Consider the following 43,303-nt stretch of genomic DNA (forward strand, 5'->3'; position numbering starts at 1 on the left):
GAAGCTAGGGCGATAATCATCGGACCGGCGATAATTTCGGACGAGCGTATAGACCTGGTTTAGTGTCCCGCTCCTAAGTCTCGTCAGAATATAGGTCCGGTGGTCTGCCTCCACCTCGATCCAGCCTCTGATCGGTGCATCAACGTCTTGGCAGGAAACGGGTGGAATGTCGCGTCTCGCTATCCGATGCAAGTTATCCAGGATGAATTTATTCGCCGCCTCGGACACAGCGAGCAGACCATCCATGGCTCTCATCCCAAGGAACTTCCCCTTAGCTGTGACGAATCCAAACTTCTCAATGTCGGCGCGCACAACGGGATCAGCGTCAATCTCAGCGACAAAATCGGTGATCGTGCCGTCCTCGTTGAGCCACAGGGCATAGTCGCTATCCCACTGCTTCACGCTGTCGTACAACGGGGTGTGCTTCACGTCGTCGAAGGCCGCGGATTTGCGGTAAATGTGGACGAACTCGACATTCTTCACGATGGTGCCCTGCTGGGCATTGGTCGTTTTTGGCCCAGATGTGGTGGACATTTCGACGGCGAGGGTATCGACGAAGTTGGCCTCTCCGAACACGTGATCCAACAGCATCCGAAGACGGTGCTGCTCGTTATCGTCGATGCTCACAAAGATGACGCCAGACTCTTTTAGCAGAGCCTTGGCGATCTTCAGCCGACGCTCGACGAAGGAAAGCCATTTGGAATGCCTGTATCGGTCAGACGAATCGACGTACCGGTCGTTGTACTGCCAGTCGCTCGACCCGGTGTTGTACGGCGGATCAATGTAGATGACATCGACCTTCTTGGAATGGGTGTACTCCAGTGCCTGCAGCGCATGAAAATTCTCGCCGTTGATAATGACATGGCTGGGGCGGGCAGTCTCCGCCACGCCAACTAAGCCGCGCTGTTGGAAGCCAGGGTACACAGGCTCGCCAAACAGCTTTACAACCACGAGGTCCGAACGAAGTACCTCCAGGACCTCGCCCTCGCCCGCCGGGTCCCCAGCTCCGTCTATTTCAATGACAGAAACAGTTGGCTCGGCGGCCCGCGCCCTCACGACCCGGTACCTCGACCCCCTGGTTACCGCTCGGCGTTCCACAGTGTCACCGCGGCGGATACGCTGCTTCGGCAGACGAACAGTTTCTGGCAAGTGGTGCTGAAAGACGAGCCCGAACTCTTTGCGGTCGGTCAGTGTACGTACCTGCGCTGCAAGAGCCTCCCGGAGCACCGGGTCGCTGACCTTCTGGACTAGCTCGTCAATATGCGCCACAGCGGGATGGCCCCCTACTTCCCTATAAAGATGTTCGTCGACAATGTTATTGGCTAGACGCCGACCCTATTTACATCGCGCAAATAAGGACTCATGGAACTAGCGGCTCATGCCCTTCTGCAGGAGCTGTGTCTGGCCATTGGCTCCGCGCGTCTTGCGGGCCTTCGGATTGCGTCCCGGAGCACTGGCCACCGCCGCGCTGGGCGGGGTGCCCTGGTCCTGGTCGGCGCTAAGCCGTGCCTGAACCGCCTCGCGGTCGGCCACGTCCTCCAGGCTGGCGGCCAGCTCTTGCCGGCGCTCGGACGAGTCGTACTTGATGCCTGCTTCTTCGGCCAACGCCTCGGGCCGCTGGTTCTCTTCGGTCACGTCCTGTTCGCGGTCCTGGTCCTCCCGGGCGGCCTCAGCCAGCAACTGTGCAGCCTGGGCGTTCTCGTCACGGCCGGCGCTGCGCTCCTGCTCTGCCTGTTCGCGGTCCCGTTCGGCCTTCGCCAAGGCAGCGGCTACCGACGTATCGTCGGCGCCCAGGTTGTCCACGTCCAGGCCGTAGCGACGTTGCACCTGGTCCCGGATCACCTCCGCCGCGCTGCGCGCCGCCGGGTCGTGGTCCTTCCATGCCGTGGCCGCCTCATGCACCCGTTCGACGTCGCGGCCGCTGGCCGTGTCCCACCAGCGATTGTCCATCACTGGGGCGAGCTGTGCACGGGCCGCTGCCCGTTCCGCGTCGAACCGGGCCTGCAACTCCCGGGCCTGCTGTTCCTCGGCCGCCTGGGCGCGGCGCAGGGCCTGCTCGCGTGCCCTGGCCAGCTGCTCACCAAGCCGGCCGGCGACAGTCAGCCCGACGCGTGACATTCCCTCGATAGCCTCGTCGATGCCGTCAGATTCACTCATGGTTCCCCCTCCTGGTGTTATCTCTCAATGTCCGGGCGGGTGGCCCCGCGCCGGGTGGTTTCGTGGGTGCGTGCCTGCTCGTACTTCGGCGGCAGCACTGAGCCGGCGGAGCGTGCCGGAGTCTGGCCCGCCGCGCTCGTCCGCACAGCTTCGGCCGCCTCGCTGTCTACCGCCGGCACTGACGCGGGGACGCTCGGCAGCGCGGCTGCCACCTGGCTCAGCTGGGTCTTCACCAGGTTACTGATCTGGCGTGCCCTGCGTAGGTCGTTGGACGCCTTGTGCATGTCGTGGACGGCCTTCGCCACGTTCAGCAGCTGGCGCAGCATGATCGCTTGCGCTGCCGTTCCGGTGCCTCCCATGGTGGCCGCCATGAGAACCAGGGACGCGCCCCGGGCAGACGGGCCGACGCTGCGGACCGGCCGGGCCGGGTAACGCCGTAGCTGTGCCGTCTTGGACAATTCGTCGGCCGCAGCTGCTAGCGGTCCCGGTGTCGATTCCGTGGCAGTTGACCAGGCTGCGAACGCGCCGGACGTCTCCCGGGCGACCTGCGCCCAAGTGGCGTGATCGTCCATCGGGACAGCTCGCAAGCTCTCCCGCAGCCGGGCGACTTCGTTGCTGTACTGCTCCCACATCTGGGGATCTGGTTCGTGCGCCTCACGGCCCACGTTTACGGGCCGCCGGCCACGTGCGGCTGCTCCCCATTCGGCTACAGCTCCGTCCGCCAGCTCAGGACTGTCGGCCCACGCTCCGCGTAGTCGCGGAAGGGTCAAGTCCTTGGCCAGGTGGCCACCGCCGAACCATACGGGCCGGCCTCCCTTGGGCGGACGTTCGGCAACAGAGTAGCCAACCACGACGTCATCACGGCCAGCTGCGTAACGCGGTTTGATCATGGCACCCGTACGCCGGAAGCGACGGACAAACTCAGCCTCGTCCTGGGCGACGGTGGCGCAAGCCCGAACCTTGCGGGCAAGTGAACGTCGTTCCGGTTCCTCCACTCCGCGGCGCTCGGCTGCTTCGCGCTCACCGGGGCGCAGTCCACGCATGGCGTAGACAGGAGAAAGCTCTTCCAGGCCGTGCTTCTTCTCCAGCGCACGGGCCGTTTCCTGGGCCCGCTTGTAGTCCAGGTGGCTGCTCCATTTTGTGCCGTCCTCGCGCACCATAGAAGCCGCAATGTGAATGTGGTCATTGCCGGCCTTGCTGTGCCCGTGGCGGATCGCCACCCATGACACGGGGGCCTTGCCGCTGGCCTCGGTGAAGCCCATTTCATCCATGAACTCGTTGGCGATCTCCGCCCACTTCTGGTCGGCAAGCTCGCCTTCCTCCGCGCGCAAACTCAACGAGCAATGCCAGACATGTCCGCCCTTGACGTCCACACCAAGAACGTTCTTTGCCTGGTCGAGCTGATGCGCAATCGACAGGGCGGCGTCTCGGTTCAGCTGATCGTCGTTGTGCCACGCCATGATCGGTGCGGAGCCGGTCACCAGGTGCGGGTCGGTGTGTTCGTTAGACCGTCCAGGACCGGCCAGGTAAACCAACAGACCAGCCATGCGGTCGCCCTTGGTGATGTTTGGAATCATCAGCCGGCCAGTCCGTCGATGATGCCATTCATGCGTTCAGCAATCGCACGCACACGCCCCAGGGCTACGCGGGCTTCCTCGGGAAATTCATCCGTCGCATTGGCATGCTTCGCCAGCTGGTTCACGTTGTTGGAGAGCGCAGCCAGGTAGCGGCGGGCCGCCATGAACTCGGTAGCCAGGGCGCGACGCTCCGCGAGCGAATCGGAGGACTGGGAGTAAAGCGCAGCACTGACCAGAATCTCCGATGGGCTGCGCCCCGTCCGTTCCTCCAGTACGTAAAGACGGGTCCGCTCCTGCTCCGACATGGAGACCCGCACGTACTGGGTTTCCCCGTCGATGTTCGCACGGCGACGACGGTTCAAGCGACGGCTGGAACTCTGTTCCTCAGCCATTGCCGTACCGCCTTTCCATGCCCAGCGCAGCGCCCCGGATTCTCCGGGATCACACGTCAAGTGTGACGCATCCTCGGCACGAAGTCGAGGATCAAGCCCACTTATGGCACATAAGTGTATAGCTTGCTCCGTCCGGCGATCTGATGCAAAAACTGCGCCTTGGCAGGTGGTGAGCGTGCGGCGTTGCCGTACTGTGTCATCTCGGTAGTCCTTGCCAGCGTTCAAACAGGCTCCGTTAGACTGAGTGCCATGGCTACCCACATTGATGCAGAGAAGATCGAGAACGAGCTACAGCAGCGTCTGAGCAAGCGCATGGATTCAGTGCGTGAGCTGGTCAAGTCGCGGCAGAAAGTGGCCGACGCGCGCGACGCCCTGGGCACAGCAGAAGACGAAGATGCACGGCGCTACCAGGCTGCACTTACGGCAGGCTGGACCGCTGAGGAACTGCGCTCGGCCGGCCTCAGCGAACCTGAGAAGAAGCTGCGTGTACGAAAGCGCGCAACGCGCCGGAACACGCCTGTGCCACCGACTCCGCAAGACGAACAGCCGGCCGATGAAACACATACTCATCCATGACCGGGTTACCAGGCGAAAGCGAAGCAGGGGCGAAGCTGAAACGCACAGCACTTCGGGATTTCGAAGCTCCTTTAGAACGTAACGATCCGCGCTGGCGTACGCCCACCTACAAGCTAACCGTGTCCCCAACGGATGCGCCGGTACCAGTGCTTCTTAGGTATGCCCTCACCCTGATTGGCCTAACCCCCGGCGGACCGGATGAGAAGGTGGCGTGGTGGGTGGGCTTCACTTACAAGGGTGAGCCTTGCACCCTCGCTCACGAAAAGTTCGGCGTCCGCCTATACCTCCGAACTGACCGACCCGAAGTGGAAGCCCGTCAGTCGCTGTCACAAGTCATAAAGAAGCTCCAAGGAACCAGCAAGACGGTAGAACGTCTGATCTTGGATGCGGCGCCAGACATTCTTGGCATAGGTGACGCCACGGTTCTGAACCAGCATTATTCCCTACGCCGTGCCTACGACTACTTTCGCGTACGAGCTGAATCGCCCGACCACATCGAAGATGAGATGAAGACCGGAGAAAGCCCTACGGGTAAATGGACTTCATTCAAGAGCGGCGAGATGGAGATGCAGCTCAACTCGTTCCACGACATGATCGCCGCTATATCCGCTTTCCTCAGCCTCCTGGAGCACGACCTCGTCCTCGCCCTACCTTTCGGGGACTTTGACCCTGAAGTAGACAACGTGACCAACCTGATTGGCGCACGCTGGGGCGACAAGTGGGATCGGGTGCTGGGCCATGCCGACGGCGGCGGTACATTCCGTCGCCAGCTCACAGAGGTCGTAGAGAGATGGCGCAACCCGTACTCCCACGGCGGCTTCGAAAAGGGTCACGGAGCAACTATCTGGTTGCACACCCCAGGCGTCGGAGCGGCTGTCCCAGTAGGACTCACACGAGTCCGGGAAAGCCCCCATTTCTCATTCATTGCCGCCCGCGAGTCAGATATTGCCGAAGTGTTCGCATTGTTCGACCAGATCGACGCTTGGCTGAGCACAGTATTACCAGAGGCAATGGAGTGGATTGAATCGGGCCTGGATGTTCGCTACGACAACGAGTTCCGCTCTGAACTTGCCATAGCAAAAGCCGACGGCAACTTCACGCGCTTCCTCGAATACCACGTGCACAGACAAGACATGATCAACAACATGGATTACTAAGACCCAAAGAACTAAACGACGGCCCGCCGCTAAAGCCCCTCCATGGGTAGCCTCTCGCCCACATGTGCACAGCAAAAGCAATCTCCTTCGGGCTTTTCCTGCACACATGATGGACGACAGGAACCAGCTGACCGCCTGCACACAACCGCCAGGTCACCACGCCCAGGAACCTCACCCACCACAACCGGCGGATGTGCACAGCCTCCTAAGAGACTCCCCCATCCCGGCCTCTGATTGTCACTGCTCCTGGTGCACCGTCAAGGGCGCTGCACGTCACTTCGTGATGAGCCTTCGGCCCACCCGTGACCGCGCACCCTGCGCAGCATTTCGGCCTTTATCGGGATGGGGGGGGAACCGTGGACCAGAAACGCAAAAAAGGGCCCCTTTCGGGGGCCCTTTTGTTTGGCCGATAACCAGCCCAATGTCGTGTTGGCGGTATATCTCACCGAACCAATCAAGTAGCTACATCTGTTCGCACAGCGACAACTACCCCTGCCACTATGAGAGCAAGGTAAAAGGGTCCGACCGACCAAGACTTCCAGACCGCCGGGCCAGGAAATAGCCGGTTGATCCACCTCGGCATCCACTTTGCCCATTCCTCGGTTGACTTATCACCTGGGGGCATAGCGTCGTCCGGATTAAGCGAGAAGGTGGCAATCTTGTCCTTTCCTTCGGCTACGGCTTTGTAGAGCCTCCGGAAGCGCTTTTCCTGACGCAGGTAGTTCGCGTCCAAGTATGCAAAAAGAATCACGGCCGCGATCCCGAGAACTGCCACCGATGTGGCTTTCTGCACGAGGGCATAGCCATACGTTGCACTTACAACGGGCAACATCCAACTTTTGGTTGTGGTTGCTGCTGCCGACATCCTTGTGATTGTTGCCTGGATGAAGTCCAAGTGCTTCCGCCGATCATCCGGCGAGATTTCTTCGTGTCCAGTCGGGGCAACCAAGGGGCGCTGGAAGCAGATCCTCCAACGCCCCTTTCCCTTGTCTCGGTTTGTCACGAGAGCATTTCCTTTCGGCAAGCAGCGCGCAATTTCTCCCAGGCCACATCCTTCTGATCCTCGGTGTAGTTGGTCTCAGGCGGCCATATTCGGCCAACAGCGTCCCCCCTCCATCTCGGTACCAGGTGCACGTGCAAGTGCGGGACCGTCTGCGTTGCCACCTCACCATTGGACTGGATCACGTTCAAACCTTCCGGACGGAGGGCACCCCTCATCACATTTGCCAATCGGACTGTCACAAGGGCAAGTCGTGATGCGGTTTCCTCCTTAAGGCCCCAAATATCCTGAACATGCTCGCGAGGCACGACAAGGGTATGACCAAGAGTTGCAGGCTCAAGCGGGAAGAACGCCACCACATGGTCGTCCCGATAAACCTCTCTCGCGTCAGGATCATCCAACTGAACGATCTCGCAAAACGGGCAATTAGCCGCGTTTGAAGGCACTATCAACCCAACTGCTGAGGTTGCTCTTGATATCGGCATAAACCATCTGGCTGTTGTTGCCAGACGGTGTAAAGACAGGAACGTGGTCACCGACAGTACCGCCACCGTTGAGACTTACCTTTGAGAACGGGTTCTCACCTTGAGATGCTGTGTAGCCATTACTGTCGGCAAGCCCGTGGATGCGCACACCCACAAGAGGTTTGCGATTGTCCCACGCATGAGCAATCTCGTGCTGCACCCATGGTCGGCTTGCGGTCTCAGCGCCGATCAGCACAACAACAGCAGACTTGTAAGACATCTGAGTGTGAATCCATTCCTCAATGGCAGCCTTACCCTTCCGTTTGACTTCTTCCCAGTCCTGCGCGTTGAGGATGGGCTGCCCTTCTACGGCACCCATATTGATGATCTGCTGCACCCGCCAATAATCCTGGTCGTAGTAAAAGCTGTAGAACACCGACTTAGCCAACTGCTCCTCCTAGAGCTAGATCTGATTGAACCGCCAGGCCCACGATCAGGACATACGGGTCCAAACAAGGGCTGGTACCCTCTACCCCAACCGTAGTATTCCGAACCCAGGAAACGGCGGCACCTGCGCTCACCGTCATGTCTCCGTCACACCGGCTCCATCAGAATCAAAGCAGCGCTGTCACCTTCCGAAATCCTTACCTGATTGCGGCCGGCGGGCGGTACTCACAGCGCGGGTAGTTGAGGACGCTCGAACGGCGGCCAGGGTCTCGCTATCAAGGAGTGGTCCGCCCGCCTTGGCGCGGCCTTGGGTAGTCTCCAATTTGGGGCCGGCGTCCTTGTCCGCGACACGGTAAACCTGGTACTCGCTGACGCATCCGTAGTCTGCGGCGATTGCCGCCGCATTGGCTGCACAGATGGATTCCGTGTCGCTTGGTTCGTTGAAGAGCGACGCCGGGAACGACTGCGGAACCCAGCGCCCGCCCAGCTCGGCATCGAGGCCGGCGGCCGTTCCGTTTTCAGCATCGAGGTAGCCGCGCTCCCAGCGGCCCATGGTGCGCGCCTCGCTGACCTTGTGCGTTGTCTCGACGTCGGCAACCAGGACGTCATAGCCGGCAGCCTGCAGTCGGTCCAGCAGAATCCTGGCCTGCTTCTCGTTGCCCAGGGTGCCGTCGATGATGACATTCATCCCTGACTCAAGCGCCTCGTTGCGTGCCTTCTTGGCGAGGATGGATGACTCCGTGTGGACCAGGGCTGCCAGCTCGCGCGGGTAGAACTTCTCCCCCGACGCTTCCAGTGCGCGCACTTCGTCCGGCACCAGGTAACTGTCGTAGCTTCCATCCTGGCGGGCCTGCTGCAGCAGCTCGTCCTTGAAGTCGTCCGCATTGATCGGCAGCCAGTGCTCCGGCTGCGTCCGGGTTGCCTGGATGAGTGCCGCCTGCGCGGTGGACTTGCCGGCGCCCGGAGGGCCGGCAAGGACAATCGCCTTCTTGTCGCGGCGAACCTCGGGGCGTGACTCGACGAAACGTGCAAGGATCTCGTTGTGCAGCCGCCGGCGGTCCTGGCGTGGCTCACCGCGTCGGACGTTGAACCACTCCGGGTTCTGGACGGTCGCGGTCTTGCTCTGGGCGGTCAGCGGTCCCCCGTCTGCGCCCAAGCCCTCCAAGGTGGCGCGGTGCGCTGCTGCCTGGTCTTCGGTAGTCACGCTTTACAGCGTAGTCATCAGACTTCGGGAGCCTCGTCAGAGGCATCAAGAATCTGGTCGTAGGCGTCACCGTCGATAAGGCCTTCATCAAACGCCCGGCCGACTTCCGCGAACGATCCCGGAGTGTCCAGGTATGGCGTGGACTCCCACTCGGCCGCCGCTGCGACCGCGCCTTCGTTCTTCGGGTAAGGCCACGCGGACAGCTCGCGGATCATGGCGTCGCGGTCGATGTCGCCGGCCGCGTAGCGCTCTGCGATCTCGTAGGGGCTGGCACCGCTGAAACCTTCGGGAACGGGCTTCACACCCCTGGCCTCGGCCTGCGAGAGCAGCCGGCTAATGGCCGGCTGACTGACGCCCAGGGCGCGGGCGACTACGCGCTGGTCAGCAGTTTCCACTGCTGCGCGGACATTCCTGATGTAGTCCAGGCCGCCCAGCTCGCGGCGTGCGCGGGCACGGCGGGCATTGGCAATGGCGTTCTCGGGGCTGGTGATCGTCATATCGAACCTCCTTCGATATAACCAATGTTATCACGGTCATAACTAACGTTATAGCCGGAACTTCAGGCGTGCTGAGTCAATGGGCGTCGGCGCCCCCGAGTCCCGTTGCTACGCTGATTGTGCGCGCTCAGAACAGAAGGGGGATGAACGGAATGGCCTTCCGAAGTCTTTTTCGGCGCAAAGCTGCAGCGGCAGCACCGTCCAAACCTTCAACTCCGGCCGAGGATACTCCCACATCCTCACGGCAGCACGCGGAGGATCTTCAAGCTGCTTGGGACGAGCTGACGGAGGCTGCCCAACGGTCGAAAGTGATCAATTTTCACGCGTGCACGCCAACGGGACGACCTTGGGCCGAAGACCCGGCCGCAGTCCGGACCATTGCCGCGGCCCTCCGCGAACACCCCTCTGACGGCCAGCAGGACAGTTAAAGTTCAGGCTCATCGGATCTGAACTCGGGCAGCAGTGTTTTGCTGCCTTAGTAGGCCCTTCACGAACAATGGAACAGTATCCGGCGGTATGGGATCGTTGGCCGAGCCCGGTGCTCCTGAACGTGAAAATAAGGTGCCAATAGCTTTGTCTTATAGGCCGAAGAAGCAAGGCAACCAACGAGACAGAAAGGTCGTGTCGTGCAGGCCACGGTTGCGTTGGAATCTGCAACGTCACGGGGATAGTGCAGGGCCAGGCCCATGGTTCGTAATTAGTCCTGAAAACCAGCTTCCCGCGTCTGGTCTGAGCGGCCCCTGTTGTAGAAGTAGACAGCAACGATGATGCCCGCGATGACCAACATCGTAACAAGGCCCATCTGGCCGCTGTTTCGTTCGAGTTCCCGCATACATGCATCGAATGATTGCTGGTGCGATTGTTCTTGCCCCAAGCAGTAGTCTGCTTGTTCCTCAGATGAGGCTCGTACTGCCATTGCCTGGAATCCCAAAAGTTCACCTATCCCTTTGCCGTCTTAATCACCAACCGCATCCTAGATGCATAGTGACCGCTTTCCACCTGAGCATAGAATCCAAGGGTCAGCCTTGTGCGCAGAAAAACAAGGCAGGAGGAAATGGGTAAAGCAATATGGACGAGTTGCATCTAGAAACCAGCCAAGAGTCCGTATCGCCTACTCATAGACGGCCGAGGCGGTGGCCGTTTGTTGTAACCATCGTTTTCCTGTTCCTGGCTGCCGTAGGCCTTGGGTTTGGCTGGGACTATTCAACATACTCAGCTCAGGAGTGGCGGGACACAGCCATAAAGTCGGGCGAAGAATTGGACGCAATGACCAAGCAGCGTGATGACCAGAAAGCCCAGGCCGGGGATTTAAGGACCCAACTCGGCAAAGTGACGGACCAATATAAGACTGCTACCGACCGCATTCGCTCTCTGTCGGACGAAAAGGCGCAGACGGGTGATGAAGCGGCCCATTACGCCACGCTGGTCGTGATGTCTCAGAACGTCACGGCGGGCATGGACCTTTGCATCAAGGATCTGCAAAAACTTCAGACCTATTTGGTCGACTTCGACTCGTACGACTCCGCTTCTCTCCTGAACTATGCGCGTCAGATCAACTCCGGTTGCAATCAAGCCCGTGCCGACAGCGAAGCCCTCTCTAAAAAGCTTGCCGGCTGATGCCAAAGCTGCGCTTGGCGCTACCAATAATCTTGCATGCATCGATTCTCCTTGTCGGGCTGGTCGGTTGCGGCCTCGTACCGCCGCCTTCTCACGACGTTCCGAAGACTCAAGCCGCTAATCCGGCGCCGCAAGCCACGAATACCCGCGCAACAACGGTGCCTACGCTTAGCGGTTTTACTGACTATGAGCGGGCAGCGCTGCGGGTGCGCAACGTCAACATAGGATGTGGGGGCGTTTCGAGTGGGTCGGGATTCGCTATCTCTGACCATGTCTTCGTCACAAATCGCCACGTCATCGGCGGCGCAGCCGTTTTGCAGGTCAGCACCTACGACGGCCACGACATTGAGGTGACAACTGCGGGGGCTGTCGTCATAGCCGATCTCGCCTTGGTCTGGACGAACGAACAGCTGCCCGCCACGATTCCCCTGGCCCCCGAGAACCCGACCATAGGCACTAACGTCACAGCCGTGGGCTACCCATTAGGTGGTCCGCTGACGACCACGCACGGAAAAGTTCTGGGCTACGGCCCTGACCCCGTCGGATGGTCATCACTGCCCATGCTGGTAAATGACGCCCCAATCGAGCACGGAAGCTCCGGCAGCCCTCTAATCAACGACCGAGGCCAGTTGGTTGGCGTCGTTTACGCGAGCGACGGCGACCAGTTCGCTGTTCCGGTTATAGTTTTGCGCGAAGTTCTTAACAATCCTTCCGACTTCTCCAACTCCTCCGCTTGCCGCGGGCATCTTTAGCGATCACGCCGCCGGGCTGATGCTGACTGCTTCGGCCCTCTGTGCGTCTCGTTTCAAGGCTTCAAGCCCTGGAGGTGTGCTTTCCGATATTGTGCGGAGGTGGACGATTTCGAGGACCTGGTATTGGAGCTTCGCGCTGGCGCTGATAGGCGTGGATTGCGCCTCATGGAAGCAGCGTTCCCCGGGGAGCCAACTGTCGTCTTTCAGCAGGAAACTACTTCCGTTGATGAACTGCTTGACCTAGCCCAGCACGCATTCGCGCCGTTCGTGTCCCTGACTGTTTCGCGGCTCGATCCCTCCGAACTTATCGAAAGCTGGGACGCGGAGGATGAAGCGAATCCGGACCTTCCAGCGCAGCTCCTGAGCCTCTGGCAAGAACGTGCCGGACAGATCGACGGTGTATTCGTTCAGTGGATTGCCAGTGGCGCGGTGTACCTCTATCTGGCCGTGCCGGCCTGGAAAGGAGAGCTGGAGGAGCTTCGGGAGAACTGGTCTGAAGAAAAGCACGCACAGCGCACTGATCTGTACAGGGCCGTCCGCATCCGCATTACGCGCCTGGCTGAAGAGCTGGAATGTGAACCCGAGTATCGCAGCGGGACACTCCATAGCCGCGGCTCGATCGGCAAAGCCCTTCTGGAGCCGAAGCTCCAGTCCACCGACGACCCTTACATGGTGACGCAAATCTTGAGCGAGGCAAGTCGCCTCGTCCGCGACAACGCGGGGGCGGAATATTCGAAGCTGATGGGGCAAATGGATGAGCTTGCTTTGAAGCTACGCGCCACCAGGGCATGGCAGGAAGTTTATACGGCCAGGGATCGGGCCGCTGCTGCTCGGAATTTCCTTATCGAGCAGTCGGGCGGGTACTCACCGTCAACGGATATGGTCAGTCGCCTTCGCCGGTTGGCTGAGAGTAGTAGCTATCGATAACCCTGGAACTATCACCCGGCTCCCCCGACATCGGGAGAACGGGGGACGTGTCCCCTTATCTGTCTCTATGCCCCTCTCTAAACGGGCAGGTGTCACTTCTCAAAAACGATCCTTTGCTGAGGATGAGAATGGCGACCACGGGAGACACGATCATGCTGTGGTGTGACTGTTAGTTCGGATTGGCGGTTTTTTCACAGCTAGGTTTGGCGGTTCTAGCTGATTCCGATGACGAGGGTTGAGCGTGCAGCTTCAATGACGTCGTCGGTGATGGTGTTGAGTTCGTTGATTTTCATGACTCGCTCGATTTGGGTGAAGAGCCGGTCGATGAGGCGGAAGTTGCCTCGGGTGATCCGGGCGACGGCGGCGATGGCCTGGGCATCGGTGAAGTCTTCCGGGTCCAGGGTTTGGCCGAGTTTGTGCCATCGGCGCTCGAGGACGAAATTCAGTTCTTCCTGTGCGAGTGGGCGGTATTCGTGGGCGAAGCCGACCCTGCTGTAGAGCTGTGCATAGCGGCTGAACCATTTTTCAATCCCGGGCATGCCGATGAGGATCAGGGCTATGTTGTCGCGGTCGTAGCGGTCGCGCAGCAGCTCCAGGGAAGTGGCGTTGAGGCGCTCGGATTCGTCAATGATGAGGAGCTCAACATGCTTACCGGTGCGGGTGTGCGGTCCTGTCTTCTTGCCGATCTTTTCCAGGTGCTGGTCCACGCAGATCGATACGCGGGTGCTGATGTGCTCGAGTTCGGCGTGGATCTGTTTGGGCGAGGTGAGAACGGCAGGGGTGTAGAAGACGCTGCGTGCCCGGGCCAGGGCCGCGTAGATCTGGTAGTCGGAGTCGTCCCGGGGACCCCACTGTTCCAGGAGGTTCTCTGCCTTGTGCCAGTTGGCGTAGCGCCTGGCGGAGAGCGTCTTTCCGATGCCGGCCTGGCCGTAGCAGATGCCGATGGTGTGCTGGCGGCGCACCGCGTCCGCGAACTCGGCGAACCGGCGGTGCTCTTTGGTGGCAATGAAGCTTTGTGTTGTCATCGGTCGTCCTCCAGGTAGGTGCGCAGCTTCGGGCGCTTCTTGGGTTGATCAACAGGGACCGGGGCGGGAGCCGGTTTCGCTGACGCCAGGTCCGGCAGGTGCCGGGCCACGACGGCGATGCGCTGGTTGATTTGTCCGCGCAGCTCCCGGCGGCGCGCCGATCGTGCAGCCTGGATGTCTTTCAACGTGAGAGTGGAGGTTTCGTGGTCGGGGTCCACGGCCCTGCAGATGAACTGGTTCTTGTGGAAGACGCGGATCTCGGTCACATCCCGCGGGTCGTAGCGGACGACGACGGGTTCGCGGACGTAGGCGGCCAGCAGGGGCGAGACGTATCTGAGCCCCTGGAAGTGCACGCCGTCGCGGTGGACGATCCGGGGTTTGGCCACGGTCAGCAACAAGAGATTCAGTTCGTCCATGGTTGCCGGAAGCCGGGGCAGCCAGCCATCACCTACCCAGGCATCATGCGGGGTGGCCCTGATCTCGGGGTGCTCGCGCTGGTGGTAGTCCTCCGAGATGAAACGGCAGATCGCCGTGTCCAGCTCCTTGAGTGTCAGCACCGGCGCCGGAGGCGGGTGCCCGCGGGCCAGCCGTCCGGGCAGTTCGGCCAGCAGTTCCGTATTAATGGTGCCGTAGAACCGTTCGATCTTGCCCCGGCCTTGGGGTCTGGCGACCGTTGAGTAGGTGATCTCGAAGTGCAGGTCCTTCGCCGTCTGGGCCAGGTGGTTGCTGGTGAAATCCGACCCGTGGTCGACGTAGAGGGTGTCGGGGATCCCGCACATCGGCCACCCGGCCCCGTTCTTGGGCCAGATTCCCTGCCGCAGTGCCAGCGCGGTGTTCATAGCGGACGGTGCTCCAAGGAAGAGCATGTAGCCGCAGATCGCGCGGGAGTAGTCGTCCAGGATCGTCGTGAGCCACGGACGCCCGGGCTTCAGGTTCGCGTCCAGGACAAGGATGTCCAGTTCGGTGTGGTCTGCCTGCCAGATGGCATTGGGGCGTTCGGCCCGGTGCCGCCAGGCCAGTTCATAGGTGTCCCGGTAGGCGACCGTTCCCTGTTGGGCGAGCATTCTCATGCCGGTGTCAAGGCCCGTGGTGATGGAGCGGACCGTGCTGTAGGAGACGGGCGGCCAGTCGTGGCCGGCGGCGACGCGGTTGGCTTTGCGGGCGATGGCGGCTATGGGCAGGGGCGGTTTCACCAGGGCCAGGCCTTCGATGAGTGCGACCAGCTCGGGGGTGCTCCTCCGTTGGGTGGTCCCGCGGTTGGCTGTAGCCAGCCCGGCGATGCCATCGCGTTTGTGGGCCGCGTGCCAGCGCTGCAGCGTCCGAAGCCCGATGCCCTCGAGTGCGGCGAGGGTCGTCAGCGGCACACCCTCTTCGGTATGCCGGCGCAGGATCTGCCAGCGCACCAACGCTGTCTGATCAGGCATGGAGGCAGTGTCCCCGGCGAGGGTGCCGCTGCCTCCGGCCGTCACCGGACTGTTTTCTGTGTGGCTGTTGAACGCCGCCGCGGCGCAACAGGGGCCGGCTCGCGCCGGAGTGCCCGGTAAACGGTGGTCCGGCTGACGCCCAGAACCTCGCCGATTTTCTCGACCGTCATATCCTTCTGCTCATACATCCGGCGGGCGGTCCGGAGTTTGTCCTTGGTCAGCAGCGGGGGCCGGCCTCCAACGCGCCCGCGAGCCCGCGCTGCCTGAAGCCCTGCGTTGGTCCGTTCACGGATCAGATCCCGCTCAAATTCGGCAAGGGCTGCGAACACGTGGAAGACGAGACGTCCGCCTGAGGATGTGGTGTCGATTGCCTCCTGCAGGGACCGGAAACCGATGCCGCGCTCCTGGAGATCGGCCAGCTGGTCGATCAGGTGCCGGATGGACCGGCCGAGCCGGTCCAGCCGCCACACAACCAGCGTGTCCCCGGGCCGGAGCTGATCCAGAACCTTGGTCAGTTCCGGCCGGGACTCTAGGGACCCGGAAGCCGTGTCGGTGAAGACGCGGTAGCAGCCGGCTGCCTTCAACGCGTCCTGCTGCAGGGCCGCGTCCTGGTCCCCGGTCGATACCCGGGCGTAGCCCAACAGATGTCCCATGCGCTCAAATGTACCAATACCCGTCAACCAGCAGAAGAACCGGCACGTAGAAACCGGCACTGAGTTTCGCTACAAAAATCGAGTGTGCATGGAATTTTCTAAACGCACCTGCTTGTCTGTAGCGAATACGGTCGTTTACGACCCTCATCTGTAGTTGTGAATGCTGGCATTTCACTTTTTTCGATTGGCGGTTTAGCTGGTGCCGATGACGTGGTTTGATCGTGCCGCTTCGATGATGACGCGCCTCCATCTGGAGTGAAGATCCGGTCGATGAGGCGGAAGTTGCCTCGGGTGAAGTCCGCGACCATGTCCCGCCGCCAGATTCGAGTAGCGAGAAGGAGGAAGAGAAGCGAGTCAGCAGGTACGGTAGGCTGCATTGGCTTCCCGCAAAGGCATCGGGCGGCTCGCTCAATCCTGTCATTTGGTATTGCCGAACCGCCAATGGAACTGTGAAATAGCCGCCATTCCGAAAGGCTTGCGAGTGGGCGAGGCAGGCGCCGATTGCGCCGCGACTCGTACCCCCGCAACCCCAACCCCGAGCAAAGCCCTGGCTTCGTAGAAGCCAGGGCTTTGCTCGGGGTTGGGGTTGGTCAGACGGTTTCGAATTCAGCTTCCAGCTCGGCGAGTTCTTCGGAAATAGGGTTCTCTTCGATGACGGGAGCTGCTGCTGCGACGCCGGCGACGTCTCGCAGGGCTGCACCGTTAGTGGCTGCGGGCCAGCCGATGGCTTCGTCGGCGCCTCGGAGGTTGCGGAGCCACCAGGCCCAGTCCTCCGGGACAAGACTGAAGGGGTCTTGGTAGCCCAGGAGCCGCGCAGCGTAGACGGGCCAGTGGGCGTTCGCGAGGGCGGGACGCCCGAGGTAAACGAGATCGAGCAGATCTTCCTCGATCACCCTGTTGGCAAGCTCGGGCTGGCCCAGGTTCCAGCTCGTAGCGACCGGGATTCCTACCTCGGTGCGAACACGCGTCGCGTTCTTCACCATGCCGCCCAGAGCGCCGATGGGGATGTCACCCTGCATCATGTCGGTGTTGAATCCGATGCTGACGTCGGCGAGGTCCAGGCCATGTTCTTTCATCCAGCCGATTGCCGTGATCGATTCATCGACCGTGACGCCGTCGGGGTGCAGGTCGTCGATCCCCAGACGCATCGTCAGCGGGATGTAGTCGGGGAGAACGTTGCGGACCGCGTCGAGGGCCTCGAGGTGGAACCGGGTGCGGTTTTCCAGGCAGCCGCCGTACTGGTCGGTGCGCTGGTTCGCGAGCGGGGAGAAGAACTCGGAACCGAGGTATCCATGGGCGAAATGCATCTCCACCCACTCGTACCCTGCTTCGACGGCCCGACGTGTGGCATCGGCGTAGTCCTGCATGATCTGCGCGATCTCGTCCGTTGTCAGTTCACGCGGTACATAGGGCATGCCGCCGCCATAGGCAATGGCAGATGGCGCACGGGTCTGCCAGCCCGCTTCGTGCTCCGGGGGCAACATGTGGCCACCCTCCCATGGGGTGACAAGGCTGCCCTTGCGACCGGTGTGACCTAGCTGGATTGCCGCGACGCCTCCCATGGATTTGATCATGTCAACGACCCGCTTGTGGCCTTCGATCTGGTCGTCGTCGTAGAGGCCAGCGCAGTGCATTGTCGTGCGGCCGTCGGGGGTGATGGCGATCTGCTCGGGGAAGACAAGACCAAATCCGCCAGCGGCACGTGCTCCCAGGTACATGAGGTGGAAGTCGTCTAGTTTGCCGTCGGTTGACCGGTACATCGTCATAGGAGACATCGCGATGCGATTGCGCAGCGTGACGCCCTTCAGCGTATACGGGGTGAAGAGATGCGGCATCAGGATCCTTTCAGAGCGTTCAGAGGGAACGAATGGAATCACTTAATCAGTGGTGAGCGCCGGAACTGATTTCGCGACCGTTGCCGGTTCGTAAGTTTCTACTCACGCAGCTCAAAGACTGATGTGAGGTCCTGATTGGGCCCCCTTAGCAGTACTCAACCGACTGGGGCGGCAGTTCCGCCCGGCGCGCCACAGCACTTCCTGTCTACGAGGCAGGTCCGCGAGCAGTCTGCCAACCGGACCAGCCGCCGCGGGCCGCCAGGGAACCCGGCAGCAACCTGGGAGGCCGTCCTCATCCGGGTGGACTCCGCCACCCCGCCCCTCCGGGTCTTCTTCGGCCAAGCACCCCTGGCCATCGCCGCCGCCGACTACCAATCACGACTGAAGACCTGGAACCATGGGCAGTCCCACTCCGTGGCTGCCCACGGCTGAAAGCCTCTGGACCGGGCCGGCTGGCGTCGCACAGACCTCGACTGATTGAGACGATGGGTGCCGGGGTCGGGGTGATGGACGTCAACTCCCGGATGCCGCCGTCACGGTTTGACTTGAAAAAATCCCTCTAATATGGTGTTGGCAAGCGCCCCGATGCATCCCCCAATCGCATCGGGGCGCTCCCATGTCTCTGCCTCAAAGCGACGCGGGAGCCGGAGTCGCCAGACGCGGTTAGAGCACCGGCTTGTCGCCCCTGCTGGAACAAGAGCACCGGCTTTTCGACCCGCACGGCGGGAGTGCCACCAAGCTGCTGGCGCAGCCGCCATTTCAAGCTGCGACTTAACCGCCATTCCGAGTTAACACTCACACTGTGGAAACCAAAGGAGTTGTGTGTTCTCGAAACTCATTCGCATAAAGTAATTCTCAGAACCATGGTTGGAAGCGAGTAAATGAGAATGGAGCCGGGGCAATGGCACTGGTTGGCTACATGCGAGTCAGCACGGCAGAACAGAGCACGGACGGGCAACGCGACGCACTGCGGGCGGCTGGCGTAAAGGAAGATAGCCAGCACCTGTTCATTGATCACGGCGTCAGCGGGGCAAAGGCTAGGCGCCCGGGTTTGGACAAGTGCCTTGAGTCGCTACGGCAGGGTGACACCTTGGTTGTCGCCAAGCTGGACCGCTTGGGGCGGTCCCTCGGGAATCTGGTTCAGCTATTCCAGGAACTGGCGGAACGCGGCGTCGGTGTCCGCGTGTTGGACAACCCCATGCTCAGCACGGACAGGAACAATACCCAGGCGAAGCTCATGCTCGGAATCTACGGTGCGTTCGCAGAATACGAACGTGACCTGCTCAGGGAGCGCACGAACGTAGGGCTTGCTGCGGCGCGCGCACGTGGCCGCAACGGGGGCCGGCCTCCCCTGCTGGACAGTCCCAAAATCGCCAGGGCAAAGGAACTGCACGCCGCTGGGGTACTGAGCCCCAAGGAAATAGCGGACGCAGTAGGCGTGTCTGTGGCCACACTGTACCGCTACCTCGCAAAGGCCTCCTGAGAGCCAGTGACCTACTTCTGAATCAGTCGGGCGAGCACGGTGTCTGAGCCACTTAGGTCACTCTTTGCCCTCACCTACTAGGAAGCTGGCGTCTCGCGGTAGCCTTGGCGCGAAATGGCGCTCTGGGCCTTCTCCAGTTCGGCCCCAAGCTCCGCCGCCAGCTGCGCCGCCCTGGTCAAGTGGTCCGTGGCGGTGGCCACGGAGGCAACAGGGTCGCGGTCGTCGTCCTCGTACACGTCGTACTCGTCCAGGGATCGGCCAAGAGACTTGGCCAGCTGCGTGCACGCCTGAGGCAGCAGGTGCCCCACTCCCTTGAGGTTGCCCAGCACGCTGTAGACGGTGGGGGCAGCGTGAACCTGAGTGATCGTCAAGTGGTTGATCGTGCGGATTGCCTCGTAGGCGTCATCCGCCGCGCGGATGACTTCGGGGGTTTCCTCGTCCATGGTGCTTTCCTCTCTCGGTGGTCGGCGTCAGCTGCCGAGGGGCTTACCCTGGGGGATCTCGCGGGCGGCCAGGGGCGGCCATTCCTGGCCGCCGTTGTAAGTCTGCTCCAGGGCACTGACTTTCTCGTCAATGGCGGCGTTGATGAATTCACTCAGGGAGCGGTAGCGGGTGTGCATCTGCGTGTTCAGGTACGCGGCGCGCATCCGGTCGGCGTCCTCTTCCTGCTGGTAGAAGCTGGTCTTTTTCGGGGCGGCCTTCGCCGGCCGATCTGCCTTGGCCGGTTTAGCGGCTGGCTCAACAGGGGCCGGGGCCGGTGCAGCGGCAGCCTGTCCGGCCAGCTCGGTCACGACGTCGCTGGCGGCCGCCTTGCGCAGCCTCGACGTGCCGGGAGTTCCTAGAGCTGCCAGGGCTTCCTTGTCCGGGGCACTCCCCCGTCGTCGGTTCTCTGCCATGGTTCTAGTCCTCCTTCGTGATGGTGCGTGCGATCTCTTCCAAACGGTCCAGCAGCTCGCGGCCGTTCGGGCCGTAGTTGCGCAGCGGCACCGCAGCCGAGTTTGCCTTGGCGAAAGCCTCCCGCTCGGGCAGGTACGGCGGCAGCAGCTGGGCGCCGTAGTCCGCTTCCAGTTTCTCGATCCATTCGGCCTGGTCGCTCTTGCGCTTGCTCACGCGGTTGACGATGATGCCGGCCAGCGACAGGCTCGGGTTGAACAGGCTACGGACGCTGCCCAGGGTCTTGACGATCTCGGACAGTCCTTCGACGGACGATGCGCGCGGCTCCGTTACCAGGAGCGCACTGTGAGCGGCCACCAGGGCGTTGATCGTCAGCTGGCCCAGTGACGGCGGGCAATCCAGCAGCACGACGTCATAGGCCTCCGTGGCCCCGTCGAGCGCAATCCGGAGCCGGTGCTCCCTGCCCATCATCTGGTCCTGCTCCCGGCCCGCCAGGGCGCGCTCAGCGGCAACCAAGTGGACCGCCGGCCACTCCTGGCCCTTCTCAGCGTCGGCCTGCCACTCCGTGCCGGCCGGCACGGCCGCATCGGCCATGACTCCGGGGATGACCTCGTTGCCCTCTCCCCCGGCCAGGACGTCGTTCAGGGTGAACTCTGGTCCGCTGACACCCATGTTGCTCGTCGCGTTGAACTGGGGATCGACGTCTACCAGGAGAACCCGTTTGCCCAGGCGGTGGGCCAGCACTTCCGTAAGGCCCGCGGTGACGGTCGTCTTGCCGACGCCGCCCTTTTGATTGCATATGGCGATGATCTGCGCGCTCATATAAATACCTCCAATACTTCTATTAGTAGTTTTAGGGGTGAATCTGTCCAGCACTTCCGCGCCATTTCACCACACTGCGTCGAAAACCTCTATTACTTCTAATAGTACTATTAGAAGTAATAGAGGATAACTTTAGAACGCTTTAGGCTGGTGGCCGGACAGCTCGTGGTACGGCACCGTATCGGTCCAGCTGCCGCCGACCATGGAGGGAATGGTGACTGTTTTGCGGTTGACTCGCCGGACCTCGTACCAGCTGCCTCGGAACTTCACCTGGTCCCCCTTGTTGATCGTCTCCGGGCTGTAGTTGCCGGCCATGCCGGCGGCGATCTGCTCGGCCCTGACTCCTTCCCAGTAGCTGATTTGGTCCTGCAGCTCCTGGATGCGTGCCTGCAGCCGGTCCGCGTAGTCTCCCTGGGCCGGCTCTGACGCCTCCACGTAGCGGGTATCCCCCGTCTTGTAGAGGGTGCGCGTGTGGCCGTTCAGCTGGCGCTCTGCGCGGCGCAGATCCGCGCCAAGGGTTTCCAGGCGATTGGCGACGGTAACGGGGTTGTAGCGCCGGATGGTGGCCAGTGCTGCTGTGTCTGCCTGTTCGGCGGCCTGCTTGGCTTCCTGGTCGGCGGCGATAGCGCGGCGGGTCGCCCGGTTGGCTCTGGCGATCGCGTTGCGGTGCCGGTTCTCGGAATGGTGGCCGATCTTGATCGGTTCTCCTCCCTCGGGAAGGCGGGCGTCGGCCGCGCGTGCCAGCTGCTGCGCGTGTTCTGCTGCCGATTCCCTGCGCACTGCACGGGTGGCCAGAGCTTCGGCCCTCTCCCCCGCACGCTGGGCCTTGTCCTGCTCGACGGTGGCCGCAGGCCTGGCGGTGTCGTTGATTTCGACCTCTACGGCAAAACCGGCTTCGCGCAGCTGCTCGGCGGTGTCATTAATCAGGTGCCGGCGCGCTGCGCTGTCCCGCGTGTGGGGCACGTACCAGGTGCCCAGGTTCCGGGACCAGTGCCAGCCGGCCGCCTTGAGGATGGTGTTGGAGCCGTCGCCCTTCGCGGTGCCTTCGATGAGAGTTCCCGCCTCGCGGGTGTGGGTAATGATCGTCATTGTCGATCTCCTTTCACTAAGTACCTCTAACAGTTCTAATAGTACTATTAGAACTGTTAGAGGTCAATGTTTCGATACCTCGGGTAGGCCGTGACGTTGCCGGCCCCATAGCGGACCAGATGAGGCAGCTCGCCAGTTTCGGTGGCCACCAGGCGCTCGGGCGCCTGGTCCCTCACGCCGTCGTTGCCGGTCCATTCCCAGGAGCTGTAGCGGGTTGCCAGAGCGTCGATCTCCGCCTCGCTCGGCCCTGCCGCGAGCTCGCAGGTTTCGGGGGAGAAGTAGCCGTCAAACTCGACCGACGTCGGCCGGTAGCGGATCTCCCAGCCGATGACCGTCTGAGTGATGCCGGCCCCGTTGCAGGCCCGGACGGTGAAGCTGGTTCCGGGATAGGACGCTTTCAGCTCGGCCCGTATCAGACGGTTGGTTTCGGCCTGGCTGTACTGCTGCATGGTTTCGGTCATGGTTGCCTCTTTTACTTCTAATGGAACTATTACGGGCATTCGAGCTTGAGTGCGGCGGCCAGCTGGCCGATCTTGTCAGGCCGGAAGCCTGACCAGTGGTTCTCGTCGTCTGCATTGACGACGACGACCGGAGCCTGGGAGTAACCGAGATCCTGGACGTATTCCAAGGCTTCGGGGGAGGCGGTGACGTCCACCGACTCATAGCTGATGCTGGCCTTGCCCAAGGCCAGGTAAGTGGCATTGCACTGGACGCACGCCGGCTTCGTGTAGACCGTGACGACTGCTGTTTCCGTGCTCATCTCAGGTTCCCCCTTCGTTTGTTACTTTCACTTCTAATAGTACTATTAGAAGCATTAGAGGTCAACGGTTTTCCTTGATTTCTCGGGGTTTTTTCGGCTCCGTCTTGACGGTTTCGTTCCTGGCGTGCGCGGCGCTCGGTGGGTGTGGTGCAAGAACGGACAGCACCTCAGCGCAAATCCCCCAGCGCCTTAGAACCCAGCCGGCCCCGGTGGTTCCTGTGCCTGGTCAAGGTGGCCTAGCCTCGTTGTCCCGTGTCGTCCAAGGCTGAAAGAACCCGGCCCAAGCGGGTGGGGGAGTCGGGCGCTCTTGTCTTAGACCATGGGGAAGTGTGCCGCTGCCGTCGGCCGTCGTCAGGGATACTTGCTGAACCATTTGGATGAAGGAGGAACGTGGGGAAAGCAAGCCGTTTGAAGGGCGAACGCCAGCAGATCAAGGTGATACGTGAACCGGTCGCGGTGACACATGAGCCGGAGGTGCCCAACAACTGGCCGGACGGCCATGTGGGCGTTGCGCTGACTGGTGACGACCAGGGGGAATGCATCGAGGTCACGATTCATGGCGTCCGGCACTACCTCCACTCAACAACCGCACGGGAGCTGAGCAACATGCTTGGCTCCCGGATTGATGAGTGGAACGTGACCGCCCGCGCGGCCGGCGCGCAAGTGGTGTAAGACCGTTTGAGGAGGCTGTGCACATCCGCCGGTTGTGGTGGGTGAGGTTCCTGCGCGTGGTGACCTGGCGGTTGTGTGCAGGCGGTCAGCTGGTTCCTGTCGTCCATCATGTGTGCAGGAAAAGCCCGAAGGAGATTGCTTTTGCTGTGCACATGTGGGCGAGAGGCTACCCATCGAGGGGACCCGGCCGGTTCGGCTGCGCGGCCGCGCGACGACCGGAACGCGGGCGCTTGTTGGCGTCGAACATGGCGCGGATCTCCGCAATGGCGGTGACTTTGGCGGGGGACTCGCCGGCGTCCAGCTGGGCCGCGCGCTCGGCCTGGCGTTCCAGGATCCTCCGGCGCTCGGCCTCCTGCTCACGGCGGAGAGCAGCAGCGCGGGCCGCTGCCTGCTGATCGCGGGAGCGCAGCGGCTCGCCGGCCTCGGTGCGCCAGGCGCTGAGGCGGTGCCTCAGCCAGCCGCGCATCCGCCAGGCGTCCTTGGTGTCCGGTGCGCCGCTGTGCGGCCACAGCGTGCCGTCAGGCCGCCAGTCGAGGGCGTGCAGAATGTCCGCGACGGTCCAGCCAGCCAGGAAGAAGTCCCGGCAGGAGCTGGCGACGTCCTTGGCCGTCATGCAACGCAGGGGAAAGCTCCGATAGCGGATCTCGGACGCGGCGGCCACACGCTGTCCATGGCGTTTTGTCGTCCGGTGAGCTGGCCACTGCAGTTCTGGACGCCATGGCACCTGTGCGGCAGCTGCGCCGCTTGCGGCGCCTGCAGGAATGAGCCGTGGCGGAGCCACGTCGATTTGAGAGCTTTTTCCTCGCGCGCGTGTATGGGTTAACTCTTTCTCTTTAAGGTGAGAACCGCCTAGGGCGGGAGGGGTGCCAACTTTGTTCACAAGCGCCAGCGGCGACGGTGCGCACAGAACGTAGACGGCTGCTTCGTTGATGCGTTCCCCGTCCGGGCCGGCGGCGGCGTATTTAGCCTGCCTGCCGGACGCTACGCGGCCGATTAGGCCCCAGGAGGCCAGGAGGCGCAGGACACGAGCCACAGTCGTCCTGGACGTCCCTGTGGCCTGGATGAGGGCTTCCCAGCCCGGGCGCGCCGTCATGCTCTCGTAGTCTGCGCGCTCAATGAGGGCGCAGAGGACAGCGACGATGGTCGCGCGGCCGTTGCGGTTGCGCAGCGCGAACTTCTCGTGCGTGAGTAGCGCGGCCATGGTCTGCCGGCCATGGGCTGCCCGCACGCTGCCCTTGGGTACTGAGGCCAGGACAACTGCCGAGTCGGTTTCGCGCGCGCGGTTGACACGGCGTTGGCGCGGAAAAGGCCGTGAATCACTGTCGTTTAAAGGGCGCGCATGTACACTAGAGCCCATGCAGTACCTTTCTGAAAAGAGGGTGTGACTGTGGGAGCCCTTCACCCGAGAGCCGCCAAGCAAGTGGGTGTAGAGCTTTATAACTTCAGACGAAGGCCCGCCTCACGGTGGGCCTTCTTCGTTTAAGAGGCGATGCGGCCGATAGGCAGTTCCCCTTGGCCGGTAACGGACGCCATATCAATGGCAGCGAGCTTTTCAGCAACGGCATGAGCAATGAACTCACTAGCTGACTGCCCTTGGTGATCTGCCACAGCGAACAATTTTTCTGCGTCTGCAACGGGGAGCCGGGTAGTCAGAACGTGACGGTCCCCTTTAGAAGGTCGCCCTCCGCGTGCGCGTTTCTGAAATGCCATGTCCCTCACGTTAGTTTCTGAAACGCCGGGAGCTGGGTATACGGTGCGGCGTGTCGTTTCAGGCCACATCTAAAACCCCTTAGCGACGGCAGCCGCTGCAGCCAGCCAGGCCCGCTGGGTAGCGGGTTGGAGGGCGTCGTAGCGGATGGGTCCGTTTACCAGGGCGGGGTCGTACGGGATGCGGACGACGGCGCCCACGTGCGGTGCGAAACCGTCAGCGATCCTGCGGGCCTCGTCCTTGGCGCGCTTGAGAGCGTCGCCGCTCATGCTGCGCTTGGCGTCGGTGGACTCGGACACGATCACGACGGCGTTGCGTGCCAGCTCGGCGTCGTGGCCGCCACGGGATTCAAGCGTCTGGAGGGTCAGTCGTGCGGCCTCGGCACGGTCCTCGATGGCTGTCACGGGGACCACGAGCTGGTTCGTGTGGTGAATCATCCGCCGCCAGTTGGCGGCCCTGGCGGTGTTACCGGAGTCCATGACGATCAGCCGGTAGTAGCGAGTGAGCACCTGGTGGGCAATGTCCACTTCCTCGGCCGTCACTTCGTGGTCGCCCTCGTCGTTCTCGTCCGAACGCAGAACGTCGAACTTGTCTGAGGTCTGGTGGTGGACGAACCGAGCGATCTCGGCCGACTGGGCGCTGGGGGAGAGCAGTGCCTGGGATGAGTCGATGAGGTCCAGGACGCTGTTGTCATGGCCGCCCTTCTCCGTGCGCCAGCCAAGCGTCCCCTGGGACTCGTTGTTGTCCCAGGCGACAGTTGCCGCGCCGCTGTAACGGGCCAGGATCGCACTGAGCATGACGACAGTGGGCGTCTTGTTCGCGCCGCCCTTGCGGTTAACGACGGCCACCGTTCGGGGGCCGGGCCAGTGCTGGCTCACCGTGCGAATGTCTTCCCGTTCGGCCATCTCTTCGGGCGAGGGGTCCATACGGAAGCCCAGCCGGCTGAGAGCGCCGCGCCAGCCGCGCGTAGCCGGCTCCAGCACGGGCGCGCTAACTGTACTGACCGGAGACGTTGGTCAATCGTGAGAAGGGCGGCTGGTTCCCGCAGGCCGTGTGGGGCCGGTGATGGTTGTAGTAGTGCAGCCATCCGTCGAGTTCGCCGCGGCGCTCCGTCTCGGAGGTGTAGCAGCGGGCGTATGCCCAGCCGTCGGCCAGGGTGCGGTGGAAGCGCTCGATCTTGCCGTTGGTCTGAGGGCGATACGGCCTGGTCCGTTTGTGCCTGATACCGAGCTCGGCGCAGGTGTCGCGCCACAGGTGTGAGCGATATGCCCCGCCGTTGTCCGACAGAACCCGCTCGACGGTCACCCCGCGGGCGTTGAACCACTCGACGGCCCTCACCAGGACCGCGGTGGCGGTGTGGGCTGTTTCGTCGTCGTGGATCTCGGCGTAGGCGACGCGGGAGTGGTCGTCGATGACGGTGTGGACGTAGGCCTTGCCCATCAACGGGTCGGAGTACTTGCTCCTGAGCTTGCCTGGTGTAGCTGCCCGGTTCTTCTCGCCCTGTCGGCGTCCGACGTAGCGCCAGCCTCCGCCGTCGGGGATGTTGCCGAGCTTCTTCACGTCGACGTGGAGCATCGCGCCGGGATGGTCGTGCTCGTAACGGCGCACCGGTTCCCCCGTGGCGCGGTCCACATGCGACAGCCGGTTCAGGTGGGCGTCGGTCAGGATCCGGTGGACCGTCGACGGCGCGATCCCCAGCCGACACGCCAACTGCACGGGTCCTTCTCGGAGTCGTAGCCGCAGCTGGATACAGCGGCGAGTGACCGTCGGGCTGATCTTGTTCGGTGAGTGGTGCGGTCGGGAAGACCGGTCCTGCATGGACTCGCCCGCTCGGTAGCGGCCGGTCCAGCGTTTGACGGTGGGCCAAGAGACCTGGAAGCGGGCGGCAACCTCGCTGATCGGCCATCCGTCGTCGACGACGAGTTGGGCGACCTTCAAGCGGTGACGCGGTGTGAGGGCGGCATTGGCGTGGGGCATGGTGGTCTTCCTGGTGACGAGCGGGTGGAGACGGTGATGGGGGCTGCACCCTGTGGTGCAGCCCCCATCGATTCGGTATGTCAGTTGCCGTCCGTGTCCTCGCGGTTCGGCGCTGAAGAGGCAGCCGTCTCGGTGGGCGTTCCCTGCTCGCTCTGGGGCTGGTCGTCATCGTCGGGCACGATCTGGGCTCCGCAGCAACTGCTGTCCTGCTTGCGTGCGGTGAAGAGGTCCTTGAGTCCCATGGTTGTTTGTTCTCCTCGTGTGGTTGGGAATGTGGTGGTGGGGTCAGGCGATCAGTGGGATGAGGTAGCCAGCGGCGATGGCCGTGCCGATGACAGTGACCACGAAAGTGACGACCAGTCGGGGCTTGAACAAGGCGGTGAGCATCGAGATCTCGGGGAGCGAGGCTCCGGCGCCGCCGATCATCAGCGCGAACACTGCCCCTAGCCCCATACCGGCCGAGCTGAGGGCCAAGCCGATGGGCAACATCGTCTCGATCCGCACGTAAAGCGGAACGCCAAGCACGGCGGCCAACGGCACGGCCCATGGCTTGTCGTCGCCAGCGACCGCGGCGAGTTGGTCCTGAGGCACGAAACCGTAGATAAATGCACCGACCGAGACACCCAGCACCATCGGGACGAGCAGCGGTCTCAGATCGGCCCAGGCCTCGCCGAGTGCGGGCCGGATCTCGTTGCGCAGTCCCGCCCAGGGGCGGGGGGTGCTGTCGTCGCCGACGACCTTGACTCGCTTGAGCTGGCTGGCCATACCGAGTCGTTCCCATACGAGGGGGGCGAGCAGGGACCATGCGGCGGTGACCACCGTGTAGACCAACGCGATACGCCAGCCGAACAGCAGCACCACCCCGGCCACGATGATGGGATCCAGCAGCGGTGACGAGATCAGGAAGGTCATCGACGTCCGGAACGCCACCCCCGACTTCAACATCCCAGCCAGCACCGGCAGCGTCGAACAGGAACAGAACGGCGTGATCGCCCCCAGCAGTAGCCCTTTGACCGGGCCGGGAAGGCGCCCATCGGCCATCCAGCTCTGGATCCGATCCGGCCCGAACCGCCGGTTCACCAGCGCAACGAGAACCGAGATCAGCGAGAACAGGACGAGCAACTCGACCAGGATCAACCCGAAGGTCTGTACCGCATGAATCACCGCGCAGCACCCTCAGTCGATGCCTGACCCTCCCCTGCTGGGGCAGTGCAGCACGCCTTCTGTCCCTCTGGAGTGAGAGTCGCCAAGTGAGCGAGCCACTGCACCGGCGCCGCCAACTGCTCACAACACAGCTCGTAGATGTTGGACCGGCCCTCGGCCCGCACACTGATCAGCCGCGCTTCCCGCAAGGCTGCCACATGGTGACTCACCAGCGCCTGGCTCAACCCGGTGGCCTCCTGCAACTGCTTGTTCGAGCACGCCCCCGCCGCAAGCGTCAGCACGATCATCAGTCTGTTCTCGTCTGACAAAGGCTTCAACAACGGAGCAAGCATCCGCGCGTGATCCCGCGCCGACAGGTCCGTGCGCGGCATGGCAACATCCAGTGAAACTGTCATACCCACACTATAGACAAGCGCTTCTTTGTGTGACAAGTGGGCACTTGTCTAACGATCAACGTCCCTGGTCAGTACAGCTAACGAGGAACGAAGTCTCTTTGAGGCTCCGGCGCGTGGCGGGCTCCGCAACAGCTGCTTCGGCGGCCGGCGCTGGTTCCTTGGCGCGCTGGGCAGCCGCGCCGAACGTTACGGGCGCGGCCGTAGGTTCGGGCACTTCCTCCGTCGCAGGGCCGGAGGGAGCCGACGCAGGCACAGGGGCGGCGGCTGGCGATGGCACAGGGGCGGCCATGGCCGGCACGGGGTCTTGCTGCCGCCGAGGGCTGGGTTTGGCCGGGGCGGCCTCGCTGACGACGCCCTCGGGGGAGACGATGATGAGGCCCTGGCCGTCCGGGTCCGTGGTGCTGACCCTCACGGGCCGGCCGAGCTCGGCGGCGGTGTCGGTGATGAGGCGCAGCGCCTGGCTGAGGACGGCGGCTTCGTCGTCGGCCTGGATCGCGTGGGACGTGCCGTTGATTGTGACCTCGCCGGTTCCGTTGGCGCGCAGAACGGCGTCGATCTTGGGGAAGTCGAGTGCTTGAGTTTCCATCATCTGTCCTTACTTGGTGCCGTTCGGGGGTGTGAAGCGGTTGACCTGCCAGGGCTTGTCGGCCGCGCTGCGCAGCAGCTGCACGTCGTAGTCGCCGGCGTCGGTCGGGAACACGACATGGCAGCCGAAGCCGTTGTGCTCATCGATCTTGAGCTGGCCGGTTCCGGTGATCTTCGTGACCGGGATGTTGGCGGGGTCAACGTACTGGTAATCGGCTGCGGCCTGGCCGGTCAGGAGCTGTCCCAGCTCCTGGATCCAGACCTTGTCGTTGACTGTCGGGCGCGCGTAGAGCTTCATGGCCTTGGTGGCGGTTTCAAGCGCAGCCGTCTTGCTCGGTTCGTCCCAAGCAATGCCCAGGGTGGCAGGGGCCGTGCCTCCGGGGGCCTGGGATTTGCCTCCGGCGCTGAGCGTGGCTGGCGCCGTGGTGGTAGTGCTGGGCGGCGGTTCCGCGGGCGTTGTGCTGGACACTGGCGCGCAGGCCGTGCACACGAGCACGGCCGCAAGGGCTGTCAGGGTGCGTTTCATGATTCCTCCGGTTACTTGCTGCCAGGCAGGTACAGGAAGGCACTAGGAGTGCCGTTCTGGACCGTGCGGGTGTAGTGGCTGTGGTCGTTCGGTGCGGGGTTGCCGTTGTAGCCCTCTTCCAGGTAGCTGCCGTCACCGTTGACGGCCTTGACGATGGCGACGTGGCCATAGGTACCGTCAGAGCCCCCCGCGCCGGGGGCGTACCAGACGACCGCGCCGACGCGGGGCGTCTGGCCGGTGGGCCAGCCCTTGGCGTCCCAGCCGTCCTTCCAGGTGAGAGCGGAGCCGAGCACAGCACCATCAGGCCGGAAGGTGCTGTTGTGCACCTTGTAAGGGGCACTGGTGCTGCCCAGCTGCTGGTTGACACGCCAGAGGGCGAAGTCAACGCATTCGCGGTTGTACATGCCCAACGGAGAAGGCTGGTAAATCTGGGCCGTACGCCACGGCAGGTCATCGCCCTTGCCGGATTCGCCGGGGATGCCGCAGGAACTTTCGCCGCCCGTATCGGTCGTCTTGACGTCGCCCAGGGCGGCGACGACTTCCACGGCCGCCGGCCAATAGGACTGATAGTGGAAAGGGTCGGCATTGCGTTGGACCCTGTGTGCGGCCGTGGTCGGTTCAAGCTGTTCCCAGCCGTTGACCTCCTGGAGTGCCTTGAAGAAGTTGGTGGCGGAGGCCGTGGGGTTCATGCGGTCCTGGTAGGACCCCCACGCGCCGTTGTCGCGCTGCTGGAACAGGCCTCGGGAGTCTGGGCCTGGGCCGTCGCCGTGGTCCAGGACGCGCAAGCCGGACTCTCCCATGGCTGCCATGACACCGATGGTCTGTCCTCTGGCCGACAGGCCAAGGGCCTTTCCGGCGTTGATCACCAGGGCGGCGTTCTTCAGCTGCTCGCCCTGGTATCCGGAGACCGCAACCTTGGGCAGCTTGCTCTCGTCAACGCTGACGCTGCCGCCACTGGGTGAACAGACGTCGGCGGCGGCTTGGGAGCCGCCGCCGAACAAGATGATGGACAGAACCAGGACAATCGGCGTCAGAACCGCCCCGACAACCAGCACTGGCCCGCTCTTTTGAAACTGCATGTGTCCCCCTCACATTCAATGCTGCTAGGCCTGGTCTTGGTCCTCGTTCGGTGCTGGAGTGCCGCCATCTCGGAGCGTGTTGCGGTTCTCCCACACCCAGTCCCGCACTTCATCGCGCGAGATCAACCATGTCTTCTCGATCTGGTAGGCGGGGATCACGCCGTGCTGTAGCCACTTATAGGTGGTCTGCTTTGACTGATTCAGCGCCTCGGCCAGCTGCTGGACATTCATCCGCTCTGGATACGCGCCAAACAGTGCGTCCAGGTACTTACGGTCCACTAGCGCGCCGCCCCACTCCATGATGCGATAATACAGCATGATTTACTACGATCTAGTATGATTGCGTACATGGAGGCCTCCTGATGACGTTGCTTACAGATACGATCATTGCGGACATGACAGGGGGATGTTAAATGTCAATCTCTAAAAACCGGTGGGTGACCTTCGGCGCTGAAACCGTGGAGGAACCGACTCCCGGCGTCGAAGAGCCACCGGCCTTCGTTCCCACCGGCGCAACCAGGCCGCAACTGAGCGTCCCGCAACCAGACCACGCTGACCGACTTCCTCGATGGAACGTCTCGGGGATCACCCCGGACTTCTGGTGGCTTGGCGTCCACGGCGGCGCGGGTGAAACCTCGCTTGCGCGCCTGGACAAGAACACCAGGGCAGCTGAGCACCACTGGCCGCTGACCGCCTCTGGATCCACCGTCGTCCTCGTGGCCCGTACCAACGTGTCAGGCCTGCGCGCTGCGCAGCTGGCCGCCACCGAATGGGCATCGGGAACTGTCCCAGGAATCCGCGTCGCCGGCCTCGTCGTTTTGGCCGACGCTCCTGGACGGCTCCCCAAAGAAATCCGCGAGTTCGCCCGCGTCGTGGGCGGGGGAGTACCTCACCTGTGGCACGTCCCCTGGATCGAGGCGTGGCGCTTCGGTCACAACGTGCCGCCCGAAGAACTTCCCAAGGAAGCCCGCACCGTGCTTGACCATGTGCGAATCGCAGCAATCACCACCGCCGGACTCCCGGCCAACTAGAAAGAGGAAAACTCATGCTGTTCTCCAAGGCCATGGAATGGTCCAGCTTTGTCATTACCGAGATCCCGAACCCGGGCACAGGCGAGGCCCCTCCCGGTTCCGCCGGCCTGCTGACGATCCTCAAGTGGGTCGCCTGGATCGTCTTCGGCCTGGCCGTCGCCGGCATCCTGATCACCGCCGGATCGATGATGATCAACAACCGGCGCGGTGAGGGCGGCGAGCACGCCGGCCGTCTTGCCTGGGTCTTGGGCGGTTGCATCCTGGCAGCCTCCGCCGGCGGCGTCGTTGGTGCCCTGGTCTAAGGAGGAGTGGAGCCATGACGGAACCGACAGTGAACGAAGACCAGAATCCGCTGACCAAGCCTAAGTTCATCATCTCGGCTGTTGTCGTGGCGATCATTGTTGCGCTTGGAATCATCCTGGCCCTGGTACCCAAAGGCAGCGGCACGCCGTCACCTGAACCGAGCAACACTGGCACGAGCACCGGCAGCGCCCAGCCGAGCGCAACCTCGGCGGCCAGCGTGTGCGGACTCCCGTCCGGTGACCAAGCCAAGCCGGCCACCCCGCCGGCGGACACCAAGTGGGAGTTGGTCGGAAAGATTGCTGCACCGACGTCGCCCAAGCAGTTCGGCCCTGGGAAAACGGAAGCCAACGGCCTCCGCTCATGCTTTGCACACTCTCCGATGGGGGCACTGTACGCAGCCGTAAACGTGACTGCGCTTTCGGGTTCGGGTAAAGCGGCTCTGGTCTACGAGCAGCTGGCAGTTCCGGGGCCGGAACGTGACGCGCTGCTGAAATCCTCGCCGAGCGCCGCCCCGCAATCTGTCGCTGCCCAGCTGGCGGGGTTCACGGTTCGCTCCTACGACTCGGAGCGAACCGTCATTGATCTTGCCTTCAAGGGAGCTAACGGGGCCTTTATATCCATTCCGGTTCCGCTGCAGTGGTTCGGTGGCGATTGGAAGATCGTCGTTCCTGCCACGGGGGACGCCGGTGCCCGGCAAATCGCGGACCTCAGCGGGTACATCGAATGGTCCGGTGTGTAAATGGCCGACTGCTCAGGATGGAACGCTTTCAATCCTCTATGCCATGCGGGAACGGCAATTGAAGATGCCGCAGACGATGCGGTCAAGAACATGGCCAAAGCGATTGCTGATGCCGTGGGGCAGACGGTTAAGACTCTTGGGACGTTCTGGGTGAACGTCGGAACTCCCAACCTGACAACTGCGCCAGGAGGGTCCACCGCGAGTGATCCGGTGTTGTTCCTGCAGAACAGTCTCTACTTCTGGACCGCCGCTCTTGCTGTGCTGTCTGTGCTCGTGGGAGCGGCCAAGATGATCATCGAACGCAGGGGAGCACCCCTGCGAGACCTGGTACGTTCGCTCGCGACATTGATCGTTGTCTCGGGGGCCGGCGTGGCAGCGGTCGGCTTGCTCACCGTCGCGGCGGATCAGTTCTCTGCCTGGATCATCAACAACTCCACGGATGGAACGTCGTTTAACGACAACATCACTGCCATGTTGGCACTCTCGTCCACCAGTCCGATCGGCTCGATCATGATCATCCTCCTGGGGCTGATTGCGATTCTCGCTTCCGTTCTCCAGATCGTGCTCATGATCATCCGTGGCGGCTTGCTCGTCGTCCTGACAGGGATCTTCCCTACGGCCGCAGCGTTTACAAACACCGAGGCCGGTAAGGGTTGGTTCCAAAAGTGCACAGCCTGGCTGATTGCTTTCATTCTCTATAAGCCGGCGGCGGCGATCATCTACGCTACGGCTTTCCAGCTCAGCGGCACCAAGATATTTGGTAACGGCGGTGACGGCAAGGACTTCGGCTCGGCCCTCCTCACGACGGTAACTGGGCTGGCCTTGATGGTTATTGCCCTGTTCGCTATGCCGGCCCTCATGCGGTTTGTCACGCCGATGGTTGGCGCCGTGGCCGGTGGTGGTGGTGCCCTGGCCGCGGGCGCGGTCGGCGGCCTAGCTTCGGGCGCTATCAACATGGGCAGTGCCGGCCGGGGCAGCGGAGGATCGTCCAGCACAACAACGAGCAGCACGTCTAATCAGTCTTCTGGTTCTCAAGGACCTTCGGGGACGGGGAGCCAGGGCACTGCCGGAACGTCAGGTACGGCCGGCAAGACTGGCGGCCAGGGGGCCGGTGCGACAGGTGCGCACTCCGGGACCGGAGCAGCAGCATCCGGCGGTGGCGCTGCCGGCGGTGGCGCAGCGGCGGCAGCCGGCCCGATTGGCGTGGGCGTGCTCGCTGCACAGAAGGGCGTTGAGGCCGGCCAGGCGGCCGCCGGGGCTGTTAAGAACATGAGTGAAGAATCAACAGGGGGTGCCTGACATGGCGGCTATCGAGAACACGTACCGGGAACCGACCTACGGCAACTGGAGGCGGCCGCGCAAGGCTGGCATCGGAACGCTGGGCGGGCTCGCTACAGCGGGCCTGTTCATCGGTCTCATCATCACCGTGATCTGCTTCTTCGTCGGTGGCTGGCTCGCCGGCCTGATTGCCCTGCTCGTCCTTGGGCTGGCGTTGGCCGTCGTTTCGGTAACGGACAAGCACAACAAGTCCGTAGGGGAGCGGGCTTTCGCCCGACTGGCGTTCCGCTCGGCACGACGTAAGAAGGCGAACATCTACCGTTCCGGCCCTCTGGGGTTGACGCCCTGGGGCGAGTTCCAGCTGCCGGGGATCTCTGCCGGCTCGAAGCTCTACGAGTTCGCGGACTCCTACGGCCGGCCGTTTGCGTTGATCCACCTCCCGTCCACCGCCCACTACACGGTGGTCTTCGGCACCCAGCCCGATGGTGCGTCCCTGGTTGATCCCGAGCAGGTGGACGCATGGGTGGCCAACTGGGGCGGCTGGCTGGCGTCACTGTCGAATGAGCCAGCCGTCGTAGCCGCGTCCGTCACGGTTGAAACCGCGCCCGATTCCGGGGCGCGGTTGCGCCGGGAAGTGGAGTCGAACATCCACGAGGATGCTCCGGCTATAGCCAAGGCCATGCTGCGGGAAGCCCTTGAGACGTACCCGCAGGGATCTGCCACGATTCGGGCATGGGTCGCGCTGACGTTCAGTGCTGCCGCTCGGTCCGGTGGCAAGCGCCGCACGGCGGAAGAGATCGCCAAGGATCTTGCTTCGCGCCTTCCTGGCCTGACCGAACGCTTGGAATCCACCGGGGCCGGTGCCTGCGCGCCCTTAAATGCTCAGGAGCTGTGCGAGGTCGTACGGGTCGCTTATGATCCGGCGGCCGCCCGTCTCATTGACGAAGCCCACTACCAGGGCACTCCGGTTGATCTGACATGGGGTGACGTCGGGCCGTCCGCACATCAGGCCGGGTGGGATACCTACCGCCACGACTCAGGGCACTCGGTGTCCTGGACGATGACCGGAGCACCGCGCGGCCACGTGCTGGCTTCCGTGCTCGCCCGTCTCGTGGCCCCGCACGGGGAGATCGACCGCAAGCGTGTCACGTTGCTGTACCGGCCCATCGAGTCAGGCCGCGCTGCTGCCATTGTGGAGTCTGACCAGACGAGCGCCCTGACCCGGGCCTCGTCGACCAACCGGCCTACTGCTCGCGCTCTGGTGGACGCCCGCGCCGCTCAGGCCACCGCAGCGGAAGAGGCCAAAGGGGCCGGCCTGGTCAATTTCGGCCTGATCGTCACGGCCACGGTGCTTTCCTCGCGTGACCTAGATGACGCCGTAGCCGTTGTGGAGGGCAATCTCGGCCCATCCGCCCGTCTGCTGCTGCGCCGCGTCTACGGCTCCCAGGATTCGGCCTTCGCCGCGTCCCTGCCGCTTGGCCTGGTCCTGCCCAAGCACTTGAAGGTGCCCGAAGAGATCCGCGAGGCCATGTGATGTTCGGCAGCAAGACCAAGCACAAGCGCACTCCCGCCGGCACCCGAACTCTGCCGGCCGCCGTCGTTCGCCGGCCAGGCCTTCGGGGCTGGCGTGGACGCGGGCAGGGCGAAGCCGTATATGTCACGGCCGCCGACGAGTGGCGCGGCACCTCCGTCCAGGTCTGCGGGCTGTGGCCCTTCGTGGGCGGCAGCGGTACCCCCATTGTGGGCGTGCCGATCGGTGTCCACACCGACACCGGAGCGCCCTTCGGGGGAGATCCGATCAGCTGGTTCATGCACGGGATGATCAACAACCCGTCGATGTTCGTCCTCGGACTGCCGCACTACGGCAAGTCCACGCTGGTCCGGCACATCGTCCTGGGTCTTGCCGGTCGGGGGATCAACCCGTTGATCCTGGGCGATTTGAAGCCCGACTATGTTGATCTCATCCGTGCGCTGGACGGCCAGGTCATCAGCCTGGGGCCGGGCCGTGGCCATCTCAATGTCTTGGACCCTGGCGAAGCCACGGGCGCAGCTGTCCGGCTGCTCGCCTCGGCCGAAGAACACCGGGCAAAAGCCAACCGGGCCACGGACCAGGAAGTGGCCGCGCAGCTGCTCGCTGCAGCTGTGAAGGCGGAGAAGCTGGCCGAACAGCTCATGGCGGACTCGCACAACCGGCGCCTGAACATGATCACGGCGCTGATCACGATTGTGCGCAACGCCAAACCCAGCGCGCACGAGGAATCTCTGATCGACCGCGCACTGCACATCCTGGACGAGCGCCTGGACCGGGTGCCCCTGATCGGGGATCTGATCGAGGTCATCAAGGATGCTCCCAACGAGCTGCGGGCGATTGCCCTTGACCGTGGCGACATGAGCCGATACTTGGACGCGACGGACCAGCTGCGCCAGTCGCTGTACTCGCTGGACGGCTCAGGCCGCTTCTCGGACATGTTTTCCCAGCCCACCGATCAGCCGATGGACCTCACCAAGCCGGTCGTCTTCGACCTCTCGGGGATCTCCGACACGCAGCGGGACATTCAGGCAGCCTCGCTGCTAGCTTGCTGGTCAACCGGGTTCGCCACCGTCCAGGTGGCGCACACCCTGGCCGACGCCGGCCTGGAGCCGCGCCGCAACTACTTCGTCGTCATGGACGAGCTGTGGCGGGCGCTGCGCTCCGGTGAAGGCATGGTGGACCGCGTTGACTCGCTGACGCGGCTCAACCGAACCGAGGGCGTTGGCCAGGCCATGATCACGCACACCATGAGTGACCTGGAAGCCCTGCCAACCGAGTCCGAGCGGATGAAGGCCCGCGGCTTTGTGGAACGCTCCGGCATGGTCGTCTGTGGGGCACTGCCCGGCGGCGAGATGGAGAAGCTAAACAAGGCCGTCACGCTCTCGCGTGCCGAGCAGGCCCGTCTCATCTCCTGGGCCGATCCGGGGTCGTGGACAGACGTCGGCGGCTCGCGCAAGCGCGTCCGTCCTGGCCTGGGAAAGTTCCTCTTCAAAGTCGGCGGCCGCCCGGGTGTCCCGGTGGCGCTCAAGCTGACAAGCGTTGAGGAATCCCTGCACGACACGAACAAGCGCTGGCACGACGAAGGGGAAAACTGATGGGTGCACCAAACGGCGGCAAGCGGTCCCAGCTCACAGGTGAGACGATCCTGCTCTGGATCTTCATCACCGTAGTGGTGCTTGGGGTCGGCTCGGTGACCGGAGCCGTTCACCTAGGGTCGATGATTGCCGGCGACGGCCAGAAGCTGCCGGCCAACCCCTTTGAACTGGTCTTCGGCCTGTTCGCACACAAGGTCACGTGGCCGGCGGCCGCCACAGGCGTTCTGATCGCCATCGGCGTCGTGATCGTGGCCATGGCAGTCCTGGTGGTGCGGGCCGTGCTACGCCGCCGTTCCAGGCGTTCCCGCGTGGACGTCGCCGCCCAGCACATGGCCAAGGGCCGGGATCTGCGCGCGCTGAGCCTGCGAGGGGCGACGGCAACGGCCGAGCGCCTGGGCGTCAAAGGATCGCCCGGTGTCCCTATCGGCAAAACGGTCCTGGGCGGGCAGATGGTCTACGGCTCCTGGGAAGACATGCACGTCGACGTGTGGGGGCCTCGGACTGGTAAAACGACCTCCCGGGCCATCCCGGCAATCCTGGCCGCCCCGGGGGCTGCCTTGGTGACCTCAAACAAGCGGGACATCGTTGACGGCACGCGCGACGTCCGGGCCGCCGATGGGCCGGTTTGGGTCTTCGATCCCCAGGCGGTCGCGCTCGAGGAACCCACCTGGTGGTGGAACCCTCTCAGCTACGTCACGGACGAAGTGCGGGCGGCCCGCCTGGCTGACCACTTCGCCGCCGGCTCCCGTGGCCCGGATGCCAAAACGGATGCCTATTTCGATCCTGCCGGCCAGGATCTCCTGGCCGGCCTCCTGCTCGCCGCGGCTCTGGACGGCCGACCGATCACGCAGGTTCATACCTGGCTGACCAGGCCGGCGGACGACGAAGCGGTGGACATTCTCAAGGCCCGCGGATTCCTCCAGACCTCCAACGCTGTCGGCGGCGTCGTCAACGCGCCCGAGAAGCAGCGCGGCGGCGTGTACGGTACGGCGCTGCAAATGGCATCGTGCCTCACCAACCGTCAGGTCGCCCGGTGGGTGACTCCACAGGGCGAAAACGACGAGCGGCCGCAGTTCGATCCCGCAGAGTTCGTCCGGTCCAAGGGCACGCTGTACAGCCTCTCCAAAGAGGGCAAGGGCACCGCCGGCCCGCTGGTGACGGCGCTGACCGTGGCCACGGTCGAGGCCGCCGAAGAGCTGGCCGTTTACTCTCCTGGCGGCCGGCTGGCCACGCCCATGATCGGTGTCCTAGACGAAGCGGCCAACGTCTGCCGGTGGCGTGAGCTGCCGAACCTGTACAGCCACTACGGATCTCGGGGCATCGTTCTGATGACCATCCTCCAGTCCTGGTCCCAGGGCGTGGAGGTTTGGGGCCGTGATGGGATGCGCAAGCTGTGGAGCGCAGCCAATATCAAGGTCTACGGCGGCGGCGTGGCCGAAGCTGAGTTCCTGAACGAGCTCGCGCAGCTGGTGGGGGAGTACCGTTACTCCAACATGACCAAAAGCCGGTCCAAACAGGGGACTTCCTACAGCCACGACGATGACCGCAAGGAACGCACCCTCGACGTTTCGGACCTTGCCTCGTTCCCTCGGGGCCGTGCAATTATGTTCGCCTCCGGTACCCCCGCTGCACTTCTGGAAACGGTGCCTTGGATGAGCGGCCCGCATGCAGAAGCAGTGCGGGCGTCAATCGCTGCGCACGATCCGGCCAACCGCCCGACGTCCCCTGCCGGCAACCGCTGGATCACTGCGGGTGCCTCCGATGAGTGAGGGACTGGGGGAGTGGGACGACGAGCTGGAGGACTCCGGAGCTGATGCCACCGAGCCGGCTGAGGACGACGCGGCCGCGCCTGAGTTGTTCTATCCGAACGTCGCGGAGTTCGTCAGCGACAAGCTGGCCACCACCTACCGCCGGCAGCTCAACGTACAAGGCGGAGTGACCTGGTGCCCGCAGTGGTGGAAACACGCGGAAGCGATCAGCCGCTTGGAAGCACTCTGGCGGGCCTGGGAGTTTCTGCGTCTGGACGGAACCACGGGAATGAGCGTGTGGTGGCGCGACCATGCAGACCATCACATGTCCGTGCTGCTCTCAGCTGATGGGCCATTCAAGGGCTGCAGCCCGGACGACGGACACCGCTCCAAACTCTCCCCGCTGCCCTGTGAGGAGCCTCCTGCAGGGCTGTTCTAGCCTCGCTTCTATCGAACGGGGATTCTATGTGGAGCACGAGAACTTCTCCTCCGGAGATGTCAGATTTGGCCGCCGTGCTTTCGGTAAAGCTCCACCAGGTTCATGCCAGCGTCGAGGTCGGCAAGGACAGCTTCGCGAACCTCAGCGAGATGCAACGGTATCGCGCGGCTCTTCTTGTCCGTTGCGTCGTATGCGATTGGGTAAATGGCTTTGAATTTAGCGCCGTGCTTTTCCGCATACGCAATCAGGCCGCGCAGCTTGTCGGACGAGTCTGGTAGGTGGTGCCCATGCGGATCGATGATGACAGGCCAAAGCTTCGAGCCTTTGCCTGTTTCTTCCTTTCGCAAAACAATGAAATCTGGGTACATCCCCGCGTAAGTCTTCTTACTGTCCTTCACCGTTTCGTACGGTATGCAGAGGGATTTCTCACCCCCACGAGGGGTATTCCGGTACCAGGCAACTGTGTCATCCCGAGCAATCTCGGCCCGGATAATCTTGTCCTCCCAAGGGCTCAGTTTGGTATAGAAGGTTCCATCCCTAGCGCCCGGGTCGGAGAAGATGTGCTTCGTGTATCGGTTCTCGGGCGACTGGCGGAGCTTTGAGAGAGCGTCCTCACTGTTACCGCTGTCGGAGAGATCAGTGCTAATCGAATTCGGGATAACGATCTTGCCCTCTGAAGGGCGACGAGTCTCTCCAATGAGCTTCTGGAACTCTTTGCGCCACTTTTCCCCGAGCTCGCTGATCCGCAACTTGAACCTGTCCAGCCACTCGTCCACGAGCTGCTCAGCACGGGCTTCAACCAAGGGGGCGATCTCCGGCATGGAACCCAGCGCTGCAATCCTAATCTTCGCGTCGAGCACATCGGAGTCCTCGTCGGAGGTCTGCGCTTTCCAGTACGAGTCTGCTAGACCGTCCCGGAGGTGAAGGCGGCTGACCTCCTTGAATACCCCATCGATGTTGTGCTCGTCGAGGCGGACGTTGCGTTTCTGCGCTTCGAGGTCGCCAACGAGCTCCTGGCCGTCAGTGGTGAAAACCTTGGACCCTACTACAACGGTCGCAATCGCCTCGACACGCTTGTCCAGCTCCTCGGCCTTGGTCTTCGCTAGCCCATCAAGAAACGCGTGCAGCTGATTATCCGCGGCCTTCTTGGCCTCGGGTTGGAGCTTACTACCGGAGAGCAACGCTGCCAGCTTGTGAAGGCGCGCTATGTGTGACCCCTTCGCTGGCCGGTTCGGGATAGTGTACGTGGGCATCGATTCCAGGGCAGCAATCAGTGATTTCGGCCGTTTCGGCGAGGTTTGCTTCTGGGGCAAACTAGGGCTGGGCAAAGCCTGCCCAGGTAGGTCAGCAGCGGTCGCAGGCAGAGCCTCCGCCTCAGCCGGGTTAGAGTCTTTGTCCGGCCTACGAGCCTCCGTGGCTGGGCCCTTATTAGGAGTGGTTTCCGGTGCCGGCGGGACATCGGTCGCACTAGGGACAAAAGCATTCCCCCCAATAGCACGGTCAACTTGCTCTGTCGTTGCGTGTCCGGCTTTGACTTCGTTTCTGACCTGCTCCAGCTCGACTTCAGGCTCAGTGTCGAGGTCCCCGATAAGCAGGTCTTCGTTGAATGCGTTGTTTACCGTAACGGTTACGACCGACGGAAGTGCCTCTGTTCCCTCGGGTCCCTCGTTAAAGAAGCCAGCAACTTTGCTCACCTGCTTACCGTTGAAGTTCGGGAGAACACAGTAGACACCGTTTAGAGACTCGTCCGACATGATCCGACGAGCAAGCGGCTGGCGGACGATGCGCCCTATCAGCTGAGCAATGTAAGTCGGTTCCTCCGCTGTGCGGAATGAAATCAAGACCTCAGCGCGGGGACAGTCCCATCCAGTCGTGATCGCATCTTTGGCAAAGACGACCCGTACGTCGCTCTGCGATTCGACCAGATGGGGTTCGATGTAGTTGATGTTGCCGTGGATCGTATTGCGCGTTGTGTGTTCGCCGAAGACATTCACCATGTTCTTCATCTCGATCCCAGGCCACTCCTCCCTCACGATCCCAGCAAGTGTGCCGAGCTGGTCGTCACTGGCGCCATTCTCGACCTGCACCACGAGCACTGGCTTGACCGGCTTTTCGAGTCCCTCTTGCAGGCTGTAAGTCACCCATCTGTTCTCGTAGTCCTTCACGCGCTGCACGGCGAGGCGCATGAGCGTTGTGTCTGCCTCTACGGAGCCGGCTTCGTGGGGAGAAAACAGGACCACCTTGTCCTTGATGATCCCGGAGTCTTTAACGTCCTGTACATTCACCGTGACTGTGGAGACGATGCGGCTCGACTCGTGGTTGGAAAAGTTCAACCGCATGGACGTTTCGAACCGCTGCGCAGTGGCAGAAATACCAATGACCACGGGGACGCGCTCATGGCCGTACTCCGGAGTGCCGTCGATGATCTTCGCGACTGTTGTCGGGGCGTCGCGATTGAGCTGGGTTCCGCGGTGAGCCTCGTCAATAATTACGATGAAATCCTTGCCAAGCTTCTTGACGGTGTTCGCGATGGTTTCCCAGATCGGATATGACTGGGTGTCCGAATTGTTCGCGAGCCTCGTTGTACTGGAAGCCGCTTGAGTGTTCATGAAGTACAGGGCGCGTCGTTCAAACGTCTCTTGGTCGAACGAGCCGGACTCGATCAATGTTGTCGTGAACCATTGATCCGAGGCTACGAGCATCTTCTGGAGCGTCTGCTGGTTCAGCGATTTGTCGTCGGTTACCCAGAGCACGGTGCGACCCTCAGACTCGTCGAGGATATCTGACTCGCCCAGGAGGTGTTCCATCACGGCAGTGGCAATAACGGTTTTGCCTGCGCCAGTAGGCGCCGCGAGGATAAGAGCGCTGTGCTCGGGGTACGGTCCGGCGAACCCGGCCTGCCGCTGCCGGATCTGGTGAACCAGCTTCTCGACAGCCTCTCGTTGGTAGTCGAAAAGCTCGTAGCGCATGTGGTCATTCCCCCATCAGGAACATCTGGCCGGATTGATTTTGCATCGTATCTTGATCAGCCCCGGTTAATTTCGAACGAACGCAGGTAGCTGGAGTACAAGCGTTCAGCGGTGTCTTGGAGACGGCTTGGAAGGGCCGCCACAATGGTACGAAAATCGGCCTCAGAGTCGGTCACAATGAAGACTCGATGGATACCCGCGTGTAGGGCCTCGATCGCGAGCCCCGCGGCGTCCGTATCGAAGATGATCGCGTAGGTCGCATCTGTAGGGGCCGACAACCCAGTTGGGTCGATCTTGTCGATTATTTCTCCGGTGCCACCTGCTTTTAGCCATATCAGTGGGGCAACCGCTTCGAACTTCCGTCCTAGAGCCACCAAGTTCTCGTCCTCGTAGGTAACCTCCAGGAAGACCGCAGACTGGTCTTCCACAGCCTCCAGCACCTTTTCTAAACGCGGTTTCGTGACGCCATGGAATACGCCCTGCGCTTCATACTCTTCATCACCAGGCTCAAGCCCCCGGCGACGGAGCTGCGAGTCATCCTTTCGACTCACTTCATTGTTCGTGATCAGGATGCACTGGCGGTGACCACCGTCGTCGGAATTCATGTCGATCACTGCGTGAGCTGTAGTTCCAGAGCCTCCGAAAAAGTCCAGAATAACGGCGTCGGGGTTGTTGTTAGCCCAACGGATGAGTTGCTTGATCAGACGGACGGGCTTTTTCCCGTTGTTGAACGCGACTCCTCCTTCCCGCGACACATTGCCCATGTCCTGATGGAAGCCCTTCCAGAGGTCGCCTCGAATCACTGTGCGGCC

Annotated in this window: 46 protein-coding genes and 1 pseudogene; 16 read left to right on the forward strand and 31 right to left on the reverse strand. The window is 62.6% G+C overall.

Annotated elements, in window-relative coordinates:
- The 4 genes from LFT49_RS22365 to mobC all read right to left on the reverse strand — a co-directional run.
- A partial coding sequence (locus tag LFT49_RS22365; protein ID WP_237430774.1) for a DNA methyltransferase occupies positions 1-1,269 on the reverse strand: 1,269 nt, incomplete at its 3' end.
- Positions 1,270-1,368: 99 nt separating this feature from the next.
- Positions 1,369-2,157, reverse strand: a complete 789-nt coding sequence (locus tag LFT49_RS22660) for a hypothetical protein (RefSeq protein ID WP_272912577.1) — start codon at positions 2,155-2,157, stop codon at positions 1,369-1,371.
- 17 nt (positions 2,158-2,174) lie between these two features.
- Complete coding sequence (locus LFT49_RS22375) at positions 2,175-3,734, reverse strand: relaxase/mobilization nuclease domain-containing protein (RefSeq protein WP_237430775.1); 1,560 nt, start codon at positions 3,732-3,734, stop codon at positions 2,175-2,177.
- Positions 3,734-4,126: a plasmid mobilization relaxosome protein MobC gene (gene mobC, locus LFT49_RS22380; protein WP_237430776.1), complete on the reverse strand. Its 393-nt coding sequence runs from the start codon at positions 4,124-4,126 to the stop codon at positions 3,734-3,736. Before mobC ends, LFT49_RS22375 begins: the two co-directional genes overlap by 1 nt.
- A 249-nt stretch (positions 4,127-4,375) precedes the next feature.
- On the opposite strand from mobC, the gene LFT49_RS22385 reads away from it, so the two are divergent.
- Positions 4,376-4,702 (forward strand): hypothetical protein, encoded by a 327-nt coding sequence (locus LFT49_RS22385; RefSeq protein WP_237430777.1) that lies wholly within the window; start codon positions 4,376-4,378, stop codon positions 4,700-4,702.
- Complete coding sequence (locus LFT49_RS22390; RefSeq protein ID WP_237430778.1) at positions 4,699-5,859, forward strand: hypothetical protein; 1,161 nt, start codon at positions 4,699-4,701, stop codon at positions 5,857-5,859. Before LFT49_RS22385 ends, LFT49_RS22390 begins: the two co-directional genes overlap by 4 nt.
- A 454-nt stretch (positions 5,860-6,313) precedes the next feature.
- On the opposite strand, the gene LFT49_RS22395 is transcribed toward LFT49_RS22390, so the two are convergent.
- The 5 genes from LFT49_RS22395 to LFT49_RS22415 all read right to left on the reverse strand — a co-directional run bounded on the left by LFT49_RS22395 (position 6,314) and on the right by LFT49_RS22415 (position 9,471).
- Complete coding sequence (locus LFT49_RS22395; RefSeq protein ID WP_237430779.1) at positions 6,314-6,724, reverse strand: hypothetical protein; 411 nt, start codon at positions 6,722-6,724, stop codon at positions 6,314-6,316.
- Between the two features lie 134 nt (positions 6,725-6,858).
- Entirely contained in the window at positions 6,859-7,344 is a 486-nt protein-coding gene (locus LFT49_RS22400) for an HIT family protein (RefSeq protein WP_237430813.1), read from the reverse strand.
- Positions 7,286-7,771, reverse strand: a complete 486-nt coding sequence (locus tag LFT49_RS22405) for a TIR domain-containing protein (protein ID WP_237430780.1) — start codon at positions 7,769-7,771, stop codon at positions 7,286-7,288. The genes LFT49_RS22400 and LFT49_RS22405 overlap by 59 nt, the downstream gene beginning before the upstream one ends.
- A 180-nt stretch (positions 7,772-7,951) precedes the next feature.
- Positions 7,952-8,974 (reverse strand): zeta toxin family protein, encoded by a 1,023-nt coding sequence (locus LFT49_RS22410; RefSeq protein ID WP_237430781.1) that lies wholly within the window; start codon positions 8,972-8,974, stop codon positions 7,952-7,954.
- Positions 8,975-8,991: 17 nt separating this feature from the next.
- A complete protein-coding gene (locus LFT49_RS22415; RefSeq protein WP_237430782.1) occupies positions 8,992-9,471 on the reverse strand; it encodes a helix-turn-helix domain-containing protein in 480 nt (159 codons plus the stop codon).
- A 1,266-nt stretch (positions 9,472-10,737) separates the two neighbouring features.
- Here LFT49_RS22415 and LFT49_RS22420 point away from each other — a divergent pair.
- The 3 genes from LFT49_RS22420 to LFT49_RS22430 all read left to right on the forward strand — a co-directional run bounded on the left by LFT49_RS22420 (position 10,738) and on the right by LFT49_RS22430 (position 12,767).
- On the forward strand, positions 10,738-11,088 hold the full coding sequence (locus LFT49_RS22420; protein WP_237430783.1) for a hypothetical protein: 351 nt from the start codon (positions 10,738-10,740) through the stop codon (positions 11,086-11,088).
- Positions 11,088-11,840, forward strand: a complete 753-nt coding sequence (locus tag LFT49_RS22425) for a S1 family peptidase (RefSeq protein WP_237430784.1) — start codon at positions 11,088-11,090, stop codon at positions 11,838-11,840. Before LFT49_RS22420 ends, LFT49_RS22425 begins: the two co-directional genes overlap by 1 nt.
- Positions 11,841-11,939: 99 nt before the next feature.
- Positions 11,940-12,767 (forward strand): hypothetical protein, encoded by an 828-nt coding sequence (locus tag LFT49_RS22430; RefSeq protein WP_237430785.1) that lies wholly within the window; start codon positions 11,940-11,942, stop codon positions 12,765-12,767.
- Between the two features lie 212 nt (positions 12,768-12,979).
- Here the strand turns inward: LFT49_RS22430 and LFT49_RS22435 are convergent, their stop codons facing one another.
- From LFT49_RS22435 to LFT49_RS22450, 4 genes are all read right to left on the reverse strand, one after another.
- Positions 12,980-13,792: an AAA family ATPase gene (locus LFT49_RS22435; protein ID WP_237430786.1), complete on the reverse strand. Its 813-nt coding sequence runs from the start codon at positions 13,790-13,792 to the stop codon at positions 12,980-12,982.
- Positions 13,789-15,216, reverse strand: coding sequence for a Mu transposase C-terminal domain-containing protein (locus tag LFT49_RS22440; protein ID WP_237430787.1), 1,428 nt, complete (start codon positions 15,214-15,216; stop codon positions 13,789-13,791). Before LFT49_RS22440 ends, LFT49_RS22435 begins: the two co-directional genes overlap by 4 nt.
- A 41-nt stretch (positions 15,217-15,257) precedes the next feature.
- Positions 15,258-15,869: a recombinase family protein gene (locus LFT49_RS22445; RefSeq protein WP_237430788.1), complete on the reverse strand. Its 612-nt coding sequence runs from the start codon at positions 15,867-15,869 to the stop codon at positions 15,258-15,260.
- Positions 15,870-16,459: 590 nt separating this feature from the next.
- Entirely contained in the window at positions 16,460-17,704 is a 1,245-nt protein-coding gene (locus LFT49_RS22450; RefSeq protein ID WP_237430789.1) for an NADH:flavin oxidoreductase/NADH oxidase, read from the reverse strand.
- Between the two features lie 300 nt (positions 17,705-18,004).
- On the opposite strand from LFT49_RS22450, the gene LFT49_RS22665 reads away from it, so the two are divergent.
- Positions 18,005-18,136 carry a hypothetical protein gene (locus tag LFT49_RS22665; protein ID WP_272912578.1) on the forward strand — a complete coding sequence of 44 codons (132 nt, stop codon included), beginning with the start codon at positions 18,005-18,007 and terminating at the stop codon, positions 18,134-18,136.
- Between the two features lie 469 nt (positions 18,137-18,605).
- Positions 18,606-19,187, forward strand: coding sequence for a recombinase family protein (locus LFT49_RS22455; RefSeq protein WP_237430790.1), 582 nt, complete (start codon positions 18,606-18,608; stop codon positions 19,185-19,187).
- 77 nt (positions 19,188-19,264) lie between these two features.
- On the opposite strand, the gene LFT49_RS22460 is transcribed toward LFT49_RS22455, so the two are convergent.
- From LFT49_RS22460 to nrdH, 6 genes are all read right to left on the reverse strand, one after another.
- Positions 19,265-19,630, reverse strand: coding sequence for a hypothetical protein (locus tag LFT49_RS22460; protein WP_237430791.1), 366 nt, complete (start codon positions 19,628-19,630; stop codon positions 19,265-19,267).
- 27 nt (positions 19,631-19,657) lie between these two features.
- The gene (locus LFT49_RS22465; RefSeq protein WP_237430792.1) at positions 19,658-20,083 is read right to left on the reverse strand and encodes a ParB family protein; all 426 of its coding nucleotides are present in this window, start codon (positions 20,081-20,083) and stop codon (positions 19,658-19,660) included.
- A 4-nt stretch (positions 20,084-20,087) separates the two neighbouring features.
- Positions 20,088-20,903, reverse strand: a complete 816-nt coding sequence (locus LFT49_RS22470) for a ParA family protein (RefSeq protein WP_237430793.1) — start codon at positions 20,901-20,903, stop codon at positions 20,088-20,090.
- Positions 20,904-21,035: 132 nt separating this feature from the next.
- Entirely contained in the window at positions 21,036-21,992 is a 957-nt protein-coding gene (locus LFT49_RS22475; RefSeq protein ID WP_237430794.1) for a DUF3560 domain-containing protein, read from the reverse strand.
- A 56-nt stretch (positions 21,993-22,048) separates the two neighbouring features.
- Positions 22,049-22,453: a hypothetical protein gene (locus tag LFT49_RS22480; protein WP_237430795.1), complete on the reverse strand. Its 405-nt coding sequence runs from the start codon at positions 22,451-22,453 to the stop codon at positions 22,049-22,051.
- 29 nt (positions 22,454-22,482) lie between these two features.
- Positions 22,483-22,752, reverse strand: coding sequence for a glutaredoxin-like protein NrdH (gene nrdH, locus LFT49_RS22485; RefSeq protein ID WP_237430796.1), 270 nt, complete (start codon positions 22,750-22,752; stop codon positions 22,483-22,485).
- A 390-nt stretch (positions 22,753-23,142) separates the two neighbouring features.
- Here nrdH and LFT49_RS22490 point away from each other — a divergent pair, with 390 nt between their 5' ends.
- Positions 23,143-23,424: a hypothetical protein gene (locus tag LFT49_RS22490; protein WP_237430797.1), complete on the forward strand. Its 282-nt coding sequence runs from the start codon at positions 23,143-23,145 to the stop codon at positions 23,422-23,424.
- A gap of 166 nt (positions 23,425-23,590) precedes the next feature.
- On the opposite strand, the gene LFT49_RS22495 is transcribed toward LFT49_RS22490, so the two are convergent.
- The 10 genes and pseudogenes from LFT49_RS22495 to LFT49_RS22540 all read right to left on the reverse strand — a co-directional run bounded on the left by LFT49_RS22495 (position 23,591) and on the right by LFT49_RS22540 (position 31,158).
- Positions 23,591-24,037 carry a hypothetical protein gene (locus LFT49_RS22495; protein WP_237430798.1) on the reverse strand — a complete coding sequence of 149 codons (447 nt, stop codon included), beginning with the start codon at positions 24,035-24,037 and terminating at the stop codon, positions 23,591-23,593.
- A 1,166-nt stretch (positions 24,038-25,203) separates the two neighbouring features.
- Positions 25,204-26,127, reverse strand: a pseudogene (locus tag LFT49_RS22500) (chromosome partitioning protein ParA); the annotation flags it as partial.
- A complete protein-coding gene (locus LFT49_RS22505) occupies positions 26,123-27,109 on the reverse strand; it encodes an IS481 family transposase (protein ID WP_237430799.1) in 987 nt (328 codons plus the stop codon). The gene LFT49_RS22505 and the pseudogene LFT49_RS22500, both read right to left, overlap by 5 nt.
- Positions 27,110-27,189: 80 nt before the next feature.
- Complete coding sequence (locus tag LFT49_RS22510; protein ID WP_164877222.1) at positions 27,190-27,351, reverse strand: hypothetical protein; 162 nt, start codon at positions 27,349-27,351, stop codon at positions 27,190-27,192.
- A 43-nt stretch (positions 27,352-27,394) separates the two neighbouring features.
- On the reverse strand, positions 27,395-28,273 hold the full coding sequence (locus LFT49_RS22515) for a permease (RefSeq protein WP_237430800.1): 879 nt from the start codon (positions 28,271-28,273) through the stop codon (positions 27,395-27,397).
- On the reverse strand, positions 28,270-28,668 hold the full coding sequence (locus tag LFT49_RS22520; RefSeq protein ID WP_128190659.1) for an ArsR/SmtB family transcription factor: 399 nt from the start codon (positions 28,666-28,668) through the stop codon (positions 28,270-28,272). Before LFT49_RS22520 ends, LFT49_RS22515 begins: the two co-directional genes overlap by 4 nt.
- Before the next feature lie 55 nt (positions 28,669-28,723).
- Positions 28,724-29,254, reverse strand: coding sequence for a hypothetical protein (locus LFT49_RS22525; protein WP_237430801.1), 531 nt, complete (start codon positions 29,252-29,254; stop codon positions 28,724-28,726).
- A gap of 9 nt (positions 29,255-29,263) precedes the next feature.
- Positions 29,264-29,779: a hypothetical protein gene (locus LFT49_RS22530; RefSeq protein ID WP_237430802.1), complete on the reverse strand. Its 516-nt coding sequence runs from the start codon at positions 29,777-29,779 to the stop codon at positions 29,264-29,266.
- A gap of 11 nt (positions 29,780-29,790) precedes the next feature.
- On the reverse strand, positions 29,791-30,858 hold the full coding sequence (locus tag LFT49_RS22535; RefSeq protein WP_237430803.1) for a CHAP domain-containing protein: 1,068 nt from the start codon (positions 30,856-30,858) through the stop codon (positions 29,791-29,793).
- Between the two features lie 24 nt (positions 30,859-30,882).
- The gene (locus LFT49_RS22540; protein WP_237430804.1) at positions 30,883-31,158 is read right to left on the reverse strand and encodes a helix-turn-helix domain-containing protein; all 276 of its coding nucleotides are present in this window, start codon (positions 31,156-31,158) and stop codon (positions 30,883-30,885) included.
- Between the two features lie 113 nt (positions 31,159-31,271).
- On the opposite strand from LFT49_RS22540, the gene LFT49_RS22545 reads away from it, so the two are divergent.
- From LFT49_RS22545 to LFT49_RS22580, 8 genes are read left to right on the forward strand one after another with little or no spacing between them, the layout of a single operon-like run.
- Positions 31,272-31,889 carry a DUF6668 family protein gene (locus LFT49_RS22545; RefSeq protein WP_237430805.1) on the forward strand — a complete coding sequence of 206 codons (618 nt, stop codon included), beginning with the start codon at positions 31,272-31,274 and terminating at the stop codon, positions 31,887-31,889.
- A gap of 14 nt (positions 31,890-31,903) precedes the next feature.
- Positions 31,904-32,191, forward strand: coding sequence for a hypothetical protein (locus LFT49_RS22550; protein ID WP_237430806.1), 288 nt, complete (start codon positions 31,904-31,906; stop codon positions 32,189-32,191).
- Positions 32,192-32,205: 14 nt separating this feature from the next.
- Positions 32,206-32,931 (forward strand): hypothetical protein, encoded by a 726-nt coding sequence (locus LFT49_RS22555; protein WP_237430807.1) that lies wholly within the window; start codon positions 32,206-32,208, stop codon positions 32,929-32,931.
- Positions 32,932-34,230, forward strand: a complete 1,299-nt coding sequence (locus LFT49_RS22560) for a hypothetical protein (RefSeq protein WP_237430808.1) — start codon at positions 32,932-32,934, stop codon at positions 34,228-34,230. It begins immediately after the preceding gene.
- A gap of 1 nt (position 34,231) precedes the next feature.
- Entirely contained in the window at positions 34,232-35,743 is a 1,512-nt protein-coding gene (locus tag LFT49_RS22565) for an SCO6880 family protein (RefSeq protein WP_237430814.1), read from the forward strand.
- Complete coding sequence (locus LFT49_RS22570) at positions 35,743-37,335, forward strand: ATP/GTP-binding protein (protein ID WP_237430809.1); 1,593 nt, start codon at positions 35,743-35,745, stop codon at positions 37,333-37,335. Before LFT49_RS22565 ends, LFT49_RS22570 begins: the two co-directional genes overlap by 1 nt.
- Positions 37,335-39,104, forward strand: coding sequence for a type IV secretory system conjugative DNA transfer family protein (locus LFT49_RS22575; protein ID WP_237430810.1), 1,770 nt, complete (start codon positions 37,335-37,337; stop codon positions 39,102-39,104). Before LFT49_RS22570 ends, LFT49_RS22575 begins: the two co-directional genes overlap by 1 nt.
- Entirely contained in the window at positions 39,097-39,522 is a 426-nt protein-coding gene (locus LFT49_RS22580; RefSeq protein ID WP_237430811.1) for a DUF4913 domain-containing protein, read from the forward strand. Before LFT49_RS22575 ends, LFT49_RS22580 begins: the two co-directional genes overlap by 8 nt.
- A 59-nt stretch (positions 39,523-39,581) precedes the next feature.
- On the opposite strand, the gene LFT49_RS22585 is transcribed toward LFT49_RS22580, so the two are convergent.
- Both LFT49_RS22585 and LFT49_RS22590 read right to left on the reverse strand, forming a co-directional pair.
- A complete protein-coding gene (locus tag LFT49_RS22585) occupies positions 39,582-42,491 on the reverse strand; it encodes a DEAD/DEAH box helicase family protein (protein WP_237430812.1) in 2,910 nt (969 codons plus the stop codon).
- A 56-nt stretch (positions 42,492-42,547) separates the two neighbouring features.
- Positions 42,548-43,303, reverse strand: a 756-nt coding sequence (locus tag LFT49_RS22590; RefSeq protein WP_272912579.1) for a DNA methyltransferase, incomplete at its 5' end; no start/stop codon positions are given.

Origin of the sequence: Arthrobacter sp. FW306-06-A, assembly GCF_021870055.1 — a bacterium.
GTDB lineage: Bacteria > Actinomycetota > Actinomycetes > Actinomycetales > Micrococcaceae > Arthrobacter.

What these genes read in the sequence shown, in the direction of transcription:
- LFT49_RS22660 (WP_272912577.1), bottom strand. Translation starts at nt 2,157, where the DNA reads ATGAGTGAATCTGACGGCATCGACGAGGCTATCGAGGGAATGTCACGC.
- LFT49_RS22375 (WP_237430775.1), bottom strand. Translation starts at nt 3,734, where the DNA reads ATGATTCCAAACATCACCAAGGGCGACCGCATGGCTGGTCTGTTGGTT.
- mobC (WP_237430776.1), bottom strand. Translation starts at nt 4,126, where the DNA reads ATGGCTGAGGAACAGAGTTCCAGCCGTCGCTTGAACCGTCGTCGCCGT.
- LFT49_RS22385 (WP_237430777.1), top strand. Translation starts at nt 4,376, where the DNA reads ATGGCTACCCACATTGATGCAGAGAAGATCGAGAACGAGCTACAGCAG.
- LFT49_RS22390 (WP_237430778.1), top strand. Translation starts at nt 4,699, where the DNA reads ATGACCGGGTTACCAGGCGAAAGCGAAGCAGGGGCGAAGCTGAAACGC.
- LFT49_RS22395 (WP_237430779.1), bottom strand. Translation starts at nt 6,724, where the DNA reads ATGTCGGCAGCAGCAACCACAACCAAAAGTTGGATGTTGCCCGTTGTA.
- LFT49_RS22400 (WP_237430813.1), bottom strand. Translation starts at nt 7,344, where the DNA reads ATGCCGATATCAAGAGCAACCTCAGCAGTTGGGTTGATAGTGCCTTCA.
- LFT49_RS22415 (WP_237430782.1), bottom strand. Translation starts at nt 9,471, where the DNA reads ATGACGATCACCAGCCCCGAGAACGCCATTGCCAATGCCCGCCGTGCC.
- LFT49_RS22420 (WP_237430783.1), top strand. Translation starts at nt 10,738, where the DNA reads ATGACCAAGCAGCGTGATGACCAGAAAGCCCAGGCCGGGGATTTAAGG.
- LFT49_RS22425 (WP_237430784.1), top strand. Translation starts at nt 11,088, where the DNA reads ATGCCAAAGCTGCGCTTGGCGCTACCAATAATCTTGCATGCATCGATT.
- LFT49_RS22435 (WP_237430786.1), bottom strand. Translation starts at nt 13,792, where the DNA reads ATGACAACACAAAGCTTCATTGCCACCAAAGAGCACCGCCGGTTCGCC.
- LFT49_RS22440 (WP_237430787.1), bottom strand. Translation starts at nt 15,216, where the DNA reads ATGCCTGATCAGACAGCGTTGGTGCGCTGGCAGATCCTGCGCCGGCAT.
- LFT49_RS22445 (WP_237430788.1), bottom strand. Translation starts at nt 15,869, where the DNA reads ATGGGACATCTGTTGGGCTACGCCCGGGTATCGACCGGGGACCAGGAC.
- LFT49_RS22450 (WP_237430789.1), bottom strand. Translation starts at nt 17,704, where the DNA reads ATGCCGCATCTCTTCACCCCGTATACGCTGAAGGGCGTCACGCTGCGC.
- LFT49_RS22455 (WP_237430790.1), top strand. Translation starts at nt 18,606, where the DNA reads ATGGCACTGGTTGGCTACATGCGAGTCAGCACGGCAGAACAGAGCACG.
- LFT49_RS22460 (WP_237430791.1), bottom strand. Translation starts at nt 19,630, where the DNA reads ATGGACGAGGAAACCCCCGAAGTCATCCGCGCGGCGGATGACGCCTAC.
- LFT49_RS22465 (WP_237430792.1), bottom strand. Translation starts at nt 20,083, where the DNA reads ATGGCAGAGAACCGACGACGGGGGAGTGCCCCGGACAAGGAAGCCCTG.
- LFT49_RS22470 (WP_237430793.1), bottom strand. Translation starts at nt 20,903, where the DNA reads ATGAGCGCGCAGATCATCGCCATATGCAATCAAAAGGGCGGCGTCGGC.
- LFT49_RS22475 (WP_237430794.1), bottom strand. Translation starts at nt 21,992, where the DNA reads ATGACGATCATTACCCACACCCGCGAGGCGGGAACTCTCATCGAAGGC.
- LFT49_RS22480 (WP_237430795.1), bottom strand. Translation starts at nt 22,453, where the DNA reads ATGACCGAAACCATGCAGCAGTACAGCCAGGCCGAAACCAACCGTCTG.
- nrdH (WP_237430796.1), bottom strand. Translation starts at nt 22,752, where the DNA reads ATGAGCACGGAAACAGCAGTCGTCACGGTCTACACGAAGCCGGCGTGC.
- LFT49_RS22495 (WP_237430798.1), bottom strand. Translation starts at nt 24,037, where the DNA reads ATGACGGCCAAGGACGTCGCCAGCTCCTGCCGGGACTTCTTCCTGGCT.
- LFT49_RS22505 (WP_237430799.1), bottom strand. Translation starts at nt 27,109, where the DNA reads ATGCCCCACGCCAATGCCGCCCTCACACCGCGTCACCGCTTGAAGGTC.
- LFT49_RS22510 (WP_164877222.1), bottom strand. Translation starts at nt 27,351, where the DNA reads ATGGGACTCAAGGACCTCTTCACCGCACGCAAGCAGGACAGCAGTTGC.
- LFT49_RS22520 (WP_128190659.1), bottom strand. Translation starts at nt 28,668, where the DNA reads ATGACAGTTTCACTGGATGTTGCCATGCCGCGCACGGACCTGTCGGCG.
- LFT49_RS22525 (WP_237430801.1), bottom strand. Translation starts at nt 29,254, where the DNA reads ATGGAAACTCAAGCACTCGACTTCCCCAAGATCGACGCCGTTCTGCGC.
- LFT49_RS22530 (WP_237430802.1), bottom strand. Translation starts at nt 29,779, where the DNA reads ATGAAACGCACCCTGACAGCCCTTGCGGCCGTGCTCGTGTGCACGGCC.
- LFT49_RS22535 (WP_237430803.1), bottom strand. Translation starts at nt 30,858, where the DNA reads ATGCAGTTTCAAAAGAGCGGGCCAGTGCTGGTTGTCGGGGCGGTTCTG.
- LFT49_RS22540 (WP_237430804.1), bottom strand. Translation starts at nt 31,158, where the DNA reads ATGGAGTGGGGCGGCGCGCTAGTGGACCGTAAGTACCTGGACGCACTG.
- LFT49_RS22545 (WP_237430805.1), top strand. Translation starts at nt 31,272, where the DNA reads ATGTCAATCTCTAAAAACCGGTGGGTGACCTTCGGCGCTGAAACCGTG.
- LFT49_RS22550 (WP_237430806.1), top strand. Translation starts at nt 31,904, where the DNA reads ATGCTGTTCTCCAAGGCCATGGAATGGTCCAGCTTTGTCATTACCGAG.
- LFT49_RS22555 (WP_237430807.1), top strand. Translation starts at nt 32,206, where the DNA reads ATGACGGAACCGACAGTGAACGAAGACCAGAATCCGCTGACCAAGCCT.
- LFT49_RS22560 (WP_237430808.1), top strand. Translation starts at nt 32,932, where the DNA reads ATGGCCGACTGCTCAGGATGGAACGCTTTCAATCCTCTATGCCATGCG.
- LFT49_RS22565 (WP_237430814.1), top strand. Translation starts at nt 34,232, where the DNA reads ATGGCGGCTATCGAGAACACGTACCGGGAACCGACCTACGGCAACTGG.
- LFT49_RS22570 (WP_237430809.1), top strand. Translation starts at nt 35,743, where the DNA reads ATGTTCGGCAGCAAGACCAAGCACAAGCGCACTCCCGCCGGCACCCGA.
- LFT49_RS22575 (WP_237430810.1), top strand. Translation starts at nt 37,335, where the DNA reads ATGGGTGCACCAAACGGCGGCAAGCGGTCCCAGCTCACAGGTGAGACG.
- LFT49_RS22580 (WP_237430811.1), top strand. Translation starts at nt 39,097, where the DNA reads ATGAGTGAGGGACTGGGGGAGTGGGACGACGAGCTGGAGGACTCCGGA.
- LFT49_RS22585 (WP_237430812.1), bottom strand. Translation starts at nt 42,491, where the DNA reads ATGCGCTACGAGCTTTTCGACTACCAACGAGAGGCTGTCGAGAAGCTG.